This is a genomic window from Kushneria pakistanensis (assembly GCF_014652795.1).
Lineage (GTDB): Bacteria > Pseudomonadota > Gammaproteobacteria > Pseudomonadales > Halomonadaceae > Kushneria > Kushneria pakistanensis.
In genome coordinates this window covers 172,618-230,288 of sequence record NZ_BMZM01000003.1, presented here as the reverse complement: position 1 = coordinate 230,288, position 57,671 = coordinate 172,618, and the positions used below count along the sequence as shown (strand labels likewise).

The window sequence follows — 57,671 nt, the reverse complement described above, 5'->3', positions numbered from 1 at the left end:
CCTGCTGACGGCGCGCGAGATGCTGTGCGAAGACGTGCATCATGTCTTCCAGCAGCTGTCGGGCATGGGCGAGCCGCGCCACACCGAACACCTTTTGCACGCTCCCTTTACGCTGCATCGTCGACTGATGGAGCTGATTGATCGCGAAACCGCGCACGCCCGCAAGGGACGCAAGGCCATGCTGACCATCAAGTGCAATGCCCTGACAGAGCCCAAACTGATTCAGGCACTGTATCGGGCCTCCCAGGCCGGCGTTATCTGCCAGCTGATCATTCGCAGCACCTGCTGTCTGCGCCCGGGGGTACCAGGGGTGTCCGATAACATCACGGTGCGATCGGTGGTGGGACGCTTTCTGGAACACACCCGTGTCTTTCATTTTCACAATGCCGGCAAGGCCGAGACCTGGTGCTCCAGCGCCGACTTCATGGAGCGCAACATGTTCCATCGGGTAGAGACCTGCTTTCCCCTGCTGGATCGAAAGCTTGCCCAGCGGGTCAGAAAGGATCTCGATACCTATATGCTGGACAACTGCCAGAGCTGGACGCTTCAATCGGACGGCCATTATGAAAAGCGCTGCCCGGGCAAGGATGAAGCCGCCATCAGCGCCCAGGAAACCCTGCTGTACGCCTATGCCGCAAGGCCCTGAATCAAGTCGGCAACCGAACGGAATCAAGCTGCAGGACCATCGAAACGCCCGGGCACCTGCAGTGCCCGGGCGTTTTCACCTTCACTCAAGAGCGCCGAAAGACTCAGGCGTATTGTTCTACCAGAAGTCGCTCGGACAGGCGCCGCGCGGCCAGGCGCAGGTGATGCTCGCTGTCCGTCCAGCCCAGACAGCCATCGGTCACGGAGACGCCGTAGCGCAGGGTGTCGCTGATGGGCTGATTGCCGGTTTCCAGATGGCTTTCAAGCATCACCCCGACCAGCGATGTCGCGCCCGCCAGTCGCTGGCGAATGACCTCATCGAGTACCAGAGGCTGTCGGGCGGGATCCTTGTGACTGTTGGCGTGGGAGCAGTCCACCATGATGGCCGTCGAAACGCCGGCCGCCTGCAACGCACGGCTGGCCCTTTCAACACTTTGTTCATCGTAGTTGGGGCCACCATGACCACCGCGCAGCACCAGATGGGTATGCGCATTGCCACTGGAGTGCAGCAGCGCCGGAAGACCGTTCTCATCCAGTCCCGGGTAGCGGTGCCCGTGCCGGCTGGCGCCCATGGCATCGATGGCGACCTGAATGCCGCCATCAGTGCCGTTCTTGAACCCGGTGGGCATGGGCAGGGCACTGACCATTTCGCGGTGAATCTGTGATTCGGTGGTACGCGCCCCGACAGCGGCCCAGCTAATGAGATCATCCATGTAGGCGCTCAACATGGGCTGAAGCAGTTCGCAGGCAATCGGCAGTCCCAATGCCGTGATATCACGCATGAGCCTGCGCGTGGTGGCAAGCCCTTCTGCCATATTGTCGCTGCCATCAAGGCAGGGGTCATACACCAGCCCCTTCCAGCCGACGGTCGTCCGTGGCTTTTCCACATACACCCGCATGACCAGCAGCATGGTGTCAGCCACCTCATCGGCCAGTCCCTTCAGGCGCCGGGCATATTCCAGCGCACTGTCGCGATCATGGATGGAACAGGGTCCCGTCACGACCAGCAACCGGGAATCACGTCCGTCCAGAATGGCCCTGATCGCATCACGCTGGGCCGTGATCTGATCCGTCAAGGTACGATCCAGGGCAATGGCGTTCTTGAGAGCCTGCGCAGTGGGCAGCGTTCTTGCAGTGCTGACCTTGCCGCTGGCATCGGCTGAGCGGGCATCCATCGGGGCAACATTGGTATGCAGTGAGGCGTTCATGATCTCTTTTCTTTCCTTTAACAGCGTAACAAGGGGGGATGTAGAGCGCCCTGTATCGCCAGGCCGGCGGTTAGCGCTCGAAACGCCGCCAGCGCATGATTAAATCGCCAGTCACTGGTCAAATAGTTGTTATAAGTCATGGTCATGCTGCTCTCCTGATGGCGACTGGATCATTCGCCCGTCACATGAAAAACAAAAAACCCCCGGTGGCGTACTGCCGACCGGGGGTTTTCTGGGTGGGCAGCACGGTAGACACCGGCACGCCCTGATGCTCAGGCGTGCCTGTCTCTAAACCAATAACCCACGGGATAACCGGACATGTTCGAGACACACGAAGACATCGCTGCAGCCCTTTGGGCCAGCGGTGTCAGTGTGTCATTGAACATGAGCTGCAACATGCCAAGTTATCCTGAGAACACGTTCTGGTTCAATACTGCGGCATCAGCGGCGCCGCACTCGATCATCCGAGACTAGCATGCCGCGCTCAGATGAGAAACTCCTTCCATATAAACAGCGCCGGTAGCGCTGCCGCCAGCGATATGATGACGATACCTGCCACGATACCGACCAGCAATGCACGATCCTTCAATAGCGTCGACGGCGATGTCATGAGGGCCACCTGTCACGGTCGTTGAAACACCGATGTTTGAGCATGTGATTGTTGTCTGGCAATTGTTGCCTGGCGAATCGATCGCCACAGCCAGTTCACTTCACATGACGCCCGCCGTCAACAGGCAATGTGGCGCCTGTGACAAAAGGACTATCCAGCAGGTAGCGCACGCCCTGCCAGATCACGCCGGGCCCCGGCACGGCCGGCAGTGCCGAGCGGCTGTTGAGATGCGCCAGATAGTCATCTCCATCATCGGCGTTGAGCATGATACCTGCCGGTGCGATGGCGTTGACCTTGATATCGGGGGCAAAGCGCCCGGCCATCGACAGGGTCAGATTCTCGAGACCGGCCTTGGTGGCCGCATAGGCCATATGCTTTTTTGATCCGTGAGCGGCGCTGTAGTCCGTGATGTGAATAATGTCGCGCATCGGCTCCGGGCAGGCCATCAGCAGTGCATGGGCATGCAGATTGATGAGATAGGGCGCCTGCATGTGGACCTGAAACATCAGGGCAAAATCACTCCCACATGAGGCACTGTCCTCATCACGCTGCCAGTGCGACGCATTGTGGATAATGGCTCTGAGGGCACCGGTGTGGGCCTTCAGACGAGCAATGAAATCCAGAATGCCCGCTTCACTGGAGAAATCGGCATACAGCGCAGTAATGCCCCGGGCCCGCAGTGCCTCGATGGCGGGACGCTCGCGCCGGTAGGTGATAATGACCGGATGCCCATCATCATGAAGGCGTTCGGCACAGTAGCGACCCAGCCGCTGACCGCCCCCGGTGACCAGGATGGGGGCCTGGCTCATGACACGTCGCCCTGCCCCTGCGTTCGGGGCGCGTAGCTGAAGACATCCGAAAAGATCCGCTTGGCCATGGGCTCGATGCGCGCCAGCGTATCCACCACGGCGTATACCATGCCGGGAGAGCCTGCAATGAAGATACTGGCCTCATCAGCGCGCTGGACCCGATCATGCAGCGCATTGTCGATACGCTCGACCACGCCATCAAAATCCTCTTCACCCGGCAGCTCGACCACCGGCGTAAAGCTGAAATGCTCAAACTGCTCGGCCCAGTGGCGCGCCTGCGACTCCATATAAAGCTCACTACGGGCACGCGCCGCCCACCACAGATGAATGGGCCGCTCGGGATGGACGGCAAGCGAGGCCTCGATGATCGACTTCATCTGCGCAAAACCGGTACCGGCGGCAATCAACAGCAACGGGCGTGGATCATCCAGTTCCAGTACGGATTCCCCCCCGGCCAGCGATACCTCGATCTCGGCGCCCACGTGAAGCTGTTCAAACAGCGCCCGGGCATTATCGCTGCTGGCAATATACTGCACGTGCAGCTCCAGAATGCCCTCGCCATTGGGCGCATTGGCAATTGAAAACGGCAGATGGTTTCCCTGTACCACCAGCGTCAGGTATTGACCCGGGGCAAACAGAATCTGCTGGGGGTCGCCACGCAAAAAAAGGCGATAGACATCGGCCGATAGCGTTTCCATGGTCTCGACCCTACAGGTCAGCGTCCTGGCAGGCATGGTGCTTCCTTCAATCGATAGCAATGCAGCAATGCATTATGTCAGTAACTCCCGAGGCGCCGGGCGCTCAGGTATTGATGCCGTAGGCGTCCCAGCGCTCATCGACGCGGGTCTTGATTTCATCGCTCATGACAATGGGCGTGCCCCACTCGCGCTGGGTTTCGCCCGGCCACTTGGAGGTCGCATCAAGGCCCATCTTGGAGCCCAGACCGCTGACCGGTGAGGCAAAGTCGAGATAGTCGATCGGCGTATTCTCCACCATGACCGTATCACGCGCCGGGTCCATGCGGGTGGTGATGGCCCAGATCACATCCTTCCAGTCACGGGTATTGACGTCATCGTCCACCACGATCACGAACTTGGTGTACATGAACTGACGCAGAAAGCTCCAGACGCCCATCATCACGCGCTTGGCATGTCCAGGATACTGCTTTTTCATCGACACCACGGCCAGGCGATACGAGCACCCTTCGGGTGGCAGGTAGAAATCCACGATTTCCGGGAACTGGCGACGCAGGATGGGCACAAAGACCTCATTGAGCGCCACGCCCAGCACAGCCGGCTCATCCGGCGGGCGGCCGGTATAGGTGGAATGATAGATGGGATCGCGGCGATGGGTAATGCGCTCAACGGTGAAGACCGGGAAGGTATCGACTTCGTTGTAATAACCGGTGTGGTCGCCAAAGGGGCCTTCCGGTGCCATGTCATCGGGGTAGATATGGCCCTCCAGCACGATTTCGGCACTCGCCGGCACGCTGAGATCGGCGTGATGACACTTGACCAGCTCGGTCCTTGAACCGCGCAAAAGCCCGGCAAAGGCGTATTCGGAAAGCGAGTCGGGAACCGGCGTCACTGCGCCGAGGATGGTGGCCGGATCAGCGCCCAGCGCCACCGCCACGGGGAAGGGCTCGCCCGGATGGGTCTGCTGCCAGTCACGAAAATCCAGCGCCCCACCACGATGAGACAGCCAGCGCATGATCAGGCGATTTTTCGAAAGCTTCTGCTGACGATAGATCCCCAGATTCTGACGTTCCTTGTGCGGTCCCTTCGTGATGACCAGGGGCCAGGTCACCAACGGCGCGGCATCGCCCGGCCAGCAGTGCTGAATGGGGATGGCGTCCAGATCCACGTCGTCCCCTTCGAGCACGACTTCCTGACAGGGCGCCTTTTTAACGTGTCGCGGCCCCATGCTCATCACCTGCTTGAAGATGGGCACCTTCTGCCAGGCGTCACGAAAGCCCTTGGGCGGTTCAGGCTCCTTCAAAAAGGCCAGAAGCTCACCGACCTCACGCAGGGCACTGACGCTGTCCTGTCCCATACCCAGCGCGACACGGCGCGGCGTGCCAAACAGATTGGCCAGTACCGGCATGCGACTGCCGCGTACGTTTTCAAACAGCAGGGCCGGCCCTTCATCGCGCAGCACGCGATCACATATCTCGGTCATTTCCAGATAGGGATCCACTTCAACGGTGACACGCTTGAGTTCCCCCATCTGTTCAAGCTTCTGGATAAACTCCCGCAGATCGCGATACTTCATGCCCGGTCCTGCTCCCGTAATAAAGCAAAGGGGCAGCATAGCATGCTGCCCCTCTCATGAAGGCGTCCTCATCGCACGCCCGTCACACCCTGCAGCGCCTTAGCGGCGCTTCATGGCCTCGAAGAATTCCAGATTGGTCTTGGTATCCTTCAGGCGGTCGATCAGAAACTCGGTGGCCGCCACATCTTCCATCGGATTGAGCAGCTTGCGCAGGATCCACATGCGCTGCATTTCATCCTCGGAGGCAATCAGATCTTCACGACGTGTACCGGAGCGGCGGATATTGAGCGCTGGGTAGACGCGCTTCTCGGCCAGCTTGCGGTCCAGATGCGCTTCCATGTTGCCGGTACCCTTGAACTCCTCGAAGATGACTTCGTCCATCTTGGAGCCGGTATCCACCAGCGCAGTGGCCAGAATGGTCAGACTGCCGCCCTCTTCGATATTACGGGCCGCACCAAAAAAGCGCTTGGGCTTTTCAAGGGCGTGGGCATCCACACCACCGGTCAATACCTTGCCGGAAGACGGCACAACCGTGTTGTAGGCACGGGCCAGACGCGTAATGGAGTCGAGCAGAATCACCACATCCTTCTTGTGCTCGACCAGACGCTTGGCCTTTTCGATCACCATTTCGGCGACCTGCACGTGACGGGCCGGCGGCTCGTCAAACGTTGAAGCCACGACTTCGCCGCGTACGGTACGCGACATCTCGGTGACTTCCTCCGGGCGCTCATCGATCAACAGCACAATCATGTGACATTCGGGATTGTTACGGGTGATCGAGTTGGCGATGTTTTGCAGCATCATTGTCTTGCCCGCCTTGGGCGGCGAGACGATCAGGCCACGCTGGCCCTTGCCGATCGGCGAGGTCAGATCAATGACGCGCGAGGTAATGTCTTCCGTGGAGCCGTTGCCGATCTCCATGACCAGACGCTCCTGAGGAAACAGCGGCGTCAGGTTTTCAAACAGGATCTTGTGCTTGGCGTTCTCGGGTCGATCAAAGTTGATCTGATTGACCTTGAGCAGCGCGAAGTAGCGCTCGCCTTCCTTGGGCGGACGAATCTTGCCGGCGATCGAGTCGCCCTTGCGAAGATTGAAGCGGCGGATCTGGGAGGGCGAGACATAAATGTCATCGGGGCCGGCCAGATAGGAAGAGTCGGCGCTGCGCAGGAAACCAAAGCCATCCTGAAGGATTTCGAGTACGCCATCGCCATAAATGTCCTCACCGCTTTTGGCGTGCTTTTTGAGGATGGCGAAGATGATGTCCTGCTTGCGCGAACGAGCCAGATTGTCGATGCCCATTTCTTGGGCAACTTCCAACAGCTCGGGAACAGTCTTTTGCTTGAGTTCGGTTAGATTCATCGGCTTGTTTCGGAAATCGCTTTAGTCAGCATGGCTGTAAGAGATGCGGCCGGGACAGGAAACGGTATTTTGAACACCGCCTGATTGTAGTCAGAGCCCGCGGGGTCTCGACGCCAGAGAGTTATTGAAAACCCGGCAATGGAGATGGACCCGAAAAGCGCCTCGTTCGAAGGAAAGAAGTAATATGACGGTAAAACCCGAGTTCAGCACCGATAGCATCAGGGTCCGTTCGTCTGCTTGAGAAATGGCGTGGCAGACTGGGAGAAAAGCAATATGACCCTGGTGGCTCGCTCGGCGGCTGGAAAGCAGCTGAAATCAGGCGAACGCACCGATGTTAGACAACGCTGATCGTCGACGCAAGCCCTTTCGTTGCCTCGGGAATCGCCGGCTCTGGCGACTCGGGTCGACGTCGTATTCTACAGGTGCTCATCAAGGAGCTGTCGTAGCTGAGCCCGGGAAAGCGCACCGACGCGCGTGGTCTCAAGCGAGCCATCAATGAATAGACACAGTGTCGGCACCCCTCTGGCGCCCAGACGTACCGCCAGCGCCGGCGAGGCATTGATATCGACACGGTAGACCTTCACGCGATCGGCGTAGTGCCCCGCCGCCTCTTCCAGTACCGGCATCAGCGTACGACACGGACGACACCACTCGGCCGTCACCACCACCAGTGCCGGCTCATGTCTGTCGGCAATGTCCTGCTCAAAACGGTTTTCATCCAGATCAATGATCGTGCTCATGCCTTTCCCTCGTTGGCGCGTGCCCTGGCCTGCATTGCAGGCAGGCGCACCCGTTTAAGCAATTGACATGATATCAGCCTGACATCACTCTTTGGCGAACCACTACCTGACCGGATGGTCCTGTCCCGCAAGCCCTGCGAGGCCAGCAACGCCATGGATATCGGCACATGACGCATTTTCAGACAATCCCTTCCTCCGGCCCCCTGCGCCTGGCCGCCGTGGATCTGGGTTCCAACAGCTTCCACCTGCTGATCGTGGATGCCGAAAACGGCTATTTTACCGAGCTTGAAAAGTGCAGCCGCAAGGTACAGCTGGCCGCCGGGCTTGATGATCAGGGACAGCTTGACGAGCAGGTCATGATGCGCGCCCTGGCATGCCTGAAAGAGTTTGGCACCATCATCGATGAACACCGGGTCGACCGGTTGCGGGTGGTCGGCACCAATGCCCTGCGCTCGGCAGCCAACAGCATCGACTTTGTCATTCGCGCCGAGCAGTGTCTGGGCCAGCGCATCGAGACCATTTCAGGCCGTGAAGAAGCACGCCTGATCTATCAGGGCGCCTCGACCGCGTGGCAGGACGAGACAGACAATTGCCTGGTCGCCGATATCGGCGGCGGGTCCACCGAGCTGATCGTAGGGACCGGTACGCGTGCCCTGGCACTGGAAAGTCTGGAAATGGGCTGCGTATCCTACACCCGGCGCTTCTTTGAAAGCGGCGACATTACCGAAACCACCATGCAGCGCGCCGAACAGGCCGCGCTGCTGGAGCTGGCCAATATCACCACCCACTATCGTCGGCTGGGCTGGCAGCGGGCCATCGGCACCTCCGGCACCATCAAGGCCGCCGCCGCCACGCTCAGGGCGATCCATCCGCGCCTCAAAAAGGGCGAGATCACCCGGGAGGGTCTGGCCGAGCTACGCCAGCACCTGATCGCGCTGGGCCATCTTGATCGGGTCAGCATGGCCGGACTCAAGAGCAACCGCGCACGGGTGTTTCCGGCAGGCATTGCCATTTTAAGCGCGATCTTTCAGGCAATGAATCTGAAGCACATGCAGCACACCAATGGCGCGCTTCGCGATGGTGTTCTGCTGGATCTGCTGGCGCGCGATACCCGTCATGACGTGCGCTATACCACTCTGGGCGACATGCAGCGTCAGTATCAGGTAGATAGTCAGCACGCCGAGCACGTGGCGGCCACGGCGCTGGCACTGTTTGATCAGCTGGACACTTCATGGGCGCCGGATAGCGAGTCCCGCCAGCTGCTGGAACAGGCCGCCATGGTCCATGAAATCGGTCTGGGAGTGGCCCATAACCGCTATCACCAGCATGGCAGCTACCTGCTTACCCACAGCGACATGCCGGGCTTTTCATTGCCTGATCAGCTGGCACTTGCCTGGCTGGTACAGGCGCATCGTCGCCAGCTGCCCGAACCGCTTCAGGAACATCGAGCAGCGCTGCCCTCAAACGAGCTCGTGCGCCTGGCCCGCCTGTTGCGTCTGGCCGTCGTGCTCTGTCGAACGCGCGACCCGGCCAATGACTGGCAGCCACAGCTGCACGCCGACGATGAAAGCCTGTCACTGACCTTCCCACAGCCGATACCGGAACTACTGCGCGAGGATCTGGCGCTGGAGCAGCAGTGGCAACAAAGCGCCGGGCTGGCGCTATTGATCAACACACCCTGAGTCGGCGTGAGCATCCCCCCTTTCCAGCGTCCAGCCATCGGCCGCCAGCGGCAACGGCCCCAGCACGCCTGCCAGGCTATTGCCATGCCACGCAACCACGATCCGACCGCGTTGCCATGGCGGTATGCCATGCTCCTGCAACAGCTTTTTGAGCGGGCGGTGCTGCCCGTTCAACCGCAGCTTCTCCCCCCCTGCCCGAGGCGCAAGAATCAGTACGTCCTCATGACCTGCCAATGGCTGCAACCGATCACTGATAGTGCCCAGCGGCGTCTCAACCGGCGTTTTACCCTTCCATTCAATTGACCATACCTGATCGGAGGAATGGAGCTCGCTGTCAGCCAGCAGAAAAAGCGTTTCTCGCCAGAGGCGGGCCTGAGCGCCGGGCCAGACCACCTGCATCTGACGATCTACGCCGGCACGGGCCAGCTGATCCAGCAGGGTATCCAGCCGGTTACGCGGCGGCGATACCAGGCCCAGACGCTTCAGGGCAGTATCAATGACCAGACGCTGTCTGGGCCGACTCAAATGACACAGCGGTGCGCGTGGCAGACGATGCGGTGCCCCACCCAGGGCCGCCAGATCCATCTCCGCCAGCACCTGCAAGAGCTCATCGGCCTCGCGCAGATAGGTTGCGCTGCGCGCCATCTGCTCGGCGGCAGCCGGCCAGCGCTTGGCCAATGGCGTCATGATTTGATGTCGCAGATAGTTGCGGTCCTGAATGTCCTCATCATTGGTGGGATCGTCACACCAGACGATGGCCTCCCCGGCCAGACAGGCATCGATCTCGTGACGCGATGCGTCAAGCAGCGGCCGCTCAAGCCAGCCCTTGCCCAGCGCCCGGCGTGCGGGCATGCCGGCCAGTCCGCGCACGCCGCTGCCCCGCATCAGGCGATACAGCAGTGTTTCGGCCTGATCTTCCTGATGATGTGCCATCCAGAGGGTATCGCCCGGTGCCAACAGCGCTTCAAACGCACCGTAGCGCGCACGCCGGGCATCGGCTTCAAGCCCCCCACAACCCTCCAGCGACACACGCTCGACATGAAGGGGGACATTCAGCTGCTCGCAGACACACCGCGCCGTATCCACAAAGGCATCGGCCGCCGGTTGCAGCCCATGATGGATATGAACGGCTCGCAGGATAATATCGGGGTAGCGTTGCACCACGCGTGCAGCCAGCAGCAGGAGACAGGTACTGTCACGGCCGCCCGAGAGTGCCACCCAGAGCACGGATGACGCCGCACGGGCATGCAGCGCCGCCATGGCCTCCTCAATGCGTTCCTCAAGCGATGGCCTCATGACCGGACACTCTCTGCTCGGCGGTTTTGACAAGGCACGCAGATCACTGACACCCACGGCAATATTCACCATCAAAAACGGGAAGGCAGAGCCTTCCCGTTTTGCATGCACCCTTGATGACAGCCTCGATCAATCGAGAGCACCGTAGCTCATCAGGCGCTCGTAACGACGCTCGAGCAGGGACTGGGTATCCATGGCCTGGAGCACATCAAGCTGGTGCAAAAGAGAGCTCTTGAGGCGGCGGCCCATTTCGGCCATGTGACGATGCGCGCCACCCAGCGGCTCCTCGATCAGTGTGTCGACAAAGCCCAGCTCCTTGAGCCGGGTTGCCGTAATGCCCATCGCCTGAGCGGCATCCGAGGCACGGTCGGCACTTTTCCAGAGAATCGAGGCGCATCCTTCCGGCGAGATGACCGAGTAGGTCGAAAACTGCAGCATGGCCAGCGAATCACATACGCCAATCGCCAGCGCACCACCGGAGCCACCCTCACCGATGACGGTCGAGATGATGGGGGTTTTCAGACGCGACATGACCGCCAGATTACGCGCAATCGCCTCACTCTGACCACGCTCCTCGGCATCGATGCCCGGATAGGCCCCGGGGGTGTCGATGAAGGTCAGGATGGGCATGTGAAAGCGCTCGGCCATTTCCATCAGGCGGCAGGCCTTGCGATAGCCTTCCGGGCGCGGCATGCCGAAGTTGCGGCGCACCTTGTCCTTGACCGTGCGGCCCTTCTGATGACCGATGACCATCACGGGGCGATCATCAAGACGCGCGACACCACCGACCAGGGCGGCATCATCGGCAAAGCTGCGATCACCATGCAGCTCATCAAATTCAGTAAAGATTTCAGCAAGATAGTCCAGCGTATAGGGACGCTGGGGATGACGGGACAGCTGAGAGACCTGCCACGAGGTCAGATCGCGAAAGATCTGCTCGGTCAGCTTGCGGCTCTTGTCCTCAAGCTTGGCAATCTCGTCACTGATGTTGATCTTGCTGTCGTTGCCCACCAGCCGCAGTTCTTCGATCTTGGCCTGCAGTTCGGCAATCGGCTGTTCAAAGTCGAGATAATTGGGATTCATAGGGGTCGTCACAGAGCTCTTTCATCAACGCGAGCAGCGCAGGGCATGCACGACAGTATCGGCCTGGACCGTCGCGGCACAGGCAGGCAGCGCACGGCGTCGGTGAATCGGTGGGCCATTATCCCATTGTGGGCGTTGGGTGCAACCATGAGACGACATCCTTTGTTCTGCGATGTCGTCTCCACCATGTTTCAAGAGCCTCAGCGATAGCAGAGTCTGACCTCGGGATGGCCTTCCACGCCCTCCTGCAGCCCGGTGATCAACTCATCACAGGGCGATACTCGCCACTGCGGATCAAACTCGAGGCAACCGCCGGCCTGACTATTGCGATACTGAAGCCGAATGGGCAGCCCCTCCTGATTCAGGTGTGGCGTCAGCCGGTCCATGAGCGTACGGCTGAAACGTCCATTGATGCGCGTAGCATCAATGCTGATCTCGAGCGCCTCACCAAAGCGCGCACGCGCCTCGACCATGGGGGTGACTTCCTTTGCCCGCAGACGCAGCCCGCCAGAATAGTCGTCCAGACTGACCTCACCTTCGAGAATCACCACCCGGTCCGCCGCCAGGTGCTGGCGTACCTGATCATAAAGCTCGCCAAACAGGGAGGCCTCGATACGACTGGTACGGTCATCAAGGGTGACAAAGGCAATGGTATCGCCACGCTTTGACTTCATGGTACGCATGGCCACGATCAGTCCGGCCACACGCTGGGGCTCGCGCGAGGGCTTGAGATCAACAATACGGGTCGAGACAAAGCGCTTGAGCTCGGCTTCATACTCATCGATCGGATGGCCGGTCAGATAGAGCCCCAGGGTGTCCTTTTCACCAGCCAGACGATCCCGGTCACTCCAGTTGCGCGCGCCACGATGATCGCTGTAGACATCGACCCCGTCTTCTTCTTCGCAGACGAATGCCTCGCCGAACATGTCCATCATGCCGATGCTGGCGTTGTTCTGACTCTGTGATGCCGCCCGCAGCGCATCTTCCAGCGCCGAGAACAATACCGCGCGCGACGGGCCCAGATGATCCAGTGCCCCGGAGCGAATCAGCGCTTCCAGGGTACGCTTGTTCATGCGCTTGCCATCAATGCGCCGGCAGAAGTCAAAGAGGTCCTGGAAGGGACCGTCAGCTTCACGCGCCTCGACAATGGCACCGATCGGGCCTTCACCCACACCGCGAATGGCGCCCAGCCCGTAGACGACCTGTCCCTGTTCGTTGACGCTGAAGCGGTAGCTGCCAATGTTGACGTCGGGCGGCGTCACGGTCAGTCCCATGCGTCGGCACTCCTCGATCAACGGCACCACCTTGTCCAGGTTGTCCATTTCGGTCGAGAGCACCGCCGCCATGAAGGGTGCCGGATAGTGCGCCTTGAGCCAGGCGGTCTGATAGGAGACCAGGCCATAGGCCGCCGAGTGCGACTTGTTAAAGCCGTAGCCGGCAAATTTCTCTACCAGATCAAAGAGGTTGCCGGCCAGATCGGCATCGATGCCGTTGTTGGCACAGCCGTCCATGAAACCGGCGCGCTGCTTGGCCATCTCCTCGGGCTTTTTCTTGCCCATGGCACGACGCAACATGTCGGCCTGACCCAGGCTGTAGCCGGCCAGCACCTGAGCGATCTGCATCACCTGTTCCTGATAGAGGATGATGCCGTAGGTGGGCTCCAGCACACTCTTGAGCCACTCATGCTGGTAATCCGGATGGGGATAGGCAAGCTCCGCCCGACCGTGCTTTCGATTGATGAAGTCGTCCACCATACCCGACTGCAGCGGCCCCGGACGAAACAGGGCCACCAGAGCGATCATGTCCTCCAGCGAATCGGGCTGAAGGCGCTTGATCAGCTCCTTCATGCCGCGTGATTCCAGCTGGAACACGGCCGTGGTCTCGGCCTTTTTCAGCATGTCAAAGGTCGGTTTGTCATCAAGCGGGATGGTGGCGATATCCAGCGCTCCCTGCCCCTTTCGCGCCCGGACCGTATCGACCATCTCGAGCGCCCAGTCGATGATGGTCAGCGTACGAAGCCCCAGGAAGTCGAACTTGACCAGCCCGGCCTCCTCGATGTCGTTCTTGTCATACTGCACCATCAGCCCGCTGCCATCCTCGTCGCACAAGAGCGGCGAGAAATCCGTCAGGCTGGTGGGGGCAATCACGACACCCCCGGCATGCTTGCCCGTACCGCGGGTAATGCCTTCCAGTCGGCGCGCCATATCCCAGATTTCCTGGGCATCTTCATCGACTTCCAGAAATTCGCGCAGCGCGCTTTCCTGCTCGTGCGCCTTGGCAAGCGTCATCCCGACTTCAAAGGGAATGAGCTTGGAGAGCTTGTCACCCAGCGAATAGGGCTTGCCCTGGGCACGCGCCACATCACGCACCACGGCCTTGGCGGCCATGGTGCCAAAGGTCACGATCTGCGATACGGCATTACGCCCATAGCGGTCGGCCACGTAATCGATGACCCGGTCGCGCTTTTCCATGCAGAAGTCGACGTCAAAGTCGGGCATCGAGACACGTTCGGGGTTAAGAAAGCGCTCGAACAGCAGATCATATTCCAGCGGGTCGAGATCGGTGATCTCGAGCGCGTAGGCCACCAGCGAGCCGGCACCGGAACCACGCCCCGGTCCAACGGGCACGTCGTTCTGCTTGGCCCAGCGAATGAAGTCCATGACGATCAGAAAGTAGCCGGGAAAACCCATCTGATTGATGATTCTGAGCTCGAAATCCAGCCGCTTGCGATACTCGGGCTCGTGCTCTTCACGCGAGCGCCCGGGATAGATGGGTCGCTCGCCGCCAAACAGCAGGTCCAGACGCCGGCTCAGACCATCATGGGAAAGCTCACAGAAGAACTCCTCCATGGTCTGGCCTTCCGGTACCGGATACTCGGGCAGAAAGATCTCGCCCAGACGCATCTCGACGCTGCAGCGCGCGGCGATATGGACACTGTTTTCCAGCGCTTCGGGAATGTCGGCAAAAAGCTCTGCCATCTCCTCGGGCGTCTTGAAATACTGCTCTTCGGTGTAACGCGTCTCACGCCGGGGATCATCCAGCGCCTTGCCCTCGGCAATCGATACCCGGGTCTCATGCGCCCAGTATTCCTCGCGCGACAGAAAGCGAACATCATTGGTAGCCACCACCGGCGTGCCGGTGTCCATGGCAAGCTGCACGGAGAGATGCAGGCACTCTTCGTCGTTTTCACGCGCCGTGCGCTGCAGCTCCAGATAGAAACGATCCGGGAAAAAGCGCTGCCATTCGGTGAGTAGCTCGCGGGCTGTCTCAAGATGCCCGTGCAGCAGGTAACGGCCGATCTCGCCTTCGCGGGCGCCGGAGAGCGCAATCAGCCCGTCGCTCTGCTCAAAGATCCACTCCTTGTGGAGATAGGCGCGCCCCTGTTGCTGACCATGCTGCCACGCCCGTGAAATCAGCTCGGTCAGATTGAGATAGCCCGTCTGGTTCATGGCCAGCAGGGTCAGACGATACGGATGCGCGGGGTCCTGGGCATTGTAGATCCAGACATCGCTGCCCACGATCGCCTTGAGTCCCGCCGCCTGGGCCTGCTTGTAGACCTTGACCAGCCCGAACAGATTGGTTTCATCGGTAACCGCCAGCGCAGGCTGACCAACGTCGACCGCCTTCTGGGTCAACGCCTTGAGCCGGATCAGCCCATCGGTCAGCGAATATTCACTGTGCAGGCGCAAATGTACAAAGGGCGTGGTCATGGGTGCAGGCTCGCTCTAGTCAACTAATAACATCAGTCAACGAATGACTTCAGGGAACACCGGACTGGCAACGCCATGGTACCGATGAGAACCATTGCCGGACCAGTAGTCCGGCAGGAAGAGGTAGATACTTGCTACAGGACTCAGTCCTGCAGCAGCGCCCTGACAGGCCGAAAGGAGCGTCGATGCTCGGGCAGCGGGCCCAGCCGTGCCAGCGCGTCCAGATGTGCCCGGGTCGGATATCCCTTGTGGGCGGCAAAGCCGTATTCGGGATGGCGGGCATCAAGGGCCTGCATCTGGGCATCGCGCGCGACTTTGGCCACGATCGAGGCCGCAGCAATGGCCGCGACCCGGCCATCGCCCTTGACGACGGCCTGACCCGGCAGGTGATGACCGGGCAGACGGTTGCCATCGACGAGCAGATATTCAGGCGTGATTGAGAGGCCATCAATGGCACGACGCATGGCCAGGTGCGTGGCGTGATGAATATTGAGCGTATCGATTTCACCGGAGGTGGCCTCCCCCAGCGACACCGCCAGCGCCAGGTCACGAATCTGGCGCGCCAGGTGTTCGCGACGTGCAGGTGTCAGCTTTTTCGAATCCATCAATCCTTCAATGGGGCGCTCGGGGTCGAGTATGACGGCACAGGCGACCACCGTGCCAATCAGCGGGCCGCGACCCACCTCATCAACGCCCGCCAGGCGCCAGCCCTGATAGGGAATGACGAGCGGCGGATGCTCGGCATTCGGGGTCATGATTTCGGGAATAAAGTTCATGGGTCCAGGGAGGTGCTGTTTCAGTGTGGCCGGGCCATCAGCTCACTGATGGCCTGGGCGGCTCGCGCGCTGGCGCCACGTTGAAGCGTTCGGTGCATGGCAACAAAACGCTCGGTCAGCGCGCGGGCCTCAATATCGTTTTCAAGCATGGGGGTCAGGGCTGCCGCAATGGCCTCGCCAGTGGCGTCATCCTGAATCAATTCGGGTACCAGACTCTCCTGCGCAATCAGATTGGGCAGGGAAATCCAGCGTGTCTTGACCATACGTCGCGCAATCTGCCAGGTCACGGGGGCCATGCGATAGGCCACCACCATGGGACGGTGACAGAGCATGGCTTCCAGCGCAGAAGTGCCCGAGGTCAGAAGCACGGCGTTGGACGCCGTCATGACCTCCCACGCGCGACCGTCTACCACCGTAATGTTCTGCTCCGCCACCCCGTGGGCCAGCAATTCCTGGCGTCGCGCGGGCGTGGCGGCAGGCATGACCACCGCCAGGTCGGGCAGGCGCTGTCTCAAAAGTCGGATGGCCTCGAGAAACACGGGTGTCATGAAGCCGATTTCACTGCCGCGTGAACCCGGCAGCACGGCCAGTACACGGGCACTGTCATCAAGGCCCAGCGCGCGCCGCGCCTGGTGGCGGTCATTGTCCAGCGGTAACTCTTCGGCCAGCGGATGCCCCACAAAACGGACGGGCACATCGTGATGCTCGTAAAACTCGGCCTCAAAGGGCAGAAAGGTCAGCATCATGTCGACGGCGCGACGAATCTTTTTGACTCGCCCCTGACGCCAGGCCCAGACCGAAGGGCTGACGTAGTGTGCCGTGGTCATGCCCTGCGCCCTGAGCTGTGCTTCAAGGCCCAGATTGAAGTCCGGCGCGTCGATGCCGATCATGATATCGGCAGGCCACGCAAGCGCTTCGCGCCTTAAATGTCGACGCACGCCCACGAGTCTGGGGAGGTGTTTGAGCACCTCGACAAGCCCCATGATGGAAAGGGTTTCCAGCGGGTAGAGGCTATCAAGCCCCTCCTCGATCATTCGGGGCCCACCAATGCCACGAAAGCTCACATTCTCATGGCGGCGCTTGAGCTCGCGCATCAGTGTCGCCCCCAGGATATCACCCGAGAGCTCACCGGCTACCAGAAAAACGCGCATCGTGGTTATCTCCAGCGAGAAGCCTTCGCCATCAGCGCGTCAGGCCACGCGATGAGCTTTTCAGCGAATCGATAAAGACATTGAGCCAGGCACTGCGATTTTCCTGCTGATCCAGCGCTTCAAGCGCCTGAGCCAGGGTCTGCTGACTGCGAAACACCAGCTTGTAGGCACGACGCAGCTCACTGATCACGTCACTGTCAAAGCCACGGCGCTTGATGCCCTCGGCATTGAGTCCATGCGTGGCTGCCGGATTGCCGGTCACCATGACAAAGGCGGCAATATCCTTGGTAATGATGGAACCGCCTCCGCACATGGCGTAGGTGCCCACATGACAGAACTGGTGAACGGCAGACAGGCCACCCAGAATCACATTGTCACCAATATGAACGTGCCCACCCAGAGTCGCCTGGTTGGCAAGGATCACGTTGTCACCCAATACGCAGTCATGGGCAACATGGGCGTAAGCCATGAACAGTCCGCCACTGCCGATACGGGTAACGCCCTGGTCCTGCACGGTCCCCCGGTGAACGGTCACGCCTTCACGAAAGATATTGTTATCGCCAATTTCAAGGCGTGTGGGTTCACCACGATACTTCTTGTCCTGACAGTCTTCACCGATGGTCGCAAACTGGTAGACGCGATTATTGCGTCCCATGGTGGTGGGCCCTCTGACCACCACATGCGGCCCGATGACACTGCCGGCGCCGATCTCGACATCAGCACCGATCACACTGAACGGGCCGACCTCGACATCGTCAGCCAGCCGTGCGGCAGGATCGATGATGGCAGATGGATGGATCAAGAGACTTTCCTCTCGGCACAGATGATATCGGCTTCACAAACCACTTCACCATTGACGTGCGCGCGACAGGCGAACTTCCAGATGCCGCGGCGCGCCTTGAGCATGCGTGCTTCCAGCGTCAACTGATCTCCCGGAAAGACCGGGCGCTTGAGACGAACATTATCACTGCCAACATAATAATAGATGTAGCCATCGGCAGGGCGTTTGTCGACGGTCTTGAAGCCGAGAATACCGGCTGCCTGTGCCAGTGCCTCAATGATCAGAACGCCCGGCATGATGGGATGGCCAGGGAAATGCCCCTGAAAGAAGGGCTCGTTGTAGCTGACATTCTTGCAGGCCGTAATACACTCGCCCAGCTCCAGCGCAGTAACGCGATCCACGAGCAAAAACGGGTAACGATGGGGGAGATATTCCTGGATCTCGTTGATATCCATGACCATGGGCTCACAACCTCTGACAATAACGAAATGCCTGCCAATCCGGCAGGCATATGACTGGCGGCCGCATGGCCGACCATGATGATGTTTGCTGCCTCGACAGCAATGGAAAACCACTTGTGCCAGCGGTTTGAGAGCGCTTATTCACCCTCGCTCTGGCGTTCAAGACGGGTAATTCTTCTGGCCAGCTGATCGAGCTGTTTAAAGCGCACGGCATTCTTGCGCCACAGCGCGTTGGGCATTGAGCCGGTACCCGAGGAATAGACGCCGGGCTCATCGATGGAATTGGTGACAAGACTCATGCCGGTCACATTCACACCATCGCAGAGCGTCAGATGACCGGCGAGACCAACCCCGCCACCGAGCTGACAATGACGACCGACATGCGTGGAGCCGGCGATGCCGACACAGCCTGCCAGTGCACTGTGATCGCCGATATGCACGTTATGGGCAATCTGTACCTGTGAGTCGATCTTGACATCGTTGCCGATGACGGTGTCATCAAGCGCGCCGCGATCAATGCTGGTGCAGCTGCCGACCTCAACGTCATCGCCCAGGATCACGCCGCCGAGCTGTTCGATCTTGTGCCAGCGACTGCCATCATGGGCAAAGCCAAAGCCATCGCCACCGATAACGGCGCCACCGTGAATAATGGCGCGCGCACCGACAATGACACCGTGATAGAGCGTGACGCCTGAATGGATCAGGCTGTCATCCCCGACCGCACAGTACTCACCGATAACGCTATTAGCGCCGATCGTTACCCGATCACCCAGCGTAACACCGGCACCGATCACGGCATGCGCCGCCACGGTAACATCGCTGCCCAGCTGTGCACTGTCATCGATCACGGCCGTAGGATGGATGCCACCGCTCTGGCTGGGCAGCAACGGTGCAAAGCAGCGTGAGAGATGCGCATACCCCAGATAGGGGTTATCGATGGCCAGTGCTGGTACGGGACACTGGGATACCAGATCCGGATGCAGCATGACAGCAGCGGCATGCGTGCTCGCCAGATCCTTCAAATAGGCACGGTTGGCCAGAAAGGCAATATCCGTGGGCCCGGCATCGATCAGCGTCGACAGCCCCTCAACACGCACATTGCCATCCCCATGAAGAGTGGCGCCCAGACGCTGGGCCAGATCGGCGAGTGTATAACCTTGACTTGAATATCTTGTCATCTTGGTGGAGCGACGCGCGCCTTCAGTTGAGCGAGTTGAAGGTTTTGGTCACTTCCTGGGTCAGATCCAGCGCATCACCTGCATAAATCACGCTGTTACGATCGACCAGCACATCCACGTTGTGACGCTTGACCACCTGTTCGATGGCGCGATCGAGCTTGGGACGCGCCTGCTTCAGGAAGGCCTGCTCCTGCTCGGCACGCTTTTGTTCAAGCTGACCGCGCTGTTGCTGGAACTGACCGCCCTTCTGACGCAGCTGTTGCATGACGTTTTGCCGCTCGCTGTCGGACATGACGTCGCCATCGCTTTGCAGGCGCTGCTGGAGCTTCTGAACTTCCTCGCCCAGCGCCCTGACCTGCTGCTGCTGACTACCCAGCTGATTCTTGAGCTGATTCATCGACTGCTGGGCCGAATTGGTTTCCAGCAGGGCCTGCTGCCAGTCCAGTACTGCCACTTCGTTGGCCTGCGCAGCTCCCGCAGCCGTTCCCATCGCCCCGGTCATCGCCAGAGCCAGCATCCACTTACGCATTACTCAACTCCTGAAATTCGTATCATTGTAACGCAATGGCCAATGATCAGAAGGTCTGGCCCAGCGAAAACTGGAAGAACTGGGTATCGTCGTCATCCTTTTTATTGATGGGACGTGCTACCGAGAAGGTCAGCGGGCCCACCGGTGTCAGCCAGGAAAGCCCAAGGCCAGCGCTATAACGAAGATCACCCAGGTCAACACCGGAGCTGCACTGGGAAGTACGACCCGACTCAACGGGGTAGCAATCACTCAGGAAGGTATTACCGGCATCGATGAAAAACGAGGTCTGTACCTGACGATGATCCTCGATAAAGGGCGTTGGGAAGATCAGCTCGGCTGACCCTTCCACCAGAATGTTCCCGCCCAGCGTATCATCATCACCCCGATTGCGTTCGGTCGTACGCTGACCCAGCGTGTTGCTGCGGAAACCGCGCACGGAACCCAGACCGCCCGAGTAGAAGTTCTCGTAAAACGGCAGATTGTCGGTACCGCCAAAGCTGTCGGCATACCCCAGCTCCGAGCGGAACTTGAGCGCCCACTCTTCGGTCTTGATCGGGAAGAGTTTCTGGCCCTGATAGCGCAGCTTGTAGAACTGCGCATCGCCACCGGCCGTTTCGACGGAAGCGTTCTGATAGCTGCCCGCCGTAGGCAATACGCCACGGTTGAGATTGTTGCGTGTCCAGCCGGCCGTCAGGCTGTAGGTGTTGAAATCCTTGCCTTCATCGTTGACGAACTGAACGATCTCAGAAGGAGAGTCGTCATAATCCTTGACCTTGAGCGTCTCAAGATTAAGGCCAAAGTTCAGACGAGACAGGTCACTGATCGGATAACCAAAGTTCACCCCACCACCGATGGCATCGGTCGAGTAGGTTGAAATATCGGAATCCTTATAGTCCGTCGAGCGGTAATACAGGTTGTAGCCGCGTGAAATACCATCCAGCGTCCAGTAGGGGTCGGTATAGCTGAAACGCAGGTTCTTGTAGTACTTGCTGGTTTGTGCGCCGATATCCACGCGGTTGCCCGTACCCAGGAAGTTGCGCTGGGACAGCGAGGCACCATAGATAATACCTTCGGACTGGGCGAAACCAAGGCTTGCCGAAATACTGCCCGAGGGCTGCTCTTCAACGTTATAGGTCACATCCAGCTGGTCGGGCGTATCGGCGACCGGCTGGGTATTGACCTCGACCTGACGGAAAAAGCCCAGACGCTCAAGACGTGCCTGAGAGTCGCTGATGGCGTCAGTGGAGGCCGGCGCCCCTTCCAGCTGGGTCATTTCACGACGCAGCACTTCATCGGCGGTGGTGGTATTACCACGGAAGTTGACGCGACGGACATAGGCACGCCGACCCGGATCAACGTTGAAGGTCACGTCGACCCGATCGTCGTTTTCATGAATATTGGGTACGGCTTCGATACGGGCAAAGGCAAAACCCTGCGCACCGAGCGCCTTGCGAAGCGCCTCTGAAGAGGCCGTCAGGTCCGACTGGGAGAATATCTCGCCGCTTTTGGCCTGAACCAGACTACGCGCCTCCTCATCGGACATTTCGATGTTGCCGGCGAAGTTGATATCGCCAAAGCGGTAGCGCTGGCCTTCATCGATATTGACCGTGACATAGATGGAGGACTTGTCAGGGCTGATCGATACCTGGGTGGAGTCGATGGAGAAATTGACGTAGCCACGATCCAGATACCATGAGCGCAACCGGTCCAGATCCCCCTGCAGCTGCTCTCGGGAATACTGATCGGACGAGAACCAGCCAAAGAACCAGCCCGGGCGATCCTCGAGCTCAAACTGTCCCTGCAGGGTTTCGTCGTCAAAGTCATGGTTACCCACGATATTGATCTGCTTAATGCGCGCCACGTTGCCTTCGTTGATATCGATATCAACCTGCACGCGGTTCTGGTCACGCTCGTGAACCGAGGTCGAAATACTGGCGCTGTAACGCCCCTGCCCCTGATAGACCCGCTCCAGCTCTCGCTGCATTTCTTCAAGCGTTGAGCGCTGAAGCACCTGACCTTCGGCCAGGCCTGCATCACTCAAGCCCTTTCTGAGCTGATCTTCGGGAATCTTGGAGTTACCTTTGATGTTGATGGTGGCGATGGAAGGCCGTTCATCAACATCAATGACCAGAACGTCGCCGTCCCGGCCCAATTGCACATCATCAAAAAGACCCGTGCTGAAAAGCGCTCTGCCGGCATTGGAGATCGATGCATCGTCGACAGTATCGTGAGCGGAAATGGGCAACGCATTGAATACGGTCCCCGCAGAAACACGCTGCAACCCTTCCACGCGAATATCGGAAACCTCGAAAGACACGGCAAACGCCGCCTGGGAGGCGCCCAGTAACAACACCGCCCAACCTGTAGTTCTAATCTTCATGCCGTCATTTCGCTTGTTACAGAATTCCGCCCACTCGGGGCCCGCTTGTGCTCGAGGTTCATGCCAATGCCCTGGTATGGTCAGACAAAAGGGAAACCGTTTCGTTTACCGACATTGATGCTCCGAGCGGGAAGGCAAGTATGACACTCCATGGACGCCAGCAGTAGTCGTCAACCACCCTGACGGGAACAGGCACCTTATACACAACCCCACCACCCTGACAAGCACGGACGTCCCGGGCTCGGTACAGAATTTGTAATGAATGCTCCCTGACAGCCACGAGGCTGTCAAAGACGCATGATGTCAAAATAAAACGCCATCAGCATCAGCGAGGCAACCAGGGCCATGCCGATGCGTAACCCAAACGCCTGCACCCGATCAGAGACCGGACGTCCGCGCACAAGTTCAATGATGTAATACACCAGATGGCCGCCATCCAGCACCGGCACTGGCAACAGGTTCAACACCCCGAGACTGATGGAGAGGTAGGCCAGAAAACTGATAAAGGTTTCAAACCCTGAGCGCGCCGAATCACCTGCCACGCGGGCAATCGTGATAGGTCCGGAAAGATTGGAAGGTGAAATCAGGCCGGTAATCATCTTGCCAATGGAGCCAATGGTCAGCGATGTCATCTCACCGGTACGCGAAAACGCCTGCCCCATGGCGCCCAGCGGCCCCCATGACAGCGTGCGCTGATACTCGGATGGCCAGCTGACGCTGCCCACGCCGGCGCCCATGAAGCCGGTCGCAACCCCATCCTGCTGGCGTGTCTCGGGCGTAATCGTCAGCATCATGTCGCGACCGTCGCGCTCTATGCGCATTTCAAGCGGTGTACCGGCAGATTGCTGTACCCGGGAGACCAGCGCCTCCCACTGTGATACCGGCTGTCCATCGACTGCCTTGATGCGATCCCCTGACTGGAGCCCGCCTCTTGCGGCCGGGCTATCGTCAAGGACCTGCCCGATGACAGGGGCAACCGCCGGGCGCCAGGGCGTAAATCCAAGCGTTCCCAGCGGTTCGGGCGGATCCTGGCGCGCCATGAAACGCTCAACCGGCAGCTGATGCTCCTCAAGTCGTCCCTGTGCGTCTCGTGTCGACACCTTCAGGTAGCCGCTGGTACCGATTTCGGCCACCAGCGCCAGGTTGACCCCACTCCAGTCCGGCGTCTGACGCCCCTGAATGGACACGATCTCCTGACCACTTTGCAGACCGCCGCGCGCTGCCGGTGAGTCCGGACTGACCTCACCCACCATGGGCACAATGGCGGTGGTGCCGACCATGAACATGAGCCAGTAGGCCGCCACCGCCAGAATGAAATTGGCCAGCGGCCCTGCAGCTACCACGGCAATGCGCTTGAGGACATGCTGACGATTGAATGCCAGATGCTGCTCGGACGCTGCCACGGGACCTTCACGTTCATCGAGCATCCTGACGTAGCCACCCAACGGAATGGCTGCCAGGGCAAATTCAGTACCGTGGCGATCCACCCGAGAGATCAGCGGCTTGCCAAACCCTACCGAAAAGCGCAGCACACGAATGCCGCAGCGCCGTGCCACCCAGAAATGACCGAACTCATGAATCGTGATCAAAAGCCCCAGAACCACGATCACTGCCAGAATATTTTGCAGGATACCCATGGTTATCCTCCGGCTGCCGTCATGGACATTGCATTGATAACGTTCTGTGCCTCATGACGGGCCAGACGGTCATGGGCCCAGATGATCTCAAGCTCATCGGCGCTGCGGGTTTCAATGCGTCCCATGACGGTTTCTACCACCACCGCGATATCGGTAAACCCGATGTTGCCTGCCAGGAAGGCCTCCACGGCAATCTCATTGGCCGCATTGAGCACGGCCGGCGCCGTCCCACCAGCCACCATCGCCTCTCGTGCCAGACGCAGACAGGGGAAGCGTTCGGTATCAGGTGTTTGAAAATCAAGGCGCGCCACGGCGAAAAGGTCCAGCGGTGCCACGCCGGCATCGATACGCTCGGGCCACGCCAGGGCGTGTGCAATCGGTGTACGCATGTCCGGATTACCCAGCTGCGCCAGTACCGAACCATCGCTGTAGGCCGCCATCGAATGAATCACACTTTGTGGATGGACGACCACATCGATCTGATCGGGTGTGGCATCAAACAGCCAGCAGGCTTCAATCAGCTCAAGTCCCTTGTTCATCAGCGTGGCACTATCAACCGATATCTTGCGCCCCATGGACCAGTTGGGGTGGGCGCAGGCCTGCTCTGGCGTCACCTGAGCCAGGGCCTGAACATCATGCTCACGAAAGGGGCCGCCGGAGGCAGTCAGCAGCAGTCGGGTAATGCCATGACGCTCAAGTCCGCCGCGATGCTCACGCGGCAGACACTGAAAGATGGCATTGTGCTCGGAATCCAGCGGTAAAAGTACAGCACCGGAACGCGCCACCTCACGCATGAACAGCGCCCCGCTCATGACCAGCGCTTCCTTGTTGGCCAACAGAATGCGTCGTCCTGCACGAACCGCTGCAAGCGTGGGCAACAGACCAGCAGCCCCCACGATGGCTGCGACAACAACCTCGGCCTCGGCAGCCACATCACACAGCGCTGCCTCACCCCAGCGAACCTGGGTGTCAACACCGTGCTCGCGCAGCTGCTCAGCCAGATGAAGGGCATCATTTTCGTAGCCGACGACTGCAAAGGCCGGACGATGCTGCAGGCATAGCGACAGCAGACTTTCAATGCTTGAGTGTGCCGTCAGGGCATGAAAACGGTAGCGATCAGGGTGGCGTGCGACGATATCGAGCGTGCTGGCCCCTACTGAACCGGTAGCGCCCAGAAGGGTTATGGTCTGCATGGCGGTTTCCCCGAAAGCGAACAGGATGTGAAGTAAATTCAAGGCTGCTGTCTCAGGACAGACAGCAGCGGGCAGGTCTGGCGCCGTTTAACCGATCCAGGGCGCCAGCAGGGCAAAAAGAGGAATGGCGGCCGTCAGGCTGTCGATCCTGTCCAGCAGCCCGCCGTGACCCGGCAGCAGATTGCCGGAGTCCTTGATACCGCGATAGCGCTTGAGCATGCTCTCATTGAGATCGCCCAGCACCGAGGCGGCCGTCACGATGGCAGTAATAATGATCAGCAGCAGGACCTGCCCCGGACCCATGCCCTGCCACAGCGCCATGAGCAGCGCCAGAAAGGCCGTGCCTGCCAGCGCCCCATAAACGCCTGCCCATGATTTGCCCGGGCTAACGTTGGGCGCCAGCTTGCGATTGCCAAAGGCACGTCCGGCAAAATAGGCTGCAATATCAGCACCCCAGACTACAAACAACACGTACAGGAGCCAGATCGGCGACTCCCGCAGCAGCAGCAGACCCACCCAGCAAGGCAGCAGTGCCCAGAGCCCCATGGCATAGCGCACACCACGGCTCTGCCATTGATCAACCTGTTGAGGATAGCTGACCACCCAGTACAGACAGAGCAGCCAGCCTGCCAGTGCAATCCAGAGCGGCCAGGTCTGCAGGGCCAGACCGGACGACCAGCCCAGCGCCATCAGGGCGATCACCGTGATCGTAAACAGGGCTCGGTCCTTGAGACTCTCGCCACCGGAAAGATTGGACCACTCCCAGGCAGAGCCTGCGACCAGCAGCCCCACGAAAGTGGCAAACCAGCCGCCGCCCAGCACAAAAAGCAGTATCAGTGACGTGGGCCCAATGGCCAGCGCTGTCAACACCCGTTGTTTAAGCACCCTGAACCTCGATCTGTTCGTCGGTCATGCCGAAACGTCGCTTGCGACCCGAATAAACGCCCAGCGCCTCATCAAAGGCATCGGCATCAAAATCGGGCCAGTAAAGCGGTGAAAAGTAAAATTCTGCATAGGCCATCTGCCAGAGAAGAAAATTACTGATGCGCTGCTCACCGCTGGTGCGAATACAAAGATCCACTTCCGGCACTTCGGTGGCGGCCATCTCGCGATCAAAAAGCGTCTCGTCGATATCATCCGCTGCCAGCTGACCGGCTTCCACCTGACGCGCCAATCGCTGCGCGGCGCAGGTAATATCCCAGCGACCGCCATAGTTGACCGCAATGATCAATCTCAGACCCTGGTTGTGACGCGTGAGATGCTCGGCACGCTCAATGGCACGATTAAGCGATGACGAGAGCCTTGAACGGTCACCGATGATACACAGACGAATACCGTTCTTGTGCAGCCGGGATACTTCACGCTTGAGCGCCATGATGAAAAGCTCCATCAGGGCGCTGACCTCCTGCGCCGGACGCTTCCAGTTCTCACTGGAAAAGGCAAACAGCGTCACGGCCTCCAGATGATGCTCGGCCGCACGCTTGATCACGGCCCTGACCGACTCTACCCCGGCATGGTGACCGCGTACGCCGGACAGCCCCCGGGCCTTGGCCCAGCGATTATTGCCGTCCATGATGATAGCCACATGCCGAGGCATGTTTGAAAACTTGTCAGGCGTCATGACTTCTCACTGCAGGCACGGCAAAAGCGCCGTGCCCTGAGTCGGATGGTTTCGGGCCCGGACCTCAGACCTGCATCAGATCGCTTTCCTTTTGCTCAAGCGACTTGTCGATCTCGGCAATGAAGCGGTCTGTCAGCTTCTGAATGCCATCCTGCGCCTGGCGCTCTTCATCTTCCGAAATTTCCTTCTGCTTGAGAAGGGATTTCAGATCGCCATTGGCATCGCGACGAATATTGCGCACGGCAACACGTGCATGCTCGGCCTCGGCGCGAGCCTGCTTCGTATAGCCCTTGCGGGTTTCTTCGGTCAGCGCGGGCATCGGCACGCGAATGACAGAGCCTGCCGTGGAGGGATTCAGGCCCAGATCTGCCGTCATGATGGCCTTTTCCACCTTGGGCACCATGGTCTTTTCCCACGGCACCACTGCCAGTGTCCGGGCATCCTCGACATTGACATTGGCCACCTGGGACAGCGGCATTTCCGAACCGTAATACTCAACGCGCACGGCATCGAGAATACTGGGATGTGCACGTCCGGTACGAATCTTGCCAAAGGTCGACTGCAGCGATTCAACGCTTTTCTGCATGCGGCTTTCGGCGTCTTTCTGGATCTCGTTGATCACTTTATAAATCCTCTGCTCAGCCTTTTTGTTCCACCGGGCCGTTATCGACGATAGTGCCTTCACGACCACCCATGACAAGATTCAATAGTGCGCCATGGCGCGTCATGTCAAAGACGCGAACCGGCATGTCATGGTCACGCACCAGGCAGATGGCGGTCAAATCCATGACGCCAAGCTTCTGATCGAGAACATCATCGTAGCTGAGTCGCTCGTACTTGGCGGCTTCGGGATGCTTGACGGGGTCCTTGTCGTAGACACCATCAACCTTGGTGGCCTTGATGACCACGTTGGCATCGATCTCGATACCGCGCAGGCAGGCAGCACTATCAGTCGTAAAGAAGGGATTACCGGTACCTGCCGAGAAAATGACGACATCACCGGAGGTCAGGTAGCGAATGGCCGTACGGCGATCATAATGCTCGACCACACCGCTCATGGGGATGGCAGACATGACACGCGAACGGATGTTGGCGCGCTCCAGCGCGTCACGCATGGCCAACGCATTCATGACCGTGGCCAGCATGCCCATGTGGTCACCGGTGACCCGGTCCATGCCGGCTTCATGCAGTGCTGCACCGCGAAACAGGTTACCACCGCCGATCACGATACCCACCTGGACACCAATGCCCACCAGCTGGCCGATCTCGAGCGCCATGCGATCCAGTACCTTTGGATCAATACCGAAGTCCTGTTCGCCTGTCAGCGCCTCACCTGAGAGCTTGAGCAGAATACGCTTGTACTTGGCGCTACGTTCAGTATTGGGGGGCATGTGACATCCTCCTGATGGCCCGAGGGGAGAAAACGTGATGTGTATTGCCGGTCATGACGGCAGTCGCCAGACCTGAGCAGATACGCGAAGGCGTGCGCGAACGCACGCCTTCAAAACGCCTGCCGCCGATGGCGACGGCAGACGGGGAAGCGACACGCCCGATCAGCTGCGGCGCGCCTGCTCCATGACTTCCTTGGCGAAGTCGACTTCTTCCTTCTCGATACCTTCGCCGACTTCAAAGCGCACAAAGCTAACAACTTCAGCGCCCGCCTGCTTGGCGTATTCGGCCACGGTCACATTCTGATCCTTGACGAAAGGCTGGTTGATCAGACTGTTTTCGGAAAGGTACTTCTTCAGACGACCCTGCACCATCTTTTCGGCGATTTCGGCAGGCTTGCCGGCCATGTCAGGCTGCGCCAGAATCACGGCCTTTTCACGATCCAGTTCTTCCTGAGCCATCTTTTCCGGATGGGAAACAGACGGGTTGATCGCGGCCACGTGCATGGCGATGTCGCGCGCGACGTCCTGATTGCCGCCGTTGAGCAGCGTGATGGCGCCGATACGATCGCCATGGACGTAGGCACCCAGACTGCCGCCTTCCGGTGCTTCGACCAGAATGGCGCGACGCACGGAGATGTTCTCGCCGATCTTTTGAACCAGCTGTGCACGGGCATCTTCCAGCTCGCCTTCCATGATGACGGCAACGTCATCAGAGCGCACGGTAAGCGCCTTGTTGATGACTTCGTTGGCGAAATTCTTGAAGTTGTCATCACGCGACACGAAATCGGTCTCGGAGTTGACTTCAAGCATGACGCCCAGCTTGCCATCGTCGGAAACGCGAGTCAGAACAGCGCCTTCCGCAGCCACACGGCCTGCCTTCTTGGCGGACTTCAGACCTGCATTCTTGCGCAGATTGTCGATCGCGGCTTCGATATCGCCGCCGGACTCGGAGAGTGCCTTCTTGCACTCCATCATGCCAAGCCCGGTGCGATCGCGTAGTTCCTTGACCAGAGATGCGCTGATAGCTGCCATGTCATGAACCTCTGTTGAATCATGTATTCGGTTCCGGACACGCCGGAACGAGAAGAAAAATCGGTAGCATTACTCAATGACAGTAGCAAGACAGACGGTCGAAGCGTTACCGCCACGTTCTGCTGCCTCAAAAAAAGGGGCCCTTGAGCCCCCTTTTGCACTGTCATTCACAGACACCGGCAGCGAACTCGACTGCCGGTACTGGTGACATTACTCGGAAGCAGCTTCAGCCGCTTCGTCGACTTCAACGAACTCGTCGCCGCTGCCTTCCTTCGACTTGGCACAGGCATTGGCGATCGCCTGTACATAAATCTGGATGGCGCGAATGGAGTCGTCGTTGCCGGGGATGATGTAGTCGACACCGTCCGGATCGGAGTTGGAATCCACAACACCGATGACCGGGATACCCAGCTTGTTGGCTTCGTTGATCGCGATACGCTCGTGATCAACGTCAACCACGAACAAAACGTCCGGCAGGCCGCCCATGTCCTTGATACCACCGATGGAGCGCTCGAGCTTTTCCTGCTCGCGCGTGGCCATCAGGACTTCCTTCTTGGTCAGCTTCTCGAAGGTGCCATCTTCATGCATGGCTTCGAGTTCGCGCAGGCGCTTGATGGACTGACGAATGGTCTTGAAGTTCGTCAGCATGCCACCCAGCCAGCGATGATTCACGAAGGGCTGACCCACGCGAGTCGCTTCTTCGGCGATGATCTTGGCTGCAGCGCGCTTGGTGCCAACAAACATGATCTTGTTGTTGTTGGCAGACAGACGCTCGACCACGGAGACGGCTTCGTTGAGTGCCGGCAGCGTATGTTCGAGGTTGATGATGTGAATCTTGTTACGAGCACCGAAGATGTATTTGCTCATCTTCGGGTTCCAGTAACGGGTCTGGTGACCGAAGTGGGCACCTGCCTTGAGCAGGTCACGCATATTGACTGACATGATGACTCTCCTGAGTATCGGGTTAAGCCTCCACGTACCCCATGGGTCCGACCGTTTTCACGGCACCCGGGACCATGTGTCGGTACATGTGTGGTCTCTGTGATGGTTCAAACGCTTTCCGGTATCGCCCATCCACGATACAAGTCTGTCATACCGGGACATGGATTGCAGGAAAACGCGCGGCTTTATACCATATAACGCTGTCAAGATGAAGCCGAACCTTGCTGATCACTGCCCCGTCTGCGCGCCGATGTTGATCCCATGTGTGCGTACGGCTTCCCATTTCGCTTACCACGAGTCGCCATGAACATCCCCATCCATAGTGCCGAAGATATCGACAAGCTGCGCATCGCGGGCCGCCTGGCCGCCAGCGTACTGGAGATGATCGAGGACCACATCCGCCCGGGCATTTCCACCGGTGAAATCGATCGCCTGTGTCAGCACTACATTGAAAACGACATCGCATCGATCTCGGCCACCATCGGCTATCACGGCTATCAGCACGCCACCTGTATCTCGCTCAACCATGTGGTCTGCCACGGCATTCCCGATTTTGGCAAGAAGCTCAAGAAGGGCGACATCTTCAATATCGATGTCACTATCATCAAGGATGGCTACTACGGCGATACCAGCCGCATGTTTGTGGTGGGAGACAACATCAAGGGCGAACGCCTGTCCCGCGTGGCACAGGAGTGCCTGTATGAGGCCATGAAAATCATGCGCCCGGGCGTGTGGCTGTCCAATATCGGCCGCGTTATTGAAAGACATGCCAATGACAACGGCTACAGCGTGGTACGTGATTTCTGCGGCCACGGCATCGGCCGCAGCTTCCATGAAGACCCGCAGGTGCTGCATTACGATGGCTACAATGAGCACAACGATGCCGAGCTCAAGGAAGGCATGTGCCTGACCGTTGAGCCGATGATCAATGCCGGCGACTGGCAGACCCGGGTACTCAAGGATGGCTGGACCGCCGTCACTCGTGACAAGAGCCTCTCTGCCCAGTGGGAGCACACCCTGATCATCACGGCGGATGGGGTGGAAGCCACCACGGTACGCCACGATGAGGACCTCGGGTTTCTGAAAGGCTGACCCGGGCGTCTTCATGCTCTCTCCGGCCTGCCACCGGCAGGCCCATGGCGAATGCTGCCGCTCACTGCCACCAGGGTAATGGCCCATGCTGCTGCACCACTATCGGTTCACTCCGGACACCACCCTGATCGACATCGAATCCCTGAAGGCGCGCCTTGACCGGGACGCCTCCCCCATCGCCGCCATACGGGAGGTGCTGGGCGATATTCGACGCCGCCTGGACGAGCGCTTCAAAAGCGGTGCCGACATTCGCGATCTGGTGCTCGGCAGGGCCTGGTGTATCGACCAGCTTCTGGCGCTTTTGTGGTCACGCCTTGACTGGTGTGATGACGGCATCGCCCTGATCGCGGTGGGCGGTTACGGTCGTGGGGAACTGCATCCGCACTCGGACATTGATCTGATGATTCTGCTGGAGGGTGATGACGACACGCCCTACCGTGAGCCGCTGACCGGTTTTATCACAATGCTGTGGGACATCGGGCTGGATATCGGCCATAGCGTCCGCTCGCTTGCAGACTGTGAACGCGAAGCGCGCGATGATGTGACCGTCATTACCAATCTGCTGGAAACGCGCACGATCGCAGGCGCCGATCGGCTTTTAGCGCGCATGCGAGAGCGGCTGGATCAGCCTGACATCTGGAACAGTGACGCCTTTTTTCAGGCCAAGCTTGCAGAGCAGAAGGCGCGCCATCAGCGCTTTAACAACTCAGAGCATCATCTTGAGCCCAATATCAAAAGCTCACCCGGCGGGCTTCGTGACATTCAGACCGTGACCTGGGTGGCCAAGCGCCATTTCGGCACCAATATCATCGAGGTACTGGTACAAAACGGCTTCATGACGGATGCCGATCTTCGCATTGCCAGTCAGAGCCGCGCCTTTTTGTGGCAGGTGCGCTACGCCCTGCACATGATCAATGAACGTGCCGAAGACAGATTGCTGTTTGATCATCAGCGCGCCATCGCAGCACTCTTTGGCTATCACGACACGCCCGGCCGACTGGGTGTTGAAGAGTTCATGCGCCGCTATTACCGCGTGGTGACCGCGCTGGTCGAGCTTAATGACATGCTGATCCAGAACTTCGAGGAAAACGTTCTCCAGCATGATCATGAGCCCGGGATCGTACCGCTCAACAACCGTTTCGAACTGCACGGACGCTATCTGCGCATTCGTGGCCCTCACGTTTTCAAGCGTCGCCCTTCTGCCCTGATCGAGATGTTTGTCCTGCTGGCTCAGCATCCTGACATCGAAGGCGTACGGGCAGCCACCATTCGCGCCATCCGGGACCATCGCCACCTGATCGACAACGGCTTTCGGGCTGACCTGCGCAACCGCGGCCTGTTTCTGGAGCTTCTGCGCGGCGGGGGCATGGTGTCACGCGAACTGGGCCGCATGGCGCGCTACGGCATTCTGGGCAAGTATCTGCCGCGCTTTGGCCACATCATTGGCCTGATGCAGCACGATCTTTTCCACATCTACACGGTGGATGCCCATACCCTGCGCGTGCTGGACGTCATCCAGCGCTTTCGCACCCGCGAAGGGCGCGAGGAGTATCCTCTGTGCGCCACGCTGATAGCGCGCGTGCCCAAGCTGGAACTCCTGTGGATCGCCGGGCTTTATCACGATATTGCCAAGGGCCGTGGCGGCGATCACTCCACCCTGGGCGCCCGGGACGTGCAGGGCTTTTGCAGTCGCCACGGTGTACCGCGCCGTGACACGCATCTGGTCAGCTGGCTGATCGAGCATCATCTCTTGATGTCCACGACCGCGCAAAAGCGTGACATCAGTGACCCGGAAGTCATCCGCGAATTTGCCGCCATCGTTCACGATGAGGTGCATCTCGACTATCTCTACCTGTTGACAGTGGCCGACATCAACGCCACCAACCCCACACTCTGGAACAGCTGGCGCGCTGCGCTGTTGCGTCAGCTGCACAACGAGACACGACGAGTACTGCGACGCGGCCTTGAAAACCCGCTGGACCGTCAGGAGTGGATCGAGGAAACCCGCGAGGAAGCCCGCGCCCTGACCCAGTGCATGGGCGGTGAATGTCTGGCCGTGGATGCCCTCTGGGAGACGCTGGGGGATGACTACTTCCTGCAGTACAGTGCCAGTGAAATCGTCTGGCATACCCAGGCCATCCTGCAGGCCGGTCCCGAGTTCATGCCCCTGATCCTGATCAGCGCGCCGACCGAGGACATGACCGACGGCGGCACCAAGGTCTTTATTCACACCCGCTCGGTCAACAATCTGTTTGCTGCCACGGCCGCCGCCATCGATCAACTGGGTCTGTCCATTCACGATGCCCGTATCGCCACTTCAAGCAATGACTGGACACTCAATACCTTCATTCTGCTCGACAGTGATGGCCAGGCCATCCGCGACCCGGCCCGACTCAAGGAGATCCAGGCGCATCTGATCGAGGAGCTCGACGACCCTGACGATTACCCGCGCATCGTCAAGCGCCATACCTCGCGCCAGCTCAAGCACTTTCGCGTGCCGACCCGGGTACTCATCGAACAGGACGAGACCAACCAGCGCACCGTGCTGGAACTGATCGCCGCCGACCGCCCGGGACTGCTGGCGCGCGTGGGGCAAATCTTCATGAGCTTTGATATCGCCCTGTCCGGGGCCAAGATTGCCACCCTGGGCGAGCGGGTCGAGGACGTTTTCTTCATTACCAATACACAGGGTGCGCCGCTGACAGACCCCGAACTTCAAAAGGCGCTGAGCGAGCGTCTGCGTGACGTATTGGACGTCGAGGCCGGCATCTCGACCAACCCATAGTCCCTGTTCTTTCCACAATCGGGCAGGTGCTGGAAACGGATAGGCGCTGGCTTTTGATAGCAGAGCCTTTCCCGATTTGAGCCTCGCCATACAGGGCGCCTATAATCGCCGCCCAATGCGTCACGAGAGACAATACTCATGCTGAAGCTTTATGGCCTTTCCAACTGTGACCGCTGCCGGCGCACTCGCCGTCGGCTCGAGGCCGAAGGTCACAGCGTCGAGATGCTCGACCTGCGACGTCTGGCCGATCAGGGCGGGCTGGAAGAGGCACTTCAGCATTTTCTGGCACACGTTGAATGGTCCACGCTGCTCAACCGCCGCAGCACCACCTGGCGCGGCCTGGATGATGCCGAGCGCAGCGATCTGGATCAGACGCGCGCCATGGCTTTGATCAAGGCACATCCGAGCCTGATCCAGCGTCCCATTCTCGACACCGGCACCCGGGTGCTGGTGGGCAAGGCCGCCGATGACTGGTCGGCCTGACCCCATACCCTTTTATTCAAGGAGTTTTTCATGCTGAGTTTTGCACTGGGTATCGGCACCCAGAACCGTCAGGGCGACTGGCTCGAAGTCTACTACCCCGCCCCGCTTCATACGCCGGACCGTGCACTTGTCGACACCGTGCGCAGCACGCTGGGTGCACCGGAAGGCAACGTGGCCGTAAGCTTTCTACCCGAGCACTGCGAAAGCCTGGCTGAGGCCCTGAGCCACGCCGGCAATGAAGCGCAGGCCGATATCGCCCGCGCCATGGCGGACAGCCGTCGCCCGCTGGTGGCCGTATTTCTGGAAGAGGATCGCGCCCCGGAAAGCGTGCCCGAGGTGTATCTCAAGCTGCACCTGCTGTCACATCGCCTGGTGAAGCCCCACGGTCTCAAGCTGGATGGCATGTTCGGTCTTTTGAAAAACATCGCCTGGAGCAGCGAAGGTGCCATCGATATCGAGGAACTCAACGATCGTCGCCTGAAGGCGCGTCTTGAAGGTCGGGCTCTCTCGATCGACTGTGTCGACAAGTTCCCGAAAATGACCGACTACGTAGTGCCAAAGGGTGTGCGCATTGCCGACACGGCACGTGTTCGTCTGGGCGCTTATCTCGGCGAAGGCACGACCGTCATGCATGAAGGCTTTTGCAACTTCAATGCCGGCACCGAAGGTCCGGGCATGGTGGAAGGCCGCATCTCGGCCGGCGTCATGCTGGGCAGTGGCTCTGACCTGGGCGGCGGCGCCTCGACCATGGGAACGCTTTCCGGTGGTGGCAACATCGTCATCGGCACCGGCGAAAATTGCCTGATCGGTGCCAACGCCGGTATTGGCATTCCGCTGGGCGATCGCTGCACGGTAGAAGCCGGTCTCTACATTACCGCAGGCGCCAAGGTGGCCGTTCTCGACGACCAGGGCGAACTGGTAGACACTGTCGCAGCACGCCAGCTGGCCGGTCAGAGTGATCTGCTGTTTCTGCGCAATTCGCAGACAGGCCGTCTGGAATGTCGCACCAACCGCAGCGCCATCGCACTCAACGACGCCCTGCACGCTCATAACTAAGACGCTGCCAGCGCTGTCCATACATCCGGGCGTTCTCATGAGCGCCCGTTGAACGAATGAGATTCATGCACAAGGTTTTCGACAACGCCCCCGCCAACACTCAGACACCCAGTGAGACGCTGACGCTGGCCCTTGATCTGCTTTCAAGAGCTTCGGTCACACCCGAGGATGCCGGCTGTCAGACCCTGATCGGCGAGCGTCTGGCGTCGCTGGGCTTCCATCTGGAGTGGATGGATCAGGGCGAGGTGCGCAATCTCTGGGCCGTGCGCGGTCACGGCGGGCCCACACTGGTGCTGGCAGGCCACACCGATGTCGTGCCAACAGGTCCTGAACATCTGTGGCAGACACCGCCCTTCTCCCCCTGTATCGATGATGACGGCTACCTGCGCGGGCGCGGGGCTGCCGACATGAAGGGGTCACTGGCCGCCATGGTCACCGCTGTCGAGCGTTTCGTGAGCGCACGTCCCGATCATCCGGGGCGGATTGCCTTTCTGTTGACCAGCGATGAAGAGGGTCCGGCCCGGGACGGCACCCGCGCCGTGGTTGAAATCCTGCGTGCTCGCAGTGAGCCCATCGATTACTGCATCGTCGGCGAGCCTTCCTCCGAGGCGCGCTTTGGTGATGTCATCAAGAACGGTCGACGCGGCTCGCTCAACGGCGTATTGCGTATTCAGGGCGTACAGGGCCATGTCGCCTACCCCCAGCTGGCACGCAATCCCATTCATCAGGCCATGCCGGCACTTGATGCGCTGGTCGCCGAGCACTGGGACAGCGGCAACGATTTTTTCCCGCCGACCAGCTTTCAGATTTCCAATATTCATGGCGGCACCGGCGCCAACAATGTCATTCCAGGCGAGCTGGAGGTGACCTTCAACCTGCGCTTTTCCACCGAAGTCACGGCGCAGGCGCTGCAGACGCGCATCGAGGCGCTGCTTGACGCACATGAACTGGACTGGCACATCGACTGGCAACTCTCCGGTGAGCCCTTCATGACCGTACCGGGCGAGCTGACCGAGGCTGTCAGTACAGCACTTTTTGACATCACGGGGACACATCCCCGACTCTCCACTGGCGGTGGTACCTCCGATGCCCGCTTTATTGCGACACTGGGGCCGCAGACCATCGAGTTTGGTCCGCGCAATGCCACCATCCATCAGCGCGATGAGCGCATTCTTGCCACGGACCTTGACCTGATGCGTCAGGCCCTTGAATCCACCCTTGACCGGCTGCTGCGATAATCCCATGGAGCACTATCCAGACATCGAGGTTTACCTTGCCTGCAATGACGCCGGGCGTATCTCGCAGTGGCTTTCCGAAGCGCTGGGCACTGACGTCACGCTTGAACGTGCCGGCAAACAGCAATGGCGGGCAGCCCCTGTCTTCAAGGGTCAGCGCCTGCCGGTTCTGCTGGTGGAAAATGCTGCAGACCGGCTGGCCAGTCTCTGGCTTGACAGTGATACCACGCCCTGGCCCAGGGATGTCGACTGTGCCCGAGCAGCCAGTCAGGCCCTTGAATGTGAAGTGCGCTGCTCGTTGGGCGGCTGGCAGCCCGGTGATGATCCCGACCGCTTTTTCCAGGTACTGTGCGATGGCAGCGAAGGCGTGATCCACTGGCCTGACGCCGGCCTTCAGGACACCAAAAAATGACGCCGTCCTGACGTTTCAAGCATCCAGCATGATAAAAAACGCCCCGTTTTGCGGGGCGTTTTCATGGTGTATTGCACGGATTCACGAATGAATGATGCCCGTCAGGTAATGACAGTCACATCCTCGGCCTGCAGGCCACGCTCGTTCTGGATGGAGTAATAACGTACCCGTTGCCCCTCGGCGAGCGTACGGTGTCCCTTGCCACGAATGGCACGAAAATGAACGAAGACGTCCTCGCCACCGTCACGGGTAATAAAGCCGTAGCCCTTGTTGACATTGAACCACTTGACCACCCCGATTTCGCGATCGTCCTTTTCAACTTCCACCACATTGGACAGCGTCGGTGTCAGCACATGCATCATTAATGTGGCGGCCTCAAGAGCAATGAAGGCTGCCACGGCAGACAGCGCCCAGATGACAACAAGACCCGGCTCCATGGCCATATTGTCAATGGCAACAGGGCTTGCAAGATAGACAAGAAAACCTGCCAGTACCGGCGTCAAAAGCGCCAGCAGCAGGCTGATAATGGTACAGCGCCAGATGGTTTTTGCACTCATGACGATACTCTGTTTTAAACGTTTATCGGATTGTTTACGTGCACCGTTCGCCTCCCGTGTGTTCCCGTGATGCCCTTTATTCACGGACAGGCGAACCCAGCCACCGGCCGTGAGGCCGGATGTTTAACGTACGGAGATCGACGACATGAAAACACCTCCGCAACAAGCTGATTCTAACATGCACATTGACATTACGCTTAAGCAGGTGATAGAGCGCGCTAACGATATGGAAAGCCGTCTTGCCTGGCAGGAGGATTGGCTGGAGCGTCTGGATGAAACACTGATTGCACAAAACGCCACCATTGAACGCTTGGAGCGTCTTTGCAACCTCATGGCGCAGCGTCTGGGAGAACAGCGTGAAAGCCTGGAATCCATGCAGTCCGACAGCGCCCATGAGCGGCCGCCGCATTACTGAAGACAGGCAGGATATCAAGCGTCAACAATCGAGCATAAAAAGGGGGAAGGCCTGAGCCTTCCCCCCTGTCATCACGATGATTGTTCGGGTCGCTCACCAGGCCGCATGCGGCACGCTCGGGTCAAGCCCATCGAGATAGCGTTCGGCATCGAGTGCTGCCATGCAGCCGCTGCCGGCCGAAGTAATGGCCTGACGGTAGATCTGATCGGCCACATCACCAGCGGCAAAAACCCCCGGGATGCTGGTAGCGGTTGCGTTGCCCTCAAGGCCTGACTTCACCGTGATGTAACCATCCTTCATCTCGAGCTGACCCTGGAAAAGATCCGTATTGGGACGATGCCCGATGGCCACGAAAAGGCCGGGTGCCTGAAGCTCGCGCGTGCTGCCATCCGTCATGGACTTGAGTCGTACACCGGTAACGCCGGAAGCATCGCCGAGCACCTCATCCACCGTGGTATTCCATTCAATCGCCATGTTGCCGTTCTCAACCTTGTCAAACAGCTTCTGCTGCAGGATCTTTTCGGCGCGAAGGCTATCGCGGCGATGAACCAGCGTCACTTTTGATGCGATGTTGGAGAGATAAAGCGCTTCTTCCACGGCCGTATTGCCACCGCCTACCACGACCACTTCCTTGTTGCGATAGAAGAAGCCATCGCAGGTCGCACAGGCAGAAACACCCTGCCCCTTGAAGCGGTTTTCGGACTCGAGACCAAGATAAAGAGCGGTGGCACCAGTGGCCACAATCAGCGCGTCGCAGGTATAGGTACCGTTGTCGCCCTTCAGCCTGAAGGGGCGCTCGGTCAACGTCACTTCATTGATGTGATCGATGCGAATATCGGTGTCAAAGCGCTCGGCATGACGGCGCATGCGCTCCATGAGCTCAGGGCCCTGTACACCGCCGTCATCACCCGGCCAATTGTCGACATCCGTGGTGGTGGTCAACTGCCCCCCCATTTCCATGCCGGTCAGAAGCACCGGCGAAAGGTTGGCGCGTGCAGCGTATACCGCTGCGGAATAGCCGGCCGGGCCGGAACCCAGAATAATCAGCGGATGATGGCTGGCATCACTCATGACATACCTCAATACAGATCGATAAGGATTGAATGGCGCTCAGTGTAACACTGCACCTCGCCCGCTTCAGCGCCTGAACCGCCATCGTGAGACATGAGCATCATTGTGAGTGCGCAGGCGGTCTGGCGCCAATCGGTGATGGCAATGGCCGTCATTGCCCAGGTCGGTTCAGGCCTCGTCATCACGCGCGAGGATGACCGACTCCAGGGTGTCATCAAAGGGAGATATCGTCACTGTGACGGCAATGGGCGCACAGCACCACTGACAGTCAATCCAGGTGCTGTGGGACCCCTGACTGGTATCGATGTCAATATCATTCATGGCATCGCAGTAAGGGCAATTGTCCTGCCATGACATTAGCCATTGGTCGCACATGAAGGGCTTTCACCTTGAAATACTTGAACGAAACAGGCGGTAAACTGTTATGCTAGCGCCACGAAGTTTGTCGACAATGTAGGCAGGCCGACGCAAAGCAATATTGCAGGTATGCTTACTATACTCATCAGGGAACCCAGCACGTTTCCTGATGCGGCGTACCGGCCATGCGTTATCGCCTCTCCTGACGGAGGTTATCAAGCTGCATGGTGCGGGTCCGGAATCCGATGATGAGGAGGCCTCATGAGCCCTGATAACACCAAAGGCACGCTCAGCGAGCTGAAGGTCGGTAACAGCACCTACCACTACTATAGTCTCAAAAAGGCAGCCGAGCAGTACGGCGATTTTACGCGCCTGCCCTTTACCCTGAAGGTGCTGCTTGAAAACCAGCTGCGCTTTCAGGATGGCGTCACCGCCACTGAAGACGACATTCAGGCCCTGGTGGACTGGCAGAAGGAAGGTCGTTCCACGCGTGAGATCGGCTATCGTCCGGCCCGCGTCCTGATGCAGGATTTCACAGGTGTCCCCGGTGTAGTTGACCTTGCCGCCATGCGTGACGCGGTCGCCAAACTGGGTGAAAAGCCTTCCCGCATCAACCCCCTCTCCCCGGTCGACCTGGTCATTGACCACTCTGTCATGGTGGATGACTACGGCAACGCGCAGGCGTTTGAAGACAACGTCAAGATCGAGATGCAGCGTAACCTCGAGCGCTACGAGTTTCTGCGCTGGGGTCAGCAGGCCTTTGACAACTTCAGCGTGGTTCCCCCCGGCACCGGCATCTGCCACCAGGTCAACCTTGAGTACCTGGGCAAGTCGGTCTGGACGAAGGAAGAAGACGGCAAGACCCTTGCCTTCCCCGACACGCTGGTCGGCACCGACTCTCACACCACCATGATCAACGGTCTGGGCGTTCTGGGCTGGGGCGTTGGGGGTATCGAAGCCGAAGCGGCCATGCTGGGCCAGCCGGTGTCCATGCTGATCCCCGAAGTCATTGGCTTCAAGCTTGAAGGCAAGCTCAAGGAAGGCATCACGGCAACCGACCTGGTACTGACGGTTACCCAGATGCTGCGCAAGAAGGGCGTGGTCGGCAAGTTTGTCGAATTCTACGGGGATGGCCTCAAGGATCTGCCGCTGGCCGATCGTGCCACCATCGCCAACATGGCCCCGGAATACGGCGCCACCTGTGGTTTCTTCCCGATCGATGATGAAACCCTGAACTACATGAAGCTGACCGGTCGCAGCCAGGAGCAGATCGAACTGGTAAAAGCCTATGCCCAGGAACAGGGCATGTGGCGCGAGCCGGGTCATGAGCCGATCTTCACCGACACCCTGTCGCTGGACATGGACACCGTCGAGGCGAGTCTGGCCGGCCCCAAGCGTCCGCAGGATCGTGTTGCCCTGACCGATATGAGCAACACCTTCGAGAAGCTGCTGGCCGATCAGGCAAAGGATGCGCCGGCCAAGGAAGAAGGCCGCTGGCAGAGCGAAGGCGGCAATACAGCGCCCTTTGTCGACAATAGCTTCAACGAAGATCCCAATATTGAGCACCGCGGGCACAAGTTCCGCCTGCAGCATGGCGCTGTCGTGATCGCCGCCATCACCTCCTGCACCAACACCTCCAACCCGAGCGTGCTGATGGCAGCAGGCCTGGTGGCCAAGAAGGCCGTCGAAAAGGGCCTGATGAGCAAGCCGTGGGTCAAGACCTCGCTGGCACCGGGTTCCAAGGTCGTGACCGACTATCTGGCTACGGCCGGGTTCCAGGAGCCGCTCAACAAGCTGGGCTTCAACCTGGTCGGCTATGGCTGCACCACGTGCATCGGCAACTCCGGCCCGCTGCCCGAGCAGATCGATACAGCCATTCAGGATGACAACCTGACAGTTGCCTCGGTCCTGTCCGGTAACCGTAACTTTGAAGGTCGTATCCATCCGCTGGTCAAGACCAACTGGCTGGCGTCACCGCCCCTGGTCGTGGCCTATGCGCTGGCCGGCAACGTACGCCTGGATATTTCCAAGGAGCCACTGGGCAACGACAGCAGCGGCAACCCGGTCTATCTCAAGGATATCTGGCCGTCCCAGAAGGAGATCGCCGAGGCCGTCGAGCGTGTTCGCAGCGACATGTATCGCAAGGAATACGCCGAAGTCTTTGACGGTGATGAAGCCTGGCAGTCCATCGACATCACCCCGGGTGAAGTCTATGAATGGTCGAAGGATTCCACCTACATCCAGCACCCGCCCTTCTTTGAAGGCATGGGTCGCGAGCCCGAGCCGATTCAGGACGTCAAAAACGCCAGCGTTCTGGCCAAGCTTGGAGATTCGGTCACCACCGACCACATCTCTCCGGCCGGCTCCATCAAGCCCGACAGCCCCGCAGGCCGCTATCTGCAGGAGCACGGTGTCGAGGTCAAGGACTTCAACTCCTACGGCTCGCGTCGTGGCAACCACGAAGTGATGATGCGCGGCACCTTTGCCAACGTGCGTATCCGCAACGAGATGCTCGACGGCGTTGAAGGCGGCATGACCCGCTACGTCCCCAGCGGCGAGCAGATGGCGATTTATGACGCCGCCATGAAGTATGCCGAGGAAGGCACGCCGTTGGTCGTGATCGCCGGCAAGGAGTACGGCACGGGCTCCTCGCGTGACTGGGCTGCCAAGGGCACGCGCCTGCTGGGCGTGCGCGCCGTCATCGCCGAATCCTACGAGCGTATTCACCGCTCCAACCTGATCGGCATGGGCGTTCTGCCGTTGCAGTTCCCGGAAGGTGAAGATCGCAACTCGCTGGGCATGACCGGTGACGAGACCATCAGCATCTCGGGTCTGAGCGATCTGACACCAGGTGCCAGCGTGAAGGTCTCCATCACCTTTGCCGATGGCAGCACCAAAGACCTCGACGCGCTTTGCCGTATCGATACCGTCAACGAGCTGGAGTACTACCGTCACGGCGGGATTCTCCACTACGTGCTGCGCAGCATGCTGCCGAAGTAAGCAGCAGTTCCTGCCATACCAAAAGGCCCCATCTTCGGATGGGGCCTTTTTCATGGCAATTTCCATGACGGGTTACCTGCAGTCCAGCAGGCGGGTCAGGTGCGCGACAGGACCTGTCTGCGTGCCCACAGCCACAGCTCGAAAATGGCCAGCAGCATGAGCGCATAGCCCAGCGTCTCGATACCCTCTTCTACCGTGGACTTGATCTCATAAATGTACTGCGCCTTCATGATGGCTTCCCAGAAGATGCCGCGTCCCATCAGGCGCGAGAAGACGTAAAGCGTCAGCATACCGCTCAAAAAAAGCCCGAAGGACATCTGCTGCATATAACGACAGCATTCATCCAGTACACGCAGACGATGTCGTACCAGATATACGATGGCCGGCACCAGCACCAGTGTCACCAGCCACTGCCACAGCCCATCGAACACGCGGTCAAACAGGAAATCCTGTTCACGAATCAGTGATGCCAGCAAAAAGGCAAACATCAGCACGGTACCGTGGCGGTAGATTCCCATGGCACGAGTCTTCCACAGCAGCACCAGACTGAGGACCAGCATGACGCTCTGGGAAATTTCGGCAAAGGAGGCTTCGGTGAACTGATCATCAAGCGCTTTGGGCAGTGCATCCCAGTACATGCATTGACAGATGAGAGCAATAAAGAAGAGATAGGCAACGTAGCGATAAATGCTGTTGAGTGTCTGCTGCCGTTCAGCAGGCGTGGAAAGCATGGTGGGATCTGACATGAGACTTCCAGAAATCGTAAGCGTGTTAACGAGTCATTATAATGCCCCGCTTCTGGAACAGAATGAAAAATTTACCGGAATGTCTCCTGGAGAAACCGGGCAGGGCCCCGGAGACGCCATTCGGCATCTCCGGGACTCTCATTTTACGCAATATGACAGGATCAACAGCCGCTGACGGCCGGACGTGCGGGCTGATTGAAAAAGAAGGGACGAAGCTTCACACCGACCATGTTGCCGGCAAAGGCAAAGATCATCCATAACCAGCCATGCAGGCTGCCGGAGGCAATGCCGCTGAAATAGGCGCCGATGTTGCAGCCAAAGGCGATGCGCGCGCCATAGCCCAGCAGCAATCCACCGAGTACACAGGCCGCCAGCGAACGCAGCGGAATGCGCAGGCTCGGCCGAAACCTTCCCGCCAGCGCGGCCGCCAGCATGGCGCCCAGCACAATTCCGATATTCATGACGCTATTGATGTCATGCCAGATGCTCTGGCCCAGCGCCTGAGCATTGCCCGGCTGCTGCCAGTAGCTCCACTGCCCCGGATCCATACCCGCTGCCTGCAGACCCTTGGCGCCCCAGAGCGCAAAGGCAGACGTGATTCCCCAGGGCTTGCCGGACAGGGCAAGCGTTGCAAAATTGAGCAGCGCCAGCGCCACGGCGCCGAACAGCAGCGGCCAGGGGCCACGCAGCCAGCGAGCCGAGCCACGACGCTCGGCGGGCACGGCGGCGGCTTCCAGCGTGCCATGTCGACGGCGCTCCAGCAGTACGGTCAGCGCCGCAATGGCGGCAAAAAGCACCAGGCTTGTTGCAATACCGGGCACGGCCCCCAGCTCGACCAGTGATACCGGCTCAAGGGCCGGCAGGGCCATCCACCAGTCAAAATTGATGGTGGCCAGCACCGAACCGACAATAAAGAAAAGCAGCGTCACCATCATGCGGGCATTGCCGCCGCCGGCCGTGAACAGCGTGCCCGACGCGCAGCCGCCCCCCAGCTGCATGCCAATCCCGAACATGAAGGCCCCCACCACGACAGACACGCCAATGGGCGAGACAAATCCTCGTACCGGATGGTCGAACAACGTGCCAGCGGACAGGGCCGGAAAGAAAAGCAGTACCGCAATGGCCAGCAACACCATTTGCGCGCGCAGACCACGGCCGCGGCGTTCGATAATGAACACGCGCCAGGCCGACGTGAATCCGAAGGCGGCGTGGTAGAGCACCAGCCCCAGCGCGCCACCGACCAGAATCAGCGCCCCCTGTGTCATGCTGATGGCACTGCCCACTGCCAGTATTGCAACCAGCAAAAGCGCTGCCGCGCCCCAGACAATCGGGGATTGATGCAGAGGCCTCTGCTGATGCTGATCTGCTGCAGTTACCTGCGCCATACCTTTACTCCAGAAATAAAAAATTCGTTATCCATATTCTATAGGCATAAACGCAGCGTCTGAAATAAAAGCTGGCTAACGAACTCATCAGGCCCGGGAGACCAGGGTGCGTTATGCTGTCGGGATCGAAATGTTACCGTAGACAGATACGGTCACCGGCTATCGGTAAAGGAGCTCATGATGCGCTGGATCAATGTAGAACTGACTGGCGTGCCAGCCAGCCAGACCCCCTCGGCAGGCACCGGCCGTGCAGAGGATGTGCCACTTATCGAGCGGCAGCGTCTGTTTGGCAATCCCAGTCGCGTCCAGGGGCGCCTGAGCCCCGACGGACAGTGGCTCTCCTGGATCGCGCCCCATAATGACGTGCTGAACCTGTGGGTGGCCCCCGCTGACCAGCCTGAGCAGGCACGAACCCTGACACAGGAAGACACCCGCCCGATCCGCAGCTACTTCTGGTCCCCCGACAGTCAGCAGCTTTTGTACGTCAACGATCAGGGGGGCGACGAAAACTTTCGCCTGTATGGCGTCAGCGTTGAAAGCGGCGAGCAGCGCATCCTCACCCCGCAGGAAGGCGTACGCGTGCAGGTGCTGGGCGTCAGTCGCCATATCCGGGACTACATCATGGTGGGCATCAACGACCGTGACCCGCGCTGGCATGACGTCTACCGGCTGAACCTCGACAGCGGCGAGCTGTCGCTGGTGCTGCAAAACGACGGCTATGGCGGCTTTTTGCTGGATGAGAATCTGGAGATCCGTCTGGCCGAGAAACCGCGTGCCGACGGCGGAGAAGACTTCTTTCGCGTCAATGATCTGACGGTCGAAAGCGAGCCGTTCACCTCCATCAGTTTTGAGGACAGCGCCAATACCGGACCGGCCGGCTTTACCCGCGACGGACGTACCATGTACTGGATCGACAGCCGTGGTCGCGATACGGCGGCGCTCACCGCACAGGACTGGGAAAGCGGCGAATCACGCGTGATCGCCCAGTCACCAAAAGCCGATATTACCGGCATCATGGCCGACCGGGAAAACCACGATATCCAGGCCTGGGCAGTGGACTACCTGCGCACCGAATGGACCGCCATCGATCCAGCCATCGGTGAGGAACTTGCCTTTCTCGACGACAGGCTCAAGGGTGATGTCAACGTCACCTCGCGTACCGATAATGACCGGCGCTGGATCGTGGTCAACGACCCGGTCACCGCGCCGGCCGAGACATGGCTGTTTGATCGCGACACGCGCACGCTGACCTCGCTGTTTGTCAGCCGCCCGGAACTTGAAGGGGCACCGCTGACCGGCATGACGCCGCTGGAGCTCACCTCACGCGACGGCCTGACGCTGATCTCCTACCTGACCCTGCCCAACGGCAGCGATGCCAGCGGCTTTACCAGACCTGCTGCACCGCTGCCCATGGTACTGCTGGTCCATGGCGGCCCGTGGGCGCGCGACAGCTACGGCAGCAACAGCTATCACCAGTGGCTGGCCAACCGCGGTTACGCAGTGCTCTCCGTCAATTACCGTGGCTCGACCGGCTTTGGCAAGTCCTTCACCGCCGCCGGCGATGGCGAGTGGGGCACCACCATGCATGATGATCTGATCGATGCCGTCAACTGGGCCATCGACCAGGGCATTGCCGACCCCAAAAGGGTCGCCATCATGGGTGGCTCCTACGGCGGCTATGCCACGCTTGCCGGTCTTACCATGACGCCCGAGGTGTTTGCCTGCGGCGTGGATATTGTCGGCCCTTCGAACCTGACCACGCTGCTGGACAGCATTCCGCCCTACTGGGAAGCCGGTCGTCAGCAGATGTATCGTCGCATGGCCGACCCAAATACCGAGGAAGGCCGTGAATGGCTGAAGGCGCGCTCGCCGCTGACTCATGCCGATCGCATTCAGCGACCGCTGCTGATCGGTCAGGGCGCCAACGACCCGCGCGTCAAACAGGCCGAAAGCGACCAGATCGTGGAGGCCATGCGCGAGAAATCGATTCCCGTTACCTATGTGCTCTTTCCCGATGAGGGCCACGGCTTTGCCCGTCCGGCCAATAACATTGCCTTTAACGCTATCACCGAGGCGTTTCTTGCCGAGGCACTGGGCGGGCGATTCGAGCCGATTGGTGAGGCGCTGACGCCATCTACCGTGACCGTACCGCATGGCGCCGAGTACACGCCTGGACTCGAAGCGGCGCTTGACGCCACGTCCTGATCAGGCAACGCCTGGCAACAAAAGGGCCGCCTTCATGAGAAGGCGGCCCTTTTAATATCCGGCACGATCAGGCACTGATCAGACGAATCGCCCCAGTCCCACGGCCGGTCGCAGACGCTCCAGCAGCGTATTGGCCTCGGCGCGGGCGCGCTCGGCCCCCTTCTGCAGTACCGATTCGATGTGATCCGGGTCCTGCATGAGCCGTTCATACTCACCGCGCGGCCCCTCGAGCTGCGCATTGAGGTGCTCAAACACCGCATTTTTGGCATCGCCCCAGCCGATCCCCTCGGCATAGCGCGTACGCATGGCCTGCTCCTCGCTTTCACTGGCAAAGGCCGAGTAGATCTGAAACAGCGTGCAGGTCTCGGGGTCCTTTGGTTTGCCCGGCTCCAGCGAGTTGGTCTTGATCTTGCGAATCAGCTTCAGGAGCTTCTTCTCGGAGGAGAACAACGGAATGGTATTGTCGTAACTCTTGGACATCTTGCGTCCATCCAGCCCGTTAAGGGTCTGCACGCGCTCATCCACGACCGCCTCGGGCAGCGTAAAATAGTTGCCCTTGTAGAGGTGATTGAAGCGCCCGGCCATGTCGCGGGCCATCTCGATGTGCTGTACCTGATCGCGCCCGACCGGCACACGATTGGCGTTGAACATCAGGATGTCGGCCGCCATCAGCACCGGATAGCTGAAAAGCCCCATGGTGATGCCACGATCGGGATCCGGACTGCCCCCCTCCTCGTTTTCGGCGACCGCTGCCTTGTAGGCATGCGCCCGATTCATCAGTCCCTTGGCGCAGACGCAGGAGAGCATCCACGCAAGCTCGGTGGTCTCATGAATATCCGACTGGCGATAAAAGATAGCGTTGTCCGTATCCAGCCCCAGCGCCAGCCAGGTCGCAGCAATCTCGAGACGCGACTGCTGCACGCGTTTGGGATCGCTTGCCTTGATCAGGGCATGCAGATCGGCCAGAAAGTAGTAGGACTGAACGCTCTCGTCCTGACTTGCGGCAATGGCGGGGCGAATGGCACCGACATAATTGCCCAGATGGGGGGTACCGGTCGTGGTAATGCCGGTCAGTACTCGTGTGCTGGTCATGAACGCAACGTCTGCTCGGTAATGGAAAACGGCGCGGATGAGATCATCGCGTGGAAGTGCCCACAGTGTAACGCGCGCGGCGCGCACGGGCGACAGCCTGGCTGACAGCTGCTATGGATCGGGGCGCTCAAGCCCGCACTGCCAGCAGGTATCAAAGTGCGCGTCGTGCCACTCGCCACAGTGCTGGCAGCGCCAGCCTTGTGACAGTCGCGCGCCGGGAGACGATTCGATTTCCAGTGCCTGACGCCACTGATCGATGATCGCGCGGGCACGCGCCTCGTCCTCCGGAGTCACCCACAGCTGGGGCTCGCAGTCGATGGGGGCCAGATCCCCCATCCCGCCGGCCAGCGTCCAGTTGCGAATCTCGCAGGCAACGCCGGCCACTTCGAGCAGGTTGCGCACATGCCCCACCAGCAGGCTGTTGGGATGCTGAAACACGCAGACCCGGTGCGTCATCATGATCTCAGTCGCGGAAGATCCGCACGCCCATGGCCTTGAGATAGGCTGTTTCGGGAATGGACGGATGAATGGGATGATCACCGGCCTGGTGCCCCTGATAAATCAACTGGGCATGGCGGTCCTGATGACGCGCCGAGCCGCGCACGATATCGATCAGCCGGTCGCTGGCCAGGTGCATCGAGCACGATGCCGACATCAGCAGACCATCGCGACCCAGCAGGCGAATCGCTTCGCGATTGAGCTTGCCATAGGCCCGCTCGCCGGCGTTGATGTCCTTGCGCTTGCGAATGAATGCCGGCGGATCCAGCACGATCACGTCAAAGACTTCGCCCTGCGCCTTGAGCTGGGCAAGCATCTCAAAGGCATCGCCCTGCAGCGTGGAAACCCGATCTTCTACCCCGTTGAGCGCGGCATTGCTCATGACGCGCTCAAGCGCCGGCGCGGAAGCATCCACACAGACTACTTCCGAAGCGCCGCTGGCTGCGGCCTGCACGCCCCATCCGCCGACATAACTGAACACATCCAGCACCCGCTTGCCAGCGACCTGAGTGTTAAGCCAGGCGCGATTGTCACGGTGATCAAAGAACCAGCCGGTCTTCTGTCCGCCCACGACATCGGTTTCAAAGCGCACCCCGTTTTCTTCCAGCGCCACGGCGCCGTCGAGTTCGCCCTGAACGATCTCGACCTGCTCGTCGAGCTGCTCCAGGCGACGCCCCGCGGTATCACCGCGCAGCACGATCACGCGCGGCGAGAGGACCTTGTTGAGCGCATCGATGATCTCGTCGCGCACCTTCTCCATGCCCAGCGTATTGAGCTGAACCACGACTACATCATCAAAGCGGTCCACCACCAGACCGGGCAGCAGATCCCCTTCGCCATGTACCAGACGATAGAACGGACGTGCAAAAAGACGCTCACGCAGGGACAGCGCCTGCTTGAAGCGATGCACCAGCAGGGAGCGACTGAGCATCACGTCGGTATCACGCGAAACAATGCGCCCGCAGATCAGTGAATTGGGGTTGACGTAGGCCACGCCCATGGCGCGGCCGTTGGCCGCCTCAACGATGGCCTGAGCACCTGGCTCAAAGTCCTTGAGCGGCGTTTCGGCAATATCGATCTCATTGGAGTAGAGCCACAGGTGGCCCGCCTTGAGACGGCGATCGGCATTTTTCTTGAGACGAAGACGTTGGGTCACGACAGTTTCCAGAATGGGTGATAAAAGGGGCAGTAGCGTATTGCCCGCCATTCTATCAGCTGGGCATATCCGCAGCAGTGTGTTCCAGGGTAACTAACGCTGACAGTGCGGGCAGAACACGCTGGCGCGCTGGCCGATGGTCATTGAACGAAGCTCATGGCCACAGTTGCGGCACGGCTCACCGCCACGGCCGTAGACGTTGAGTCGCTGAACAAAGTAGCCGGGCTCGCCACGGCCACTGACAAAATCACGCAGCGTGGTCCCGCCCTGTTCGATTGAAGCGGCCAGCACCTGCTTGATGGCCTCCGCCAGGCGCTGATAGCGCGCGCGGGACACCTTGCCGGCCTCGACGCGTGGATCGATGCCGGCCATGAACAGCGCCTCGGCGGCATAGATGTTGCCCACGCCCACCACGACGGCGCTGTCCATGATGAAGTTCTTGACCGCCACACGCTTGCCGCGCGAGCGCTGATACAGATGAGCGCCACTGAAGTCATCACTGAGCGGCTCGGGTCCAAGACTTGCCAGGCGCCGATCATCGAGCGGATCACCTTCGATGAAATCCACCAGTCCGAAGCGACGCGGATCGTGATAACGCAGCACCAGATCGGAACTCATGACCAGATCGATATGGTCATGCTTGCGTGGCTCGGTGCCGATCTCGACCAGGCGCAGACTGCCCGACATGCCCAGATGCCATAGCAGATGGCCACCGGCCACCGGCAGCAGCAGATACTTGGCCCGTCGGGCAATCTCGCCAATGCGCTCACCGGTCAGGCGCTCGGGCAGATGGCCGGGTACGGGAATGCGCAGACGATGATGACGAACAATGACTTCATTGACTTCAAAACCCGCTACCCACGGCGCAATACCGCGGCGGGTCGTTTCGACTTCAGGCAGCTCGGGCATGGAAATCCGGCGTAGTGGCGTTGATCAGGAGGTCGCGGCGCAGAGGATAGAGGCCTCATGGCCAACCATCAGATACAAAAAGACCCGGCCATGACCGGGTCCTTTCAGGCCACCCTGTCGGGTGGCACGTCAAGTCAGGATCAATTACTTGATCTTGGCTTCACGATAGATGACATGCTTGCGTACGACGGGATCGTACTTCTTGAACTCAAACTTGTCAGGTGTGTTGCGCTTGTTCTTGTCGGTCGTATAGAAATGACCGGTACCCGCGCTTGAAACCAGCTTGATCTTGTCACGCATGTTACTGCTCTCCGCATTCAAGCGCGCCGGGCGCTTGAGGTGTGATCATGAAACGATCGTCGTCTCAGACGCTCAGCCCATTGGCACGCAGGTCCTTGAGGACCACTTCGATGCCCTTCTTGTCGATGATGCGCATGCCCTTGGAGGACAGGCGCAGCCTGACAAAGCGCTTCTCGGATTCGACCCAGAAACGATGCGTATGCAGGTTGGGAACGAAACGACGACGCGTCTTGCGCTGAGAGTGGGAAACGTTGTTACCAGTCACCGGACGCTTGCCGGTAACCTGACAGACTTGTGACATGGAAGCCTCCAGCCGTGAGCCCAATGGGCCCCACATGAGTGTCTATTAAGTATCGGGCAAACCGGTGAGAAGTGGCAGGCGATACGCCTCCCTGCCCCCTGTTCATAACCCGCAGAAAGTCAAAGGGCGTACTTTATACCAGAGCGCCCCCTGATCGGCAAGCACACTGGAAGATAATTGCCTGTGCGCCGGTATTATTAGCCCTACAGCCAGCCTCGCTCGGCAAAGGAGGCGACGTCGCCATCGCCGACTACAAAATGATCCAGCACTCGAATGTCGAAAAGCCCCAGTGCCTCGACCAGCCGTGTGGTGATGTGACGATCGGCATCGCTGGGTTCGGCCACACCGGAAGGATGATTATGAGCAAAGATCACGGCGCCGGCATTGAGCGCCAATGCCCGCCGGGCCACTTCGCGCGGATAGACGGCGGCGGCATCCAGCGTGCCGGTAAAGAGCTTTTCAAAGCGCAGTACCCGATGCTGACTGTCCAGAAACAGGGCCGCGAATACCTCATGGCCCAGATCGCGCAGATGGGCGCTTAAAAAGCGTCGCACCATGGTGGGGGAATTGAGCGCGTCGCCGCGCATCAGAAGCGTTTCCAGGTGCCGACGCGACAGCTCGAGCGCCGCCTGCAGCTGCACGTACTTGGCATCGCCCAGCCCGTGCGCCTGACAAAACGTGCCACGATCGGCTTCCAGCAAGGGCCGCAGCCCGCCGAATTCGCTTAAAAGATCACGCGCCAGATCCACCGCCGAACGCCCCTTGACGCCCACCCGTAAAAAGATCGCCAGAAGCTCGGCATCCGACAGCGCCTGCGCGCCCAGATTGATCAGCTTTTCCCGCGGCCGCTCGCCTTCCGGCCAGTGACTGATACTCACCACCCCTCCTTTAACAGCATATCCTGATAAAGGGTTAACGGCGTTTGCCCCCGAAACTGAAACCATACGCGACTTTTGCCCCACCCCTGCACCCGCTACGCTTGATCTATTACCCGGTTAATTTTAAGGAGACTCATGATGCGGCTTTATACGCTACCCAAGACCGGCGCCATCAGTGATCTAACCCTCGCCGAGCGCGACACACCTCGCCCGGCGCGTGGCCAGGTGCTGGTGCGCATGCGTGCGGCGTCACTCAACTACCGTGATCTGATGATCGTCACCGGCAGGTATGGCCGCGGCGGCGTTGCCCAGGATCGCGTCCCGCTGTCTGACGGCGCCGGTGAGGTGGTCGAGATCGGTGAGGACGTGACCCGCTTTGGAGTCGGTGACCGTGTGGCCGGCATCTTCATGCAGAACTGGCTGGGTGGTGAGGTCAACGACAGCCACCCGGGCTCGGCGCTGGGCGGCGCCGTGGACGGCGTGCTCAGCGAGTACGTGCTGTTCGACCAGCAGGGACTGGTCACACTGCCCGAGCACCTTTCCTTTGAGGAAGGCGCAACCCTGCCCTGCGCCGCCGTCACCGCCTGGAATGCCCTGTATGCGGGAAAGTCGCCGCTCAAGGCCGGCGACAGCGTACTGCTGCTGGGTACCGGCGGTGTCTCCATGTTCGGTCTGCAGTTTGCCCGCGCCGCCGGCGCCCGTGCCATCCAGACCTCCTCCAGCGATGACAAGCTCGCCCGCGTGCGCGAGCTGGGCGCTGATGACACCATCAACTACCGCCAGACGCCCGAGTGGCAGGAAGAAGTTCAGCGTCTGACCGACGGGCGTGGTGTGGACCATGTGGTGGAAGTGGGCGGCGCCGGCACCCTGCCGCGCTCGATTGAATCCGCCCGTCTCGGCGGCCAGGTCAACCTGATCGGCGTGCTGACCGGAGGCGAGATCAACCCGACCGACATCATGCGCAAAAGCGTCCTGATGCGGGGCATCTTTGTGGGCTCACGCGAGATGTTCGAGCAGATGAACCGCGCCATTGCTCATCACCGCATCAAGCCCGTTATCGATCGCACCTTCGGCTTCAATGAGGCTCGTGCTGCGTTTGAACACCTTGAAAGCCAGCAGCATCTGGGCAAGGTCGTTATCACCCTCGACTGAGACACTCCACAACACTGCCGGGCGCACCCGCCCGGCAATGCTGATAAGGGATCTCGCTTCCTGGCATATTGGCGGATACCCAAACGACCCGGCATCCCCTAGCGTAAGTACGAGTTCATGTTAGCGCTAACAAACAGAAAGGGATGCCGATGGACACACCACATCATTGTGATAGCGGCCTGCGCCGTGCGTTTCTCAAACAGTCACTGGCCTGCAGCGCTGCCATGGTCGCCGGCGTATCGCTCGCGCGCCCTGTCAGTGCGCAGCCGCTCAACCAGCGCTACCCGGACCCCGCCGTGCAGATTCTGGATGAGCGCTTTCTGGATCTGCGCATTTTCAATGCCAGCGTTGAAAAGCTCGCCGACGGTCTGCGCTGGGCTGAGGGGCCTGTCTGGATTGGCGATGGCAACTATCTGCTGGTCAGCGACATTCCCAACAACCGCATTGTGCGCTGGGACGAGATCAGCCAGTCGCTGGGCGTCTATCGAGAGAATGCCAACTTCTCCAACGGCATGACGCGCGATCGTCAGGGCCGTCTGATCGTATGTGAAGGCTCCACCACGCACGATATTGGCCGGCGCATTACTCGTACCGAACACAATGGCCGGATCACGGTACTGGCAGACAATTTCGAGGGCAAGCGCTTCAACTCACCCAACGACATCGTGGTCAAGCGCGATGGCTCGATCTGGTTTACCGATCCACCCTTTCAGGCCGGCGGCTATTACGAAGGCCATAAAATCGAGACCGAGCTGCCCCACGGGGTCTATCGCATCGACGGCGACACGCTGGGCGTCACCCGCGTCATTGATGACATTGCCGGCCCCAACGGGCTGTGCTTCTCACCCAACGAACAGCGGCTCTATGTCGTGGAGGGGCGCGCCAAACCGGATCGACTTGTCTGGGCATACCGGGTCAATGACGATGGCACGCTGGGTGAGCGCACCCGCCATATCGAGGCGAAAGGTTTTGGTGGGCTCGACGGCATCAAATGCGACGAACATGGCAATCTGTGGTGCGGCTGGGGAAGCTCGGGCTCTCCCGAGGCGGACCCGGAAGCCCTGGATGGCGTGCGCGTTTTTGATCCCGACGGCAAGGCCATCGGCCATATCAGCCTGCCGGAGCGCTGCGCCAATCTGTGTTTCGGCGGCCCTCAGGGCAACCGGCTTTTCATGGCCGCCAGTCACGGCATCTACTCGATTTTCGTCAATGCCCGCGGCGCGCAGTACATGAGCTGATACGTCCCACAAAACAGAAAGGGGCACATGACGTGCCCCTCTCTCCTCAATCAGGGTGACTGCTGCGCAGGCCCCGACCAGGTCCGCAACGCTGCCCGGCGGCGCTGATCCTTCTCACGCGGTGACAGCGAATGGTTACCATCATAAAGCGCTGCCTCCCAGCCGCCATAGGTCGGGTTGGGCAGCACGATGTAGCGCTCGCCAAAGTGTGCGCGATCCTGAATGACCTGAGCATTGCGCGTGGCCACATCGTCAGCGTCATAGCGGCTGTCAAAATCGGCCAGGTTGTCACCGATCAACAGCGCCACGTCATGCGTGGACATGACTGCATCGCGGCGCGGCTGTTTATCGCCCGTATCAGTGCGCAGCATCATGTGCGCCTCATCGACCCACGGAAAATCAAGCTGCTTCAGATTCTTCATGGTGGCGGCCAGTCCACTCGCCCTGCGGTTGGTGACATAGAAGACTTCCACCCCACGTGAGTGTGCGTAATCGAGAAACTCACCCGCGCCGGGCATCGCGCGGGCCTGAGCATCCTCGACCCAGGCATTCCAGCTGTCGCTGGAGTACTGCTCATTACGCCCGATCAGCCAGGCCTGAAAGGCAGTATTGTCGATCACGGCCTCGTCGCAGTCGACGATCACCGCCAGCGGCCGATCACCTGACTTATGTTCTTCAAGCGCCTGATCAAGGCGCAAGCGAGCCACGTTGAACGCCTGGAATGAGAGTGCCCGGTATTCGGCAGCGCTCTGCATCCAGACCGTGGCCATGACAAGCTGCTCGTTGAGATCAGCACTGCTGTAGGTCGAAGATGTCGGTTGTGCCTGGCTGGCGCAGCCGCTCAGGGCGACACCGATGGCGAATGCCGAAAGCGCCGGGACCAGACGGCGCTGGTACAGGGAAGAAAGTGCAAGGGTATGTCTCAAGGGCATGGCAGTGTCCTTCTCAAGCATTCATTGTGGTTGTTACGGGCCGGCCTGATGCTACGCACGTCAGGCACGCAGTGGTAAGGTAGCACCCCCTTGATTACCGTTATGCCCATGGAGCCCTGGATGTCACGACTGGCTGGTCAACGCATTGTTCTGGGAATCAGTGCCGGCATCGCGGCCTACAAGAGTGCGGTGCTGGCGCGCCTTTTGAAAAAGGCCGGTGCCGAGGTTCGCGTGGTCATGACCGAGGGCGCTCAGGCCTTTATCACGCCGCTGACCCTGCAGGCCCTGACCGGCGAGGAGGTCCGCACCTCACTGCTGGACCCGCAGGCCGAGGCCGGCATGGGCCATATCGAGCTGGCCAAATGGGCCGACATCGTGCTGATTGCGCCGGCCACCGCCGATGTGATGGCACGCCTGGCCGCCGGCATGGCCGATGATCTGCTCACCACCCTGTGCCTGGCCACCCGGGCGCGCTGTTTACTGGCACCTGCCATGAACCAAGCCATGTGGTCGCATCCCGCCAGTCAGCGCAATGCTGCCATGCTCACGGAGATGGGCTGGCAACAGCTCGGCCCTGATGCCGGCGAGCAGGCCTGTGGCGATGTCGGCGGCGGTCGCATGCTGGAGCCGGAAGCCATTGTTGCCACACTGGAGGAGACGCTGTCGGGAAAGGCGCCCTCTTCTGGCGCGCTGCCGCTGGATGTCACGCCCAAGCACGACGATTGCGCCCCGGCGCCTGATGCCTTCATGGCGGCCAGCAACGAAGCAGATACCGGCGCGCTTGCCGGACGCCATGTCGTGATCACGGCCGGCCCCACCCGCGAAGCCATCGATCCGGTGCGCTATCTCTCCAACCACAGCTCGGGAAAGATGGGCTTTGCCTTGGCCGAGGCCGCCCGCACGTTGGGAGCACGGGTAACCCTGATTGCCGGGCCGGTGTCGCTGCCCACGCCTGAAGGTATTACGCGTGTGGATGTGATCAGCGCCATGGACATGCTGGCGGCCGTGAACGCTGCACTATCAACCTGCGATATTTTCATCGGCTGTGCGGCGGTCGCCGATTACCGCCTGCTGGATGTCGCCGAGCACAAGCTCAAGAAAGTACCCGGCACCACCTCCCTGACACTGAACCTGACCGAAAACCCCGATATCATCGCCACCGTCACCGCCAGCGAGCATGCGCCCTTTACGATAGGCTTTGCCGCCGAAACCCGGGAACTGGCGCGCCATGCCCATGACAAGCTCGTGCGCAAGCGCCTGGATCTGATCGTGGCCAATGATGTGGCAGCACCAGGACTGGGCTTTGGGGCCGATGACAATGCCGCCGTGCTGTATCATCTCGCCGCCAGCGGACCGGATGATCCGGTGATGTCGCATACGCTGTCACCGCGCCCCAAGCAGGATCTGGCGCGCGCTATTCTTGATTACATGCTGCCCCTTTACCATGGGCATCAACCAACGCGGAGCTCTGCTTCCTCATGACTGCTTCTTCCGACCGGCCGCGCCTGCAGGTCAGGATTCTTGATGATCGGGTACGCGAATACCCCCTGCCCCATTACGCCACGCGCGGCAGTGCCGGCATGGATCTGCGTGCCCTGCTGGACGCCCCGCTGACGCTGGCGCCCGGCGACTGCGAACTGGTACGCACCGGTCTGGCCGTCCATATTGCCAATCCGGCGTGGGCCGGCATGATCCTGCCCCGCTCGGGGCTGGGTCACAAGCGCGGCATCGTGCTGGGCAACCTGGTCGGGCTGATCGATGCCGACTATCAGGGCGAGCTCATGATCTCGGTCTGGAACCGTGGTCAGGAACACGTCACGCTCGAGCCGTTCGAGCGCATCGCCCAGTACGTGCTGGTGCCGGTTATCCAGGCCGAACTGGAGGTCGTGGACGACTTCACGCCCGGTGACGACGACACCGGGATTCGTGGC

The 57,671-nt window shown here is 59.8% G+C and carries 53 protein-coding genes (2 of these 53 only partly in view); 15 read left to right on the top strand and 38 right to left on the bottom strand.

Annotation, left to right across the window (positions count from 1 at the left end; all coding sequences use genetic code 11):
- On the top strand, nt 1–646 hold the final stretch of the coding sequence (gene ppk1 / locus IE123_RS11515; protein WP_189518345.1) for a polyphosphate kinase 1. It extends 1,550 nt beyond the left edge of the window; 646 of the gene's 2,196 nt are visible here — the last part of the coding sequence; the start codon falls outside the window, past its left edge; it ends in the stop codon at nt 644–646.
- A 103-nt stretch (nt 647–749) separates the two neighbouring features.
- On the opposite strand, the gene IE123_RS11510 is transcribed toward ppk1, so the two are convergent.
- The 7 genes from IE123_RS11510 to IE123_RS11485 all read right to left on the bottom strand — a co-directional run bounded on the left by IE123_RS11510 (nt 750) and on the right by IE123_RS11485 (nt 7,642).
- Nucleotides 750–1,853, bottom strand: a complete 1,104-nt coding sequence (locus tag IE123_RS11510) for a 3-deoxy-7-phosphoheptulonate synthase (protein WP_189518343.1) — start codon at nt 1,851–1,853, stop codon at nt 750–752.
- 484 nt (nt 1,854–2,337) lie between these two features.
- Nucleotides 2,338–2,463, bottom strand: a complete 126-nt coding sequence (locus IE123_RS16265) for a hypothetical protein (protein WP_268246954.1) — start codon at nt 2,461–2,463, stop codon at nt 2,338–2,340.
- 95 nt (nt 2,464–2,558) lie between these two features.
- Nucleotides 2,559–3,272 carry a dihydromonapterin reductase gene (gene folM, locus IE123_RS11505; protein ID WP_189518341.1) on the bottom strand — a complete coding sequence of 238 codons (714 nt, stop codon included), beginning with the start codon at nt 3,270–3,272 and terminating at the stop codon, nt 2,559–2,561.
- Nucleotides 3,269–4,006 carry an FAD-binding oxidoreductase gene (locus IE123_RS11500; protein WP_189518339.1) on the bottom strand — a complete coding sequence of 246 codons (738 nt, stop codon included), beginning with the start codon at nt 4,004–4,006 and terminating at the stop codon, nt 3,269–3,271. The genes folM and IE123_RS11500 overlap by 4 nt, the downstream gene beginning before the upstream one ends.
- Before the next feature lie 67 nt (nt 4,007–4,073).
- On the bottom strand, nt 4,074–5,543 hold the full coding sequence (gene ubiD / locus IE123_RS11495; RefSeq protein ID WP_189518337.1) for a 4-hydroxy-3-polyprenylbenzoate decarboxylase: 1,470 nt from the start codon (nt 5,541–5,543) through the stop codon (nt 4,074–4,076).
- Nucleotides 5,544–5,642: 99 nt separating this feature from the next.
- Nucleotides 5,643–6,902, bottom strand: a complete 1,260-nt coding sequence (gene rho, locus IE123_RS11490; RefSeq protein ID WP_086620628.1) for a transcription termination factor Rho — start codon at nt 6,900–6,902, stop codon at nt 5,643–5,645.
- A 416-nt stretch (nt 6,903–7,318) separates the two neighbouring features.
- On the bottom strand, nt 7,319–7,642 hold the full coding sequence (locus IE123_RS11485) for a thioredoxin family protein (protein WP_189518335.1): 324 nt from the start codon (nt 7,640–7,642) through the stop codon (nt 7,319–7,321).
- A 167-nt stretch (nt 7,643–7,809) separates the two neighbouring features.
- Here IE123_RS11485 and IE123_RS11480 point away from each other — a divergent pair, with 167 nt between their 5' ends.
- On the top strand, nt 7,810–9,324 hold the full coding sequence (locus tag IE123_RS11480) for a Ppx/GppA phosphatase family protein (protein WP_189518333.1): 1,515 nt from the start codon (nt 7,810–7,812) through the stop codon (nt 9,322–9,324).
- Here the strand turns inward: IE123_RS11480 and tilS are convergent.
- The 18 genes from tilS to rpsB all read right to left on the bottom strand — a co-directional run bounded on the left by tilS (nt 9,304) and on the right by rpsB (nt 30,488).
- Entirely contained in the window at nt 9,304–10,620 is a 1,317-nt protein-coding gene (gene tilS, locus IE123_RS11475; RefSeq protein ID WP_189518331.1) for a tRNA lysidine(34) synthetase TilS, read from the bottom strand. The genes IE123_RS11480 and tilS overlap by 21 nt on opposite strands.
- A 129-nt stretch (nt 10,621–10,749) precedes the next feature.
- A complete protein-coding gene (gene accA, locus IE123_RS11470; protein WP_189519101.1) occupies nt 10,750–11,703 on the bottom strand; it encodes an acetyl-CoA carboxylase carboxyl transferase subunit alpha in 954 nt (317 codons plus the stop codon).
- A 200-nt stretch (nt 11,704–11,903) separates the two neighbouring features.
- Nucleotides 11,904–15,413, bottom strand: a complete 3,510-nt coding sequence (gene dnaE / locus IE123_RS11465) for a DNA polymerase III subunit alpha (RefSeq protein ID WP_189518330.1) — start codon at nt 15,411–15,413, stop codon at nt 11,904–11,906.
- 143 nt (nt 15,414–15,556) lie between these two features.
- Entirely contained in the window at nt 15,557–16,189 is a 633-nt protein-coding gene (rnhB, locus tag IE123_RS11460) for a ribonuclease HII (RefSeq protein WP_229819721.1), read from the bottom strand.
- Between the two features lie 20 nt (nt 16,190–16,209).
- Nucleotides 16,210–17,340: a lipid-A-disaccharide synthase gene (lpxB, locus tag IE123_RS11455; protein WP_189518328.1), complete on the bottom strand. Its 1,131-nt coding sequence runs from the start codon at nt 17,338–17,340 to the stop codon at nt 16,210–16,212.
- Between the two features lie 31 nt (nt 17,341–17,371).
- A complete protein-coding gene (gene lpxA, locus IE123_RS11450) occupies nt 17,372–18,142 on the bottom strand; it encodes an acyl-ACP--UDP-N-acetylglucosamine O-acyltransferase (protein ID WP_189518326.1) in 771 nt (256 codons plus the stop codon).
- Complete coding sequence (gene fabZ / locus IE123_RS11445) at nt 18,139–18,582, bottom strand: 3-hydroxyacyl-ACP dehydratase FabZ (protein ID WP_189518324.1); 444 nt, start codon at nt 18,580–18,582, stop codon at nt 18,139–18,141. The genes lpxA and fabZ overlap by 4 nt, the downstream gene beginning before the upstream one ends.
- Nucleotides 18,583–18,719: 137 nt before the next feature.
- Nucleotides 18,720–19,760: a UDP-3-O-(3-hydroxymyristoyl)glucosamine N-acyltransferase gene (gene lpxD / locus IE123_RS11440; RefSeq protein ID WP_189518322.1), complete on the bottom strand. Its 1,041-nt coding sequence runs from the start codon at nt 19,758–19,760 to the stop codon at nt 18,720–18,722.
- A 22-nt stretch (nt 19,761–19,782) separates the two neighbouring features.
- A complete protein-coding gene (locus IE123_RS11435; protein WP_189518320.1) occupies nt 19,783–20,289 on the bottom strand; it encodes an OmpH/Skp family outer membrane protein in 507 nt (168 codons plus the stop codon).
- 46 nt (nt 20,290–20,335) lie between these two features.
- Nucleotides 20,336–22,669, bottom strand: coding sequence for an outer membrane protein assembly factor BamA (bamA, locus tag IE123_RS11430; protein WP_189518318.1), 2,334 nt, complete (start codon nt 22,667–22,669; stop codon nt 20,336–20,338).
- A gap of 287 nt (nt 22,670–22,956) precedes the next feature.
- Nucleotides 22,957–24,306 carry a sigma E protease regulator RseP gene (rseP, locus tag IE123_RS11425; protein ID WP_189518316.1) on the bottom strand — a complete coding sequence of 450 codons (1,350 nt, stop codon included), beginning with the start codon at nt 24,304–24,306 and terminating at the stop codon, nt 22,957–22,959.
- Nucleotides 24,307–24,308: 2 nt separating this feature from the next.
- Nucleotides 24,309–25,499 carry a 1-deoxy-D-xylulose-5-phosphate reductoisomerase gene (gene ispC, locus IE123_RS11420; RefSeq protein WP_189518314.1) on the bottom strand — a complete coding sequence of 397 codons (1,191 nt, stop codon included), beginning with the start codon at nt 25,497–25,499 and terminating at the stop codon, nt 24,309–24,311.
- An 87-nt stretch (nt 25,500–25,586) separates the two neighbouring features.
- A complete protein-coding gene (locus IE123_RS11415; RefSeq protein ID WP_189518312.1) occupies nt 25,587–26,384 on the bottom strand; it encodes a phosphatidate cytidylyltransferase in 798 nt (265 codons plus the stop codon).
- The gene (gene uppS / locus IE123_RS11410) at nt 26,377–27,120 is read right to left on the bottom strand and encodes a polyprenyl diphosphate synthase (RefSeq protein ID WP_189518310.1); all 744 of its coding nucleotides are present in this window, start codon (nt 27,118–27,120) and stop codon (nt 26,377–26,379) included. The genes IE123_RS11415 and uppS overlap by 8 nt, the downstream gene beginning before the upstream one ends.
- A gap of 64 nt (nt 27,121–27,184) precedes the next feature.
- Nucleotides 27,185–27,742, bottom strand: coding sequence for a ribosome recycling factor (gene frr, locus IE123_RS11405; RefSeq protein WP_189518308.1), 558 nt, complete (start codon nt 27,740–27,742; stop codon nt 27,185–27,187).
- A gap of 16 nt (nt 27,743–27,758) precedes the next feature.
- Nucleotides 27,759–28,511: a UMP kinase gene (pyrH, locus tag IE123_RS11400; protein WP_189518306.1), complete on the bottom strand. Its 753-nt coding sequence runs from the start codon at nt 28,509–28,511 to the stop codon at nt 27,759–27,761.
- Nucleotides 28,512–28,673: 162 nt separating this feature from the next.
- On the bottom strand, nt 28,674–29,543 hold the full coding sequence (gene tsf, locus IE123_RS11395; protein ID WP_189518304.1) for a translation elongation factor Ts: 870 nt from the start codon (nt 29,541–29,543) through the stop codon (nt 28,674–28,676).
- A 210-nt stretch (nt 29,544–29,753) separates the two neighbouring features.
- Nucleotides 29,754–30,488, bottom strand: coding sequence for a 30S ribosomal protein S2 (rpsB, locus tag IE123_RS11390; protein WP_189519097.1), 735 nt, complete (start codon nt 30,486–30,488; stop codon nt 29,754–29,756).
- Nucleotides 30,489–30,788: 300 nt separating this feature from the next.
- On the opposite strand from rpsB, the gene map reads away from it, so the two are divergent.
- The 6 genes from map to IE123_RS11360 all read left to right on the top strand — a co-directional run bounded on the left by map (nt 30,789) and on the right by IE123_RS11360 (nt 37,548).
- Nucleotides 30,789–31,577, top strand: coding sequence for a type I methionyl aminopeptidase (gene map / locus IE123_RS11385; RefSeq protein WP_189518302.1), 789 nt, complete (start codon nt 30,789–30,791; stop codon nt 31,575–31,577).
- Between the two features lie 85 nt (nt 31,578–31,662).
- Nucleotides 31,663–34,362, top strand: coding sequence for a [protein-PII] uridylyltransferase (locus tag IE123_RS11380; RefSeq protein WP_189518300.1), 2,700 nt, complete (start codon nt 31,663–31,665; stop codon nt 34,360–34,362).
- Nucleotides 34,363–34,500: 138 nt separating this feature from the next.
- Nucleotides 34,501–34,845: an ArsC/Spx/MgsR family protein gene (locus IE123_RS11375; RefSeq protein ID WP_189518298.1), complete on the top strand. Its 345-nt coding sequence runs from the start codon at nt 34,501–34,503 to the stop codon at nt 34,843–34,845.
- 30 nt (nt 34,846–34,875) lie between these two features.
- Nucleotides 34,876–35,901, top strand: a complete 1,026-nt coding sequence (gene dapD, locus IE123_RS11370) for a 2,3,4,5-tetrahydropyridine-2,6-dicarboxylate N-succinyltransferase (RefSeq protein WP_189518296.1) — start codon at nt 34,876–34,878, stop codon at nt 35,899–35,901.
- 65 nt (nt 35,902–35,966) lie between these two features.
- Entirely contained in the window at nt 35,967–37,139 is a 1,173-nt protein-coding gene (dapE, locus tag IE123_RS11365; RefSeq protein WP_189518294.1) for a succinyl-diaminopimelate desuccinylase, read from the top strand.
- 4 nt (nt 37,140–37,143) lie between these two features.
- Nucleotides 37,144–37,548: a hypothetical protein gene (locus tag IE123_RS11360; RefSeq protein WP_189518292.1), complete on the top strand. Its 405-nt coding sequence runs from the start codon at nt 37,144–37,146 to the stop codon at nt 37,546–37,548.
- 101 nt (nt 37,549–37,649) lie between these two features.
- Here the strand turns inward: IE123_RS11360 and IE123_RS16290 are convergent, their stop codons facing one another.
- Nucleotides 37,650–38,105 (bottom strand): cold-shock protein, encoded by a 456-nt coding sequence (locus IE123_RS16290; protein WP_189518290.1) that lies wholly within the window; start codon nt 38,103–38,105, stop codon nt 37,650–37,652.
- 178 nt (nt 38,106–38,283) lie between these two features.
- On the opposite strand from IE123_RS16290, the gene IE123_RS11350 reads away from it, so the two are divergent.
- Nucleotides 38,284–38,520 carry a SlyX family protein gene (locus tag IE123_RS11350; protein WP_189518288.1) on the top strand — a complete coding sequence of 79 codons (237 nt, stop codon included), beginning with the start codon at nt 38,284–38,286 and terminating at the stop codon, nt 38,518–38,520.
- Between the two features lie 93 nt (nt 38,521–38,613).
- Here the strand turns inward: IE123_RS11350 and trxB are convergent, their stop codons facing one another.
- Both trxB and IE123_RS11340 read right to left on the bottom strand, forming a co-directional pair.
- A complete protein-coding gene (gene trxB, locus IE123_RS11345; RefSeq protein WP_189518286.1) occupies nt 38,614–39,591 on the bottom strand; it encodes a thioredoxin-disulfide reductase in 978 nt (325 codons plus the stop codon).
- A gap of 168 nt (nt 39,592–39,759) precedes the next feature.
- On the bottom strand, nt 39,760–39,948 hold the full coding sequence (locus tag IE123_RS11340; protein ID WP_308430227.1) for a zinc ribbon domain-containing protein: 189 nt from the start codon (nt 39,946–39,948) through the stop codon (nt 39,760–39,762).
- 261 nt (nt 39,949–40,209) lie between these two features.
- On the opposite strand from IE123_RS11340, the gene acnA reads away from it, so the two are divergent.
- Nucleotides 40,210–42,948, top strand: a complete 2,739-nt coding sequence (acnA, locus tag IE123_RS11335; protein ID WP_189518282.1) for an aconitate hydratase AcnA — start codon at nt 40,210–40,212, stop codon at nt 42,946–42,948.
- Between the two features lie 95 nt (nt 42,949–43,043).
- On the opposite strand, the gene IE123_RS11330 is transcribed toward acnA, so the two are convergent.
- A complete protein-coding gene (locus tag IE123_RS11330) occupies nt 43,044–43,694 on the bottom strand; it encodes a hypothetical protein (protein ID WP_189518281.1) in 651 nt (216 codons plus the stop codon).
- 161 nt (nt 43,695–43,855) lie between these two features.
- Nucleotides 43,856–45,079 carry a YeeE/YedE family protein gene (locus IE123_RS11325; RefSeq protein WP_189518279.1) on the bottom strand — a complete coding sequence of 408 codons (1,224 nt, stop codon included), beginning with the start codon at nt 45,077–45,079 and terminating at the stop codon, nt 43,856–43,858.
- A gap of 180 nt (nt 45,080–45,259) precedes the next feature.
- On the opposite strand from IE123_RS11325, the gene IE123_RS11320 reads away from it, so the two are divergent.
- The gene (locus tag IE123_RS11320) at nt 45,260–47,284 is read left to right on the top strand and encodes a S9 family peptidase (RefSeq protein WP_189518277.1); all 2,025 of its coding nucleotides are present in this window, start codon (nt 45,260–45,262) and stop codon (nt 47,282–47,284) included.
- A gap of 78 nt (nt 47,285–47,362) precedes the next feature.
- On the opposite strand, the gene trpS is transcribed toward IE123_RS11320, so the two are convergent.
- The 7 genes from trpS to radC form a co-directional block, all read right to left on the bottom strand.
- On the bottom strand, nt 47,363–48,376 hold the full coding sequence (gene trpS / locus IE123_RS11315) for a tryptophan--tRNA ligase (RefSeq protein ID WP_189518274.1): 1,014 nt from the start codon (nt 48,374–48,376) through the stop codon (nt 47,363–47,365).
- 111 nt (nt 48,377–48,487) lie between these two features.
- Nucleotides 48,488–48,835, bottom strand: a complete 348-nt coding sequence (locus IE123_RS11310; protein WP_229819720.1) for a putative signal transducing protein — start codon at nt 48,833–48,835, stop codon at nt 48,488–48,490.
- A 4-nt stretch (nt 48,836–48,839) separates the two neighbouring features.
- On the bottom strand, nt 48,840–50,030 hold the full coding sequence (locus tag IE123_RS11305) for a class I SAM-dependent rRNA methyltransferase (protein WP_189518272.1): 1,191 nt from the start codon (nt 50,028–50,030) through the stop codon (nt 48,840–48,842).
- A gap of 93 nt (nt 50,031–50,123) precedes the next feature.
- Nucleotides 50,124–50,939, bottom strand: a complete 816-nt coding sequence (mutM, locus tag IE123_RS11300) for a bifunctional DNA-formamidopyrimidine glycosylase/DNA-(apurinic or apyrimidinic site) lyase (protein ID WP_189518270.1) — start codon at nt 50,937–50,939, stop codon at nt 50,124–50,126.
- Nucleotides 50,940–51,083: 144 nt separating this feature from the next.
- A complete protein-coding gene (gene rpmG / locus IE123_RS11295; RefSeq protein WP_189518268.1) occupies nt 51,084–51,239 on the bottom strand; it encodes a 50S ribosomal protein L33 in 156 nt (51 codons plus the stop codon).
- Nucleotides 51,240–51,303: 64 nt separating this feature from the next.
- Nucleotides 51,304–51,540, bottom strand: a complete 237-nt coding sequence (gene rpmB, locus IE123_RS11290) for a 50S ribosomal protein L28 (protein ID WP_086620665.1) — start codon at nt 51,538–51,540, stop codon at nt 51,304–51,306.
- Nucleotides 51,541–51,743: 203 nt separating this feature from the next.
- Nucleotides 51,744–52,418, bottom strand: a complete 675-nt coding sequence (gene radC, locus IE123_RS11285; RefSeq protein WP_189518266.1) for a RadC family protein — start codon at nt 52,416–52,418, stop codon at nt 51,744–51,746.
- 135 nt (nt 52,419–52,553) lie between these two features.
- Between radC and IE123_RS11280 the strand changes: the two genes are divergently transcribed.
- Together IE123_RS11280 and IE123_RS11275 are read left to right on the top strand one after the other, a co-directional pair.
- Nucleotides 52,554–53,570: a zinc-dependent alcohol dehydrogenase family protein gene (locus IE123_RS11280; RefSeq protein WP_229819719.1), complete on the top strand. Its 1,017-nt coding sequence runs from the start codon at nt 52,554–52,556 to the stop codon at nt 53,568–53,570.
- A 149-nt stretch (nt 53,571–53,719) separates the two neighbouring features.
- Entirely contained in the window at nt 53,720–54,808 is a 1,089-nt protein-coding gene (locus IE123_RS11275) for an SMP-30/gluconolactonase/LRE family protein (protein WP_189518264.1), read from the top strand.
- Between the two features lie 50 nt (nt 54,809–54,858).
- On the opposite strand, the gene IE123_RS11270 is transcribed toward IE123_RS11275, so the two are convergent.
- Nucleotides 54,859–55,740: a 5'-nucleotidase, lipoprotein e(P4) family gene (locus IE123_RS11270; protein WP_189518262.1), complete on the bottom strand. Its 882-nt coding sequence runs from the start codon at nt 55,738–55,740 to the stop codon at nt 54,859–54,861.
- Nucleotides 55,741–55,860: 120 nt separating this feature from the next.
- Here IE123_RS11270 and IE123_RS11265 point away from each other — a divergent pair, with 120 nt between their 5' ends.
- Together IE123_RS11265 and dut are read left to right on the top strand one after the other, a co-directional pair.
- Entirely contained in the window at nt 55,861–57,222 is a 1,362-nt protein-coding gene (locus IE123_RS11265) for a bifunctional phosphopantothenoylcysteine decarboxylase/phosphopantothenate synthase (protein ID WP_189518260.1), read from the top strand.
- On the top strand, nt 57,219–57,671 hold the 5' portion of the coding sequence (gene dut, locus IE123_RS11260) for a dUTP diphosphatase (protein WP_189518258.1). The gene runs 33 nt beyond the window's last position; 453 of the gene's 486 nt are visible here — the first part of the coding sequence; the start codon lies at nt 57,219–57,221; the stop codon falls past the right edge of the window. Before IE123_RS11265 ends, dut begins: the two co-directional genes overlap by 4 nt.

Coding starts and splice junctions, on each gene's coding strand:
- IE123_RS11510 (WP_189518343.1), bottom strand. CDS start 1,853: ATGAACGCCTCACTGCATACCAATGTTGCCCCGATGGATGCCCGCTCA.
- IE123_RS16265 (WP_268246954.1), bottom strand. CDS start 2,463: ATGACATCGCCGTCGACGCTATTGAAGGATCGTGCATTGCTGGTCGGT.
- folM (WP_189518341.1), bottom strand. CDS start 3,272: ATGAGCCAGGCCCCCATCCTGGTCACCGGGGGCGGTCAGCGGCTGGGT.
- IE123_RS11500 (WP_189518339.1), bottom strand. CDS start 4,006: ATGCCTGCCAGGACGCTGACCTGTAGGGTCGAGACCATGGAAACGCTA.
- ubiD (WP_189518337.1), bottom strand. CDS start 5,543: ATGAAGTATCGCGATCTGCGGGAGTTTATCCAGAAGCTTGAACAGATG.
- rho (WP_086620628.1), bottom strand. CDS start 6,902: ATGAATCTAACCGAACTCAAGCAAAAGACTGTTCCCGAGCTGTTGGAA.
- IE123_RS11485 (WP_189518335.1), bottom strand. CDS start 7,642: ATGAGCACGATCATTGATCTGGATGAAAACCGTTTTGAGCAGGACATT.
- IE123_RS11480 (WP_189518333.1), top strand. CDS start 7,810: ATGACGCATTTTCAGACAATCCCTTCCTCCGGCCCCCTGCGCCTGGCC.
- tilS (WP_189518331.1), bottom strand. CDS start 10,620: ATGAGGCCATCGCTTGAGGAACGCATTGAGGAGGCCATGGCGGCGCTG.
- accA (WP_189519101.1), bottom strand. CDS start 11,703: ATGAATCCCAATTATCTCGACTTTGAACAGCCGATTGCCGAACTGCAG.
- dnaE (WP_189518330.1), bottom strand. CDS start 15,413: ATGACCACGCCCTTTGTACATTTGCGCCTGCACAGTGAATATTCGCTG.
- rnhB (WP_229819721.1), bottom strand. CDS start 16,189: ATGAACTTTATTCCCGAAATCATGACCCCGAATGCCGAGCATCCGCCG.
- lpxB (WP_189518328.1), bottom strand. CDS start 17,340: ATGCGCGTTTTTCTGGTAGCCGGTGAGCTCTCGGGTGATATCCTGGGG.
- fabZ (WP_189518324.1), bottom strand. CDS start 18,582: ATGGTCATGGATATCAACGAGATCCAGGAATATCTCCCCCATCGTTAC.
- lpxD (WP_189518322.1), bottom strand. CDS start 19,760: ATGACAAGATATTCAAGTCAAGGTTATACACTCGCCGATCTGGCCCAG.
- IE123_RS11435 (WP_189518320.1), bottom strand. CDS start 20,289: ATGCGTAAGTGGATGCTGGCTCTGGCGATGACCGGGGCGATGGGAACG.
- bamA (WP_189518318.1), bottom strand. CDS start 22,669: ATGAAGATTAGAACTACAGGTTGGGCGGTGTTGTTACTGGGCGCCTCC.
- rseP (WP_189518316.1), bottom strand. CDS start 24,306: ATGGGTATCCTGCAAAATATTCTGGCAGTGATCGTGGTTCTGGGGCTT.
- ispC (WP_189518314.1), bottom strand. CDS start 25,499: ATGCAGACCATAACCCTTCTGGGCGCTACCGGTTCAGTAGGGGCCAGC.
- uppS (WP_189518310.1), bottom strand. CDS start 27,120: ATGACGCCTGACAAGTTTTCAAACATGCCTCGGCATGTGGCTATCATC.
- pyrH (WP_189518306.1), bottom strand. CDS start 28,511: ATGCCCCCCAATACTGAACGTAGCGCCAAGTACAAGCGTATTCTGCTC.
- tsf (WP_189518304.1), bottom strand. CDS start 29,543: ATGGCAGCTATCAGCGCATCTCTGGTCAAGGAACTACGCGATCGCACC.
- map (WP_189518302.1), top strand. CDS start 30,789: ATGAACATCCCCATCCATAGTGCCGAAGATATCGACAAGCTGCGCATC.
- IE123_RS11380 (WP_189518300.1), top strand. CDS start 31,663: ATGCTGCTGCACCACTATCGGTTCACTCCGGACACCACCCTGATCGAC.
- IE123_RS11375 (WP_189518298.1), top strand. CDS start 34,501: ATGCTGAAGCTTTATGGCCTTTCCAACTGTGACCGCTGCCGGCGCACT.
- dapD (WP_189518296.1), top strand. CDS start 34,876: ATGCTGAGTTTTGCACTGGGTATCGGCACCCAGAACCGTCAGGGCGAC.
- dapE (WP_189518294.1), top strand. CDS start 35,967: ATGCACAAGGTTTTCGACAACGCCCCCGCCAACACTCAGACACCCAGT.
- IE123_RS11360 (WP_189518292.1), top strand. CDS start 37,144: ATGGAGCACTATCCAGACATCGAGGTTTACCTTGCCTGCAATGACGCC.
- IE123_RS16290 (WP_189518290.1), bottom strand. CDS start 38,105: ATGAGTGCAAAAACCATCTGGCGCTGTACCATTATCAGCCTGCTGCTG.
- IE123_RS11350 (WP_189518288.1), top strand. CDS start 38,284: ATGCACATTGACATTACGCTTAAGCAGGTGATAGAGCGCGCTAACGAT.
- trxB (WP_189518286.1), bottom strand. CDS start 39,591: ATGAGTGATGCCAGCCATCATCCGCTGATTATTCTGGGTTCCGGCCCG.
- IE123_RS11340 (WP_308430227.1), bottom strand. CDS start 39,948: ATGTCATGGCAGGACAATTGCCCTTACTGCGATGCCATGAATGATATT.
- acnA (WP_189518282.1), top strand. CDS start 40,210: ATGAGCCCTGATAACACCAAAGGCACGCTCAGCGAGCTGAAGGTCGGT.
- IE123_RS11330 (WP_189518281.1), bottom strand. CDS start 43,694: ATGTCAGATCCCACCATGCTTTCCACGCCTGCTGAACGGCAGCAGACA.
- IE123_RS11325 (WP_189518279.1), bottom strand. CDS start 45,079: ATGGCGCAGGTAACTGCAGCAGATCAGCATCAGCAGAGGCCTCTGCAT.
- IE123_RS11320 (WP_189518277.1), top strand. CDS start 45,260: ATGCGCTGGATCAATGTAGAACTGACTGGCGTGCCAGCCAGCCAGACC.
- trpS (WP_189518274.1), bottom strand. CDS start 48,376: ATGACCAGCACACGAGTACTGACCGGCATTACCACGACCGGTACCCCC.
- IE123_RS11310 (WP_229819720.1), bottom strand. CDS start 48,835: ATGATGACGCACCGGGTCTGCGTGTTTCAGCATCCCAACAGCCTGCTG.
- mutM (WP_189518270.1), bottom strand. CDS start 50,939: ATGCCCGAGCTGCCTGAAGTCGAAACGACCCGCCGCGGTATTGCGCCG.
- rpmG (WP_189518268.1), bottom strand. CDS start 51,239: ATGCGTGACAAGATCAAGCTGGTTTCAAGCGCGGGTACCGGTCATTTC.
- rpmB (WP_086620665.1), bottom strand. CDS start 51,540: ATGTCACAAGTCTGTCAGGTTACCGGCAAGCGTCCGGTGACTGGTAAC.
- IE123_RS11280 (WP_229819719.1), top strand. CDS start 52,554: ATGATGCGGCTTTATACGCTACCCAAGACCGGCGCCATCAGTGATCTA.
- IE123_RS11275 (WP_189518264.1), top strand. CDS start 53,720: ATGGACACACCACATCATTGTGATAGCGGCCTGCGCCGTGCGTTTCTC.
- IE123_RS11270 (WP_189518262.1), bottom strand. CDS start 55,740: ATGCCCTTGAGACATACCCTTGCACTTTCTTCCCTGTACCAGCGCCGT.
- IE123_RS11265 (WP_189518260.1), top strand. CDS start 55,861: ATGTCACGACTGGCTGGTCAACGCATTGTTCTGGGAATCAGTGCCGGC.